The following is a 57,671-nucleotide window of genomic DNA, read 5'->3' as shown; positions in this document are numbered from 1 at the left end:
TGACCAATATCGTCGCCTTTCTGCCGGTGATGTTCATCCCCGGCATCATGGGGCAGTACTGGTGGCCGATGCCGGTGGTGGTCGTCACGATCCTGGCGCTGTCGCTGCTCGAAGCGCTGTTCATTCTGCCCTCGCACCTGGCGCATATCCGCGAGCGCTCTCACGCCGCCGCCGGCGAGCGCCTGCACCGGATCCAGCGCGGCTTCGCCAAGGGCGTGAGCAACTGGATCGACACCCGCTACCGGCCCTTCCTGGAGCGCTGCCTGCGCCATCGCTACGTGAGCCTGACCGGCGCGATCGTGCTGCTGGCGGTGACCGGCGGCTACGCGCTCAGCGACCACCTGGGCATGGTCATGATGCCCGAGCAGCCCGCCGACGAGATCGAGGCCGGCGTGCGCCTGCCGGTCGGCACGACCCGCGACGTGGCCGCCGACATGGCCGCCCAGATCACCAATGCCACGCACCAGATGTTCGAGGATAACAACCTCTACGAGGCGGCCGAGGGCATCAAGACCAACGTGCGCGGCAGCAATTTCATCGATGTCGAAATCGTCCTGCTTCCCCCGGCCCAGCGCGATATCACGACCCAGGAAGTCATCGAGCTGTGGCGCGACCAGATCGGCGACATCAAGGGCGTCGACCAGATCACCTTCGAGGCCGAGCGCGGCCCCGGCAGCTGGCGCGACGATATCAGCATCGACCTGAGTCACTCGGACATCGGCGTGCTCGAGCATGCGGCCACCGAGCTGGTCGAGCGCCTGCAGGAATTCGGCAATACCCGCGACGTCAACGACAACTACGAGCGCGGCAAGGCCCAGCTCGACTTCACCCTCCTGCCCGAGGGACGCGCGCTGGGCCTCACGCCGGTCGAGGTCGGCCGCCAGCTGCGCGGCGCCTTCTACGGCGACATCGCCATGCGCTACCTGCGCGGCACCAACGAGATCGAGGTGCGCGTCAAGCTGCCCGAGGCCGCGCGCGAGGACATCCGCACGCTCGAGAACTTCATGGTGCGCTCGCCCGACGGCGTCGAAGTCCCCCTTGCGGATATCGCGCGCATCGAACCCGGTCAGGCCTTCACCTCGATCAACCGCCGCGACGGGCGCCGGGTAATCAACGTCGGTACCGATGTCGAACCGAAAAGCGCGGTCAGCCGCGTGCTGGCGGCGGTCAACGACGAAGTGCTGCCGCAGTTGCGCGCGGACTTCCCCGGCATCACCTGGACCTACGAGGGCAGCCAGGCGGAGTTGCGCGAGTCCACGGCAGCGCTATGGGGCGGGTTCGGGCTGGCCCTGTTCGCCGTCTACGCCCTGCTGGCGATCGCCTTCGGCAGCTACGTCCAGCCGCTGATCGTGATGATGGCCATTCCCTTCGGCATTGTCGGCGGCATCATCGGTCACATTCTGCTCGGCTACGACCTGTCGCTGGTCAGCATGCTCGGCGTGGTCGCCGTATCGGGGGTTGTGGTCAACGGCGCGCTGATCATGGTGCACTTCGCCAACGCCCAGCGCTCGAAGATGTCGGCGCACGACGCCATCCTGGCCGCCGGCATCCGGCGTTTCAGGCCCATCGTGCTGACCACGGTGACCACGTTCGGGGGGCTGGCGCCGATCATTCTCGAAACCTCCATCCAGGCCGTGCACCTCGTGCCCATGGCCATCTCGCTGGGCTTCGGCATCGTTTTCGCGACGTCGATCATGCTGGTGGTCGTGCCCTGCTTCTACATGATGATCGAAGACATCCACGAGGCCGTGCAGCGACGCCGCGCGGCCTCGGCCTGAACGTCCGGCGCTCTAAAAGTTGCAAGATGAGTGACGGGGTCCACTGGAGGCCCGGTTCGTGGGTCGGGTTATCAGTCAAAAACGGCTTCAAAAAGCCGGTAATTTTCGGGATCGATCGCCAAAATCACCGATTTCCCTAAAAACTAACAACCCTGTGTTAGCGTTGTAGAACTCAAGGGATCACTCACTCGCTTCTCGAGGAGGCATCAGCATGGCTCAGCAGATTCAGTCCGCACCATCCAGCACCGGCGTCGGCGGTTCAGGCACGAAGGAAAAGAACCCCGACAAGGGCTACATCGCCTTGCTCGGGTGGAGTCTCAACGCGATCGACGCCATGGCGCGCTTCGATCGGCGCTATGTTGTCATTGCCCCGTCCTGGGCGGCCGACTACGCTCGCGACAACGACATTCCGTTCATCGAGTGGGACTTCGAGCGGCTCAACGAGCGCTCGCTCGAGATCGCAGAAACGCTCAAGAAAGAGGGCGTGGATGTTGCGATTCCGCTGTTCGAGGAGACGGTCGAGTGGGCCGGTGCGATCAACTCGGTCCTGATGGACCAGCCGCGGCTGCACGGGCAGTCCGTCTTGTTCCGCGACAAGGCCCTGATGAAGCGCCGGGCACACCTGGGCGGCATCCGGGTCGGCGTATTCGAAGAGGCGCACGACCGTGACGACGTCTATCGCTTCCTGCGTCGCGTCAACCAGACCCTGCTCAAGCTCGACGGCGACCCCAACGATCCCATTCACCTCAAGGCCTTCGACCAGGCCGGCTGTCTCGGACATCGCGTGATTCGCATGCCCGAGGAGATCGAGTCCATCCCGGACACCGACTTCCCCCTGCTGATGGAATCCCATCTCGACGGCTGGGAGTTCGCGGTCGAGGCCTGGATTCACGACGGCGAAATCAAGTTCCTCAACATTTCCGAGTACGTCACGCTCGGCTACTCGGTGTTCGTGCCGGCCACGCCCGAGCTCGAAAGCTGGCGCGAGGCGATCACCCGGGAAGTCGAGAAGTTGATCAAGGCCTTTGATATCAAGTTCGGGCTGATCCATCCCGAGTACTTCGTAACCGCCGACGGCACCATGTACTTCGGCGAGGTGGCCTACCGCCCGCCGGGCTTCAAGGCCTTCGAGCTGATCGAGCGCGCCTACGGTTTCAACGCCTACCAGGCCACGGCGGTGGTGTTCGATCCCAAGTCGACCAAGGAAGAAGTCGACGCCTTCTTCCCCGAGCCGGTCAAGGGCGCCAAGGGCCATGCCGGCTGCTTCGGCGTGTTCCCGCGCCGTCGCGTGGTCAGCCAATTGGCCTTCCCGGAAGAGACGGCCGAACATCCATACTTCGAAAGCCACGAGCTCTACCCGTTGCAGGAAGAGGTCGTGGCCGAGCGCGAGGCCTTCGGTACGCACTGGGGCCTGGTCCACTTCTTCGGCGACGATGCGCACACGATGCGCGACTTGCTCAAGCACCAGGAAGAACTGGATTTCTATATCTGACCATTGGACGGATGGCTTCGCGTGCAGCGCGAAGTCATCCGCTATGATTAACGGCTTCATCGGCGCCGACGCGCTTGCTCGTCCGGTCAAAGTTTAATCGACTCATTCATGGAGTATCAGCGCTTGCAGGAAGCATCTCGCAATGAACAACCGGAGGTCAGCCGGCTGGGTGAACAGTTCGAAGGCGCGCTCGAAAGCATCGCGCGTGTATCCGATTTCGCCAAGCCGGGTCACCTCCCGCGTCTGTTCACGGCCACGCTACGCTTGCTCCGGCAGCCCGGTGGCGCGGCCAGGCTGTATGCCCTGGCCGGTCGGCTGGACGAGGCGGGCATATTCGCCGGCAGCGACTGGAACCACCCCGAGCGCCTGCAACCCGAACTGTCGCGGGGTTCGCTGACGGGCGCCGCCGATGCGGTGGCGGTCGAGGCGCTCAGCAGGCTGCGAATCCTCGCGATCGCCGAGGGCAACCACCAGCATCCTATGATGAGCGCCGAAGCGGCCCACCGTTTTCTGCAGCGCAGCCTGGTGCTGAGCCTTGACCTACTGCTGGCCGACCACTCCGAGGCTGGCCGGACGGGTGGCGGGCATCGCGAGGCTGTCCGCAACCTCCTCTCGTTCGAACTCGACCGCCTCGGCGGCGCGAGTCTGATCGAGGCGCTGGTGGCCGAGGCCGACCATATTCTCGAACAGCGCCCCATCGACGTGGCCGGGGTGCGCGAGCTGCTCGAACACGTCGAGCGTTTGCTCGAGCGAACGGATCTACCCGAAGAGACGACCGCGCTGGAGCGCGGGCGCCTGCTGCTCGACGCCTGTCGTGGGCCGACCGAGCTGACCAGTACGTCCCCCGAAGCCAGCGTGGAAGCTTTCCGGGGCCTGTCCCGGCTGCAGCAGGACGGTGAACTGGCCGCCCTGGGTCATTCGATCAACGAGACCGGCCTGGTCTGCCCGGCCCACGGGGCCCTGTTGCGGTTTCTGGCCGAATCCGGCAGCGACGAGCAGCTGGTGCTGGCAATGGGTCTCGACCCGGTCGGCGCCGACAGCCTCGATGCATTCAACGAGCTGGTGCGGGCGCTGATCGTCGAGGCGGTTCATCCGGCCACCGCGCAATGCATCGTTGCACTGAGCAACCTGCTCGACCAGGGCACGCTGTTCTTCCCGCCGGTGCCGCCGGCGCTGTGGCGCTTGACCCACCTCGACCCGCTGCCGGAGGTGGCCGAACACCTGCGCGAGGCGTTCGGGCACGATGCCCCGCCTTCCGGCCGCAGCCTGTTGCTGGCCGGCGTCATCGGCGTGCTCGGTCTGCCGCTGGGCGTGAGCCAGGGCAACAATCCGACCTGCCAGTCGGCGCGTGCGATCAGCCTCTGGTCGCAGGTTGACCCCGGCTTCCTGCTCGAGCTGGTGATGTGGGCCGCGCGCGACGGTGAGATCGACCTGCATTTCGAAGGCGACCTGATCCGATCGAGCGAGTTGAGCGAAGGCTTGATCGAGGATTTCCACACCGAGCTCGATACCGTTTCGCTCGTGCTCGTGCCGCACCTCGACAAGATCTACTGGGAGATGGGGCGGCGCATCGTCGGCCGCGGCGAGGACGGGCACCGCTGGATCAATCCGGAATTCCACGGCTGGTGGGTTCATCGCGGCTTCGCCACGACCTTCGACTATGCCAGCGGGGCGATCAACGATTTCGCCGGGTTCACCCGGCAGTTTCACGCGGCATATCATCCCGTCTACAACGGTGGCGCCGAATTGATCTATCCGCAGCCGGCGGGCATCGTGGCTACCGACCCCTTCGGCAACTTCATCGGCTTGCACGCCATTGCGATCCAGCGCGTGGCCGTCGACCCCGACGGCGTCATGCGCGTGTATTTCTACAATCCCAACCACGAGGGCCGGCAGGACTGGGGGCAGGGCATCGTCACCTCGACCCGCGGGCACGGCGAGATTCCGGGCGAGTCGTCCCTGCCGTTCGAACAGTTCTGCGCCCGCCTGTACGTCTTCCACTTCAACGAACGTGAACTCGGCGACCCGGCCGCCGTGCCGGACGACGTCGTCGAGGGGATTGCCGCGCAGGTGCGTGCGGGCTGGGCCGCCGACAAGGCCTGGCAGGAAGTGGTTTCGAGCTGATGCGCGCCCCGGTGGCGATTGTCTATCACGACGAGATGCTCCAGCACCAGCCGCCCGGCCTGGAACCGGAAATGCGCGACTACCACGCGCGCCAGCTGCGCGCCCGGCTGGGCGAACTGGTCGCCAGCGGGCTCTGGCGCCATCCCGAACGACCCGAGCGGCTGTCGTCGCTGGTCGAGCGCGCGCGCGAATTCGACGACGGCAGCTTGCTGTGGCTCTCCCCCGAGCGGGCCGATGAGGAGACCGTCCGCCGGGCGCACACCGGTGGCCATATGGAGCGCCTCGACAAGCTCAGGGGGCGCAAGCGCATGCTCTCGATCGACTCCACGGCGGTGTCGCCGGAAAGCGTCGATGCGGCCTTCCGTGCCGCGGGTGCGGCCTGCACGGCGGTCGATGCCGTGTGCGATGGCCGGGCTTCCAGCGCCTTCGCCCTGGTGCGTCCCCCCGGGCACCACGCCACCGCCGCGCATTACCAGGGCTTCTGCCTGGTCAACAACGTCGCCGTCGCGGCGCGGCACGCGATGGCCGTGCACGGCGCGGAGCGCGTGCTGATCGTCGACTGGGATGTGCACCACGGCAACGGAACGGCCTCGATCTTCGCCGACGATCCCGACGTGCTGTTTTTCGACATTCACCGCGGCGCACCCTACTATCCCGGCACCGGCGCCCTGGACGATGTCGGGCGGGGCCGAGCCCGCGGCACGAATCTGAACGTGCCGCTGCCGGCCGCGACCAGCGACCTGGCGGTCCTGGAGGCTTTCGATCGCATCCTGATTCCGGCGGCGCGCCGGTTCAAGCCGGACCTGGTCCTGGTGTCGGCGGGCTTCGACGGCACGCGTGAGCACCTCGCCTGCAAGTTCAGCACGGCGCTCTACGCGCACCTGACCGACCGCATGCGCCGCCTGGCCGACCACCTGTGCGCCGGTCGCTTGGCCCTGGTCCTGGAAGGCGGTTACCACCTGGAGCCCATGCGCGAAGGCCTGGTGCAATGTCTGCGCGCGCTCGGTACCCCCGGTGGTGAGCTGCCCCCGCTGCAGCGCAGCCGCATCGGCCTGCCGGCCGTGCGGCATGCAGCCGATGCCCTGGCGCAACTATCCTTCCTGCTGCGGGACTGAGACGACAGGATACGTCCAGAAGCCGAGGAAATCGTTAGGATCGGACGCCTTCAGAGCCAGCCCTGGTCGCGTGCGATGCGGTAGGCTTCGATGCGGTTGTCGGCCTGCAGCTTGCCGATGGCCTCCGACAGGTAGTTGCGCACCGTGCCTTCGGCCAGGTGCAGACGACGAGCGATCCCGGCATTGCCCAGGCCCTCGCCGGCCAGTTTGAGGACCTGGCGTTCGCGGTCGCTGAGCGGGTCGCTGCTGTCGAACGCCGTCAGCGCCAGCTCCGGGTCGATGACGCGCTGCCCCGCCCGGATTCTGCGAATTGAATCGGCCAGCTGCTCGGCCGGCGTTTCCTTCAGGAGGTAGCCGCGCACACCGGCCTCCAGTGCGCGACGCAGGTAGCCGGGCCGGGCGAAGGTCGTGAGGATGACCACGGCCGTTCCCGGCGCGTTGGCGCGAACCCATTCGGCCAGGTCCAGTCCGGTGCTGCCGGGCATCTCGATGTCGGTCAGCAGCAGATCGGGTCTTGCGGACTCGATCATTTGCCGGGCCTCGTCGCCGTCCCTGGCGCGGCCGACGACTTCGATGTCGTCTTCCAGGTCGAGGAGCGACGCGAGTGCGCCCAGCAGCAGGGTCTGATCCTCCGCCAGTACGATTCGGGTCATGCGGTCTCCTTCGGAATGCTGGCGTGCAGGCTGGAGGAGCCGCGGGCGCCGATCGTCAGCGTACCGCCCAGCGATTCGATGCGCGCGCGCATCCCCTGGATGCCGTTGCCGTCCATACGAATGCGGCCGCCGCCGTCGTCTTCAACCGCCAGGCTCAGTTCACCGTTGCTTGCTTCGATCCGGATGCGGCAATGTCGAGCTTGCGAGTGACGAATCACGTTGGTGACGGCCTCGCGCAGGATCAGCGCCAGCATGCCCTGTGTCTGCGCGGGCAGGTCGATGTCATCGTCGACATCGATGTCCGGGTCGATATCGGCCGCGCGCAGGCTCAGTCGCATATGCTCCAGCGTCTCTTCGAGCGTCTGGTGCTGGTAGCCGCCGATCGCCTTTCGGACATCGGCCAGCGCCTCGCGCGCACTCTCGCCCATGGAGCGGATCTCCTCGCGCGCCCGCTCGCGGTCGCGATCGACCAGACGCTCGGCCAGCTCGCTCTTGACGGCAATCATCGACAGGGTATGGCCCAGGACGTCGTGCAGATCGCGTGCGATGCGTTCGCGTTCGGCGACACGCGCAAGCCGCTTGATTTCGGCCTGGCCGAGCTTGAGTTCGGCGTTCTTGCGTCCCTGCTCGGCAAAGAAGATGTTCGCCATGCCGATCATGAGGCTGATGAACACGCCCGGCATCCAGTAGAAGGGCTCGGGCCGGGCCAGCGGTGCGATCACCGCGGCGAACGCGGCAATCCCGAGCACGACCCAGACCGCCTTTCGGGGCGGCCCGACCAGGTGGGCGAATGCCGCGGCATAGATGAACAGCACGCTGGCGCCGGCGTTGGTGAAGCTCCATGCGGCGGCCAGGGCGGCGATCGCCAGGATGTGCCACAGGGCGGTTGCCCCGATGCGGCGATAGGCGCTGAAGTAGAGCACAAGGAAGACCGCCACGGTTGCCAGGCCGAGGACCAGCTCCAGCGGTCCGACCGGCCTGAAGTACCACTCGACGAAGAAGAATGCGAAGTACACCAGCCACAGGTAGGCCGTCCAGCTCTGGCCGGATTCCGGTGGTACCAGGAATCGATGAAGTATCTCGATGCGTCGGCGAAGGCTCATGCTGTCGATTATTCATCCTCCGATAGCTGTTCGTCGACCCGGAAGCCGTTCTTCCAGACCGAATGGATATGCACCGTATGACGGATGTCCTCGAAGGGATTGCCGTCAACCAACACAAGGTCGGCGCGGCAGCCCGGCTTCAGGCAGCCGCGGTCCTCGAGCCCGAATGCCCGGGCGGGACGGCGTGTCGCCGAGTGCAGGGCTTCGAGCGGCGTCAGGCCGCCCCCCACCAGCAGGGCCAGTTCGTGATGCAGGCTCGGGCCGTGGGCGGTGCCCGGGTTGCCGGCGTCGCTGCCGGCCAGCAACGGTACGCCGGCTTCGTGCAGCTTGGCGATGTTGTCGAGCACCACCGGCCAGCGCGCGCGGCGCATGGCCGAGCCGGGGAAGCCCTGGTTCAGCATGCTGCGTTGCTGGGCGCTGATCCGGGTGTGGGCGAACTCGCCCTCGGTCAGCCAGTCGGGTACGGCCTGTCCGTGCGAAGCGGCGGGTACCGGCGTGGTGGGTACGATCCAGATGCCGGCATCCAGCGCCGAGGCAATGAATGCGTCATCGACCGGTTCGTCGGCAAACAGGTGGACGAGCCCGTCCACGCCGGCCTCGACGGCCATCCTTGCGGATGACTGGGTCGAAGCGTGCGCGACGGCGAGCACGCCCCGAGCGTGGGCGGCTTCGACCAGCGCGCGCACCATTTCGGCGTCGAGCGTGGGTAGCGGCCGGCCCCACCCCGACCCGTCCTCGATGATGATCTTGATGTAGTCCGAGCCTTCCTCGAGACGCTGCCGGACCCAGTCGTCCGCGGCTTGTGGCGACTCGGGAATTGGCACGGACAGTCCGTACTGTGTGCCGTGGCCGCCCTCGGCCGTGGCCAGGTAGCCGGCGGAAAACAGGTCGGCCTGGTCGGTCGGCTGCAGGGATTCGCGCTGCTGGATCACCAGCGACTGGTCGGTGGGTGCGCGAAACATGTCGAGCAGGGTCGTCACCCCCATGCGTAGCGCATCGTTCCGGGCGCTGCCGTAAGCATGCACGTGGGCATCGATCAGGCCCGGGAGAATCGTTTTCCCGGTGCCGTCAACGACCGCAGCGGCTTCCGGGACGGGTACGTTGCGACCGGCTTGGGCGATCCGCCCGTCGGCGATCAGCAGCGTGGCGTTCTCGATTACTTGCTCACCGTCGAACAGCCGCACGTTGGTGATGGCGGTCATGCCCCGGTGGCCGTCAACCGGTCCGGGCAGGAGCAGCAGCGTAGCGAACGCGGCGAGCAGGATGGCGATGATTCCGGCAAACGACTTCATGGCGCTTTCCTCCGTTTAAAGCGGGTGATCAGGACACACCGGACAGGCGCCGCCAGCCCAGGGCCGTCATCACGGCGAAGATGAGTCCGAACAGGCCGAGCACGGTCAACGAATGGTCCCAGTCGGCCGGCTTGGCGCCGGTGACATCCAGGGCAAGTGCCGCGAGGTGGTAGGGCGGCAGCCACTCGGCCAGCGACTGCAGCCAGCCCGGGAACATCGTGGACGGGATCCACAGCCCGGACAGGAAGCCCAGCGGCAGGTAGACCAGGTTGAGCACCGCCGGAGCGGCGTTGGGGCCCAGCCACAGGCCCAGCGCCAGGCCCATCAGGCAAAACGGCAGGGCGCCGAGCGTCAGGATGCCGGCCAGGGCCAGCCACTGGCCGGTCTAGAGACGAACGCTACCGAAGGTCGCCGCCAGCGCGCTCATCATGACCACGATGATGATGGCGAACAGCACCGCTCCGAAGGCCTTGCCGGCGATGACCGCCGAGACCGGCGCGGGCGAGGCCCGCAGCAGCAGCAGCCAGCCCTGGGCGCGCTCGGTGGCGATACTCACGCCGAAGGAGAACAGGGCCGCGCCCATCACGCCGAAGGTGGCGAAGGTGCACAGCAGCCAAAGCGACTGGCCCCTGAGCATGAGCAGCCCGAAGAAGACGTAGAACATCACCGGGAACAGCAGGGTCGGCAGCGTGTAGGCCGGGGTGCGCAGCAGGTTCAGCCACTGCGCGCGGATGAGCTGGAGAGACGGATTGGCGGCGATCATGCGGCCTCCTTCTGGCCGATGGCCTGGTTGGAGTCGAGACGGGTCAGGGCGAGGAAGGCGGTTTCCAGGTCGGCGCCGGCGACTTCGAGATCCTCGATCGAATCGTCGGCAGCCAGCAGCGCGCGAACCGTGTCGATACCGTTCGAGCTGAGGATCTCGATCCGTTCCTCACCGGACTGCACGGACTGCACCGCCGGCATGGCCTCGATCTGGCCGGCCGGCAAGCGGGTGCGCAGCCGGATGCGGTCGCTGGGCACGCGCCGACGGATGCTGTCGGCCGTGCCCTGGTCCAGAATTCGGCCGTGGTCCATCACGATGACGTGGTCGGCGAGCTTCTGCGCCTCGTCCATGAAGTGGGTGCAAAGCAGGATCGAGACGCCGGCCGTGCGGCGTTTCTCGATGGCGCGCCAAAGGATTCGGCGCGCGCCCGGATCGAGGCCGGTGGTGGGTTCGTCGAGGATCAGCCAGTCGGGTCGGCCGACCACGGCCAGGGCGAACAGTACGCGCTGCTTCTGCCCGCCCGAGAGCCGGTCGAAGCGCCGGTCGGCCAGGTCGAGAAGGTCGAGCTCATCGAGCAGGCCGATCTGCGAGTCAGGCTCGGGATAGAAACTGGCGAACAGCGCCAGCAGCTCGGCCACCGTCAGGTTGTCCTGCACGCCGCTGGCCTGGAGCATCACGCCGATGCGCTGCTGGGCCTCTTTGCGGCCGGGCCTCAGTGAACCGAAAAGTTCGATCCGTCCCTGCTGGATCGGCAGCACGCCGAGCAGCAGGTGGATCAGCGTGGTCTTGCCGGCGCCGTTGGGGCCGAGCAGGGCGCTGACCTGGCCGCCGTGAAGCGTCAGGTCGATGCCGGCCAGCGCCGGCGTCGATCCGTAGCGATGCTGCAGCGCCGAGCAATTGGCGACGATGGGCTTGTCCATGCTCTCTTCTCCCGATCCAATGTCGGGGACAGTGTGGACAAGCGGCCGGCTTCGGCCCAGTGACGGCCTTCAGGAATCATTCATGACAATTGTCACGTCATGCCGGCCTTTTGCATGGCTTCCTGCATGAAGCGGTCGGCCACGAGACGGGCGGGACGGTCCTTGAGGCCTTCCCAGTAGGCCGTGAACTCCGGACGTTCGTCGATGGTGCCGAACTGCATGCCCCAGCCTATCTGCGAACCGACGTAGACGTCGGCGGCGCTGAACTGGCCGCCGGCGATGTAGCGGCGATCTCGAACAGCGCCAGCGAGCGTGTCCAGCGTTCGTTCGAGCGAGCCGAAACCCAGCATGGTCTGCTGCTTCTCGTTCGGCTCCAGGCCACAGGCCTTGGCGCCCACGGCGGCTTCCAGCGGCCCGGCGGCGAAGAACAGCCAGCGGTAGAAGTCAGCCCGTTCGGCCGGGGGCGGGGCCAGGCCGGCCTCGGGAAAAGCGTCGGCCAGGTAGGCGCAGATGGCCGCGACCTCGGTAACGACTTGTCCGTCGTGCACGATCGCCGGCACCTTGCCCATGGGATTGATGCGCAGGTAGTCGTCGGATTTCATGGCCGGTCCGTACTCGATCACCTGCAGATCATAGGGCTCGCCGACCTCCTCGAGCATCCAGTGAACGATGCCGCCGCGCGACATGGGGTTGGTGTAGAAGGTCAGCTTGTTGCTCATGGTGTGTTCTCCCGGTTGGCTTTACGCGCATTCTGCCGCCCTTGCTGCAAGCGCGAACGTGCCGTTCGTCATGACTGCGGGCGCGGACGACCCGCCGGGTTCAGCCCGGAAGGTGCACGCTTCGTCGGCCGGAGTCCCGGCCGACGGGGCTACTGCGTCTGGCTGAACCGGTCGCTGAACAGCCGGTCGATGGCCAGGTCGACCACCTGAAGGTCGGCGTCAACGTCGTCTTCGCCCAATACAACCGTGAACCCCTCCGCCGGGGTGCCCCGGCCGGCCAGCGAGGGCGTCGTGCCGCCCGAGCTTGTCACGCTGCCGTAGGCGGTCGAGACGTCGGGTACCAACGTGTAGGTGCCGGGCGGCAGGGCGGTGGTCTGGTAGCGCGCGTCGGCGAAGCCGACCTTGTAGCGCCCCACGAACTCGCCCGTGTCGGTAAAGACCTCGATGGCCCCGCGGTCGATCGGCAAGCCGGTGACCACATTGATGAGCTGGCCGGAGATGACTGGACCGCCGGTTACATCCAGATCGCCGAGATCGACGTCGGTCGTGCCGTCGAGCACGACGGGCGTTGCCGTGGCGGGATCGCACAGGGCCTCGGAGCACGATGCGCTCGCGCCTTGGAAGCGGTCGAAATAGGCGTTCTGAACACCGCTATGACCCGGTCCCAGATCACCACACATGCTGGTTCTCACGAAATAGTTTCCGGCCGGAAAACCGCCGAATTGGTATTCGCCGCTGGCGTCGGTGAGTACGCGGGCGGCGGTGTTGCCGGCGTCGTCGAGCACCCGCACCACGGCATCGGCAATCGGGTCGCCGGAGGTCTGGTCGACGACGCGACCGCCGATGGTGCTTCCGGTATTGATCTCGATGGTGATGCTCGCGGTGTTGCCGGTGGTGACCGTCACCGTCCCGGCCAGGCTCAGGTCGCAGAGGATGCCGGCGCAGTCGACGTCGGGATAGACGGCGTCCATGTAGCCTTCGATGGCGGCGTCTCCGATGAGACTGTCATGGCCGATGCCGTCGGCAACCCACTCACTGTAGGTGCGCACGTGGTAGTCGCCCGGGGGCACGGCTGCCGAGGGCTCCAGGACGACATTGCCGCTGCTTTCGCTGATCAGACCGCCGCCGACGACATCGCCGCCGGCGTCGATGATGTCGTAGCTTCCCAGCTGCGCGTCTGCGGGTACGCCGGCCGGCGGCGCGCCGGTGTTGCCGTCGACGATCGTGCCCTCGATGCGGCCGCCTTCGTCGAGCGTGATCGGCGCTAGCGAAAGGCTGGCGCCGGCCGGGAGCGTCAGGGGCGTGCCCCGGGCCCGCTCGCAGCCGCCCCAGGGACACAACAGGCCGTTGTGCAGGATGCGCAGGAAGGAGTCGCTGCCGTCGAGCGTGGGGCCGAGCTGGACGAAATAGCTGCCCCCCGCGAGCCCGTCGAAGGACCACTGGCTGTCCGGTAGATCGAAAATGGACATGATGCCGATGTTGCGCCCGGCGGCGTTGTAGAGAATAACGATCCGGGTGATGTCGTCGGGCAGCAGCTCGCCGCTGAGCGTCGCGCCGGCATCGAGCGCGAAATCGAATCCGCCGGTGACCGTGCCGGCGGTGACGGTGAGCGGATCGGTGGCGGCGATCGGGCAGCGGGTCATTTCGCAGGGGTAGCCGTCCCAGGCCTGTTCCACGTAGTTGCCGCTGGCGCCGCCGCCTGCCACCAGAAACCAGGTTCCGGGTGCGACGGCCAGTCCGGTCGTGTAGCTGCCGTCGGGCTGGGCGACGCCCGCAAACTCGACCGAGTAGCTCTGCAGGTCCGGCGTGAACAGTCCGGCCGTGGCCCCGGGGATCGGGTCGCCCGTGGCGGCTTCGGTGATCGTGCCGGCGATGCGACCGCCGGATTCCAGGGCGAAGTCGATATTGGCCACCGTATCGCCCTCGCTGACGCTGATTTCACCGCCCGGACCGCAGTTGAAGTAGCACGGGAGATTGCCGGAGAATCCGTGGCGGGCCGGCGCGTGGTCGGCTCCGGCGGCCTCGACGACCAGCTCGCGCGTCTCGCCCGGGTCCAAGGGGACCGTGACGGCGTACGCGCCCGAAGCGTTCGTGGTTCCCGTCGCGAGCGTGAAATGGAAAGCCGTGGCCGGATCGGAGACGGCCACGGTCGCGCCGGCGATCGGCGTGGTACCGTCGAGTTCGGTCACCGTGCCCTCGACCGTGGTGGGCTGGGCCACCACCGAGCCCGAAAGCCCCCAGAGCAGAATCGCGCCGGAGAGCACAGGAAGTAGCGACTTGAGCGCTGGCAATGACATAGATCCTCCTGCGTGTATTCGAATTTCGGCCCGCGGTGAATCGGCCGCCCTAGTTGACTCAAACGAGAAATCGCCATGAAGGGGGCCAAACGCGCACTTCCCGGCCGCGTCGGCTACTCCGCGCCGGAGAAGCGGTCGATGAACAGGCGGTCGATGGCCTGGTCGACGACCTGAAGATCGGCTTCGAGATCGACTTCGCCCATCGTCACGGAGAATCCACCTGGCGGCACAGTCTCTCCCCGCTGCGAGGACACCGTGCCGCCGGTCGATACGCTGCCGAAAACCGGCGACACGTTCGGAACCAGCACGTAGTGCCCGGGTGAGAGGGCTGGGGTCTGGTAACTGGCAGCGCCGTTGTCCAGTTTGTAGCTGCCCACGAACGCTCCGGCGAGGGTGTAGACATCGACCTGCCCGCGAGTGATGGGCAGGCCGGTTGCCGTGTTGATGATCTGGCCCGAAATGACCGGCCCATTGCTCACCTCGAGATCGCCGAGGTCGACATCGGCGCTGCCGTCGAGCGTTATGGCCGTTCCCGTGGCGGGGTCGCACAATGACTCGGAGCAATCGCCAGAGGCACCGTGCAGCTTGTCGAAGTAGGCGTTCCGGACGCCAAAATGCCCCGGCCCCAGGTGCCCGCTCATGCTGGTCCTGACGTAGTAGTTGCCGGATGGGAAAGCGCCCATTCGGTAGTCGCCGTCGGCGTCGGTCAGCGTGCGGGCGACCGTGTCGCCGGCGCTATCGAGCACGCGCACGATGGCATACTCGATCGGGGCGCCCGAGGCTTGGTCGATGACCCGGCCGCTGATGCTGCTGCCGGTTTCGATCTCGATAACGATACTCGCTACCTCGCCGGCCGTGACCGTAACCGCCTCGGCCGAGGCGAGATCGCAGTCAATGCCGGTGCAGGGTATGTCCGGAAAGACGGCGTCCATGTAGCCGTCGATGGCATCGCTGGACAACAAGCTGGAATAACCGATGCCGTCGCCGCGCCACTGGTTGAACGTGCGAACGAAATACTCGCCGGCGGGAACCGCCGCCAGCGGCTCCATCAGGATCTCCCCGTCGACTGCCCGGATGGCGCCGCCGCCAACCACGGCACCGTCAGCGTCGATGATGTCGTACTGGCCCAGGGCCATTCCGGCCGGTACCCCGGCGGGCGGCAGGCCGGTGCTGCCGTCAATGATCGTGCCCTCGATCTGTCCGCCCACGTCAAGCGTAACGGGCGGTGACGACAGGCTGGCGCCGGTCGGCACGGTCAGCGCCGTACCGCGGGCGCGGTTGCAGCCACTCCAGGGGCACAGCAGTCCGTTGTGCAGAACCCGGATGTGGTCGGTTGTGCCGGAGAAATCGACAAGCGGGCCGAGCTGGGCAAAGTAGCTGCCGCCGGCCAGGCCGTCGATCGACCACTCGCTGCCCGGAAGATCGTCCCAGTCGATACTGTGGATCGTCAGTTGTCTACCGGCTCCGTTGAAGAGATAGATCTGCTTGAGAATATCGTCCGGAAACAGCTCGCCGCTGAGTGTCGCGCCGGGTTCGAGCGCAAAGTCGAATCCGCCTTCGATCGATCCGGCCGTGATGGTGATCGGGTCCGAATTGATGATCGGGCATACGTCCAGCTCGCAGGGGTAGCCGCCCCAGGCCTGGCTGACGTGGTTGGAGCCGTTGCCGCCGGCTCGCAGGTAGTGGGTACCCGGCGCAACGGCCAGACTGGTCGTGAAGCTTCCGTCAGGCTGGGTGATGCCGGCGAACTCGGGCGAGTATTCCTGGGGCGAGTAGTCATCCGGGTTGGGCGGGATGAGCGTGGCAATGGCGTCGGTCAGGGGGTCGCCGGTTTCGGCGTCCGTGATCGTTCCGGAAACGCGCCCGCCGGCGTTCAGGGCGATATCGATCCCGGTTACCGTCGTGCCTTCGTCGACGCTGAAATGACCGCCCCATCCGCAGCTGAAATAGCACGGCATGGGAAGTGAGTGGCCGTGCCGAGCCGGCGCGTGCTCGACGCCGGCGGCCTCGACGACCAAGTCACGGCTTGCGCCGCTCGCCATGGGGACACTGACCGAGTACTGGCCCACGTTGTTGCTCGTGGCGGTGGCGAGAAGCTCGTGCTGGATGCCGCCAGGATAGGAGACGGCCACGGTCGCGTTGGCGATCGGCGTGCCGTCGCCGCTGTCGGTGATCGTGCCCTCGATCGTGGCCGACTGGGCCAGGGCCTGGCCGCCATGCGCGACAACAATCGCGACGACCGCGAACGGATACAATGTTGAAACCAAGCGTTGCAGCAGCATGAAGCCTCCCAAATGGATTGGAGCGGGCCGGATGGAGCGAGCCCTGTATGCAGTACTACGCGAGGGGGCCTTGTGGCGGGACACGGTCACCCCGAATACAAGCCCCCGATGGCGAGCGCACAACTGGAGCGAGAAGATGAACCAAACAGCCGAATCGAATTTCGCACCCGCCTGGCGCCCCGGCGGTATTGCGCGGCGTGTGGCGGGATTGTTTCTGTGCCTGGTACTGGTCGCCCCGGCCGCTGCCCAGGCGCCGGACAGCTTCATGCGCCTGGCCGAGGATGCCGATGGCCGTCCACAGACCCTGCAGGTGGCGCTGGCGCATTATCTTGACGCCCAGGGCCGCAGCCTGCATCTTGTCGGCGCCATCCACGTGGCCGATCGCGCCTACTTCGAAGAACTTCAGCGCCGTTTCGACGATTACGACGTCGTGCTCTACGAACTGGTGGGTGATCCCGACGGTGGCGGCGAACGGCCCGCCGGGGCGGGGCTCAATCTCGTCGGCTTGCTGCAAGGCGGCATGAAAGAGGCGCTGGGCCTGGCCTTCCAGCTTGATGAAATTGACTACGAGCGCAGCCATTTCGTGCACGCCGACATGACCGCAACGGAATTCAGCGACAGCATGAAAAGCCGCAACGAATCCTGGGCCGGGACGTTCATGCAGATGTGGGCCGCCTCGGTCGCGACCCAGGATCCCGCGGTCCAGCAGGGTCAGATGCTGCGGGTGCTCCTGGCCAAGGACCGGCAGCTTGCCCTCAAGCGGGTCATGGCCGAGTCGATGATCGACCAGGCCGGTGTGCTGGAGGTGCTTGCCGGTGAAAGCGGCTCGTCGCTTATCACCGAGCGCAACCGCAAGGCCCTGAGCGTGCTCGAGGACGAGCTCGCCGCCGGCGCGCGCGATATCGCCCTGTTCTACGGCGCGGGTCATCTACCCGATTTTCACCGGCGCCTGACGGCGCAGCACGGCTTCGAGCTCCAGGCCGTCGAGTGGCTGGACGCCTGGGATCTCGGCGGCGAATCGTGAGCTCGGCCGGCAAGATTCCGGCGAGCCGGTTCCGCTATCGCCTCAGCCCGGTCAACATGCGCCGCGGCCTGTGGGTTGTCCTCGGCTCGCTGTTCGTGCTGCTCGGGATCGGTTCGCTGGGCTCCGAGAGCCTGGGCGAAACCATTCTCCAGGATCTTCAGCGCCAGCCGGCCTTGGCGCTGGGCCTGGCCCTGATCGGCATCGTTGCGCTGGCGCTATTGCTCTTTCGCATCGTCTCCATGGCGCGCGAAGCCTGGCTGGTGGTCGACAGCGAGGGGATTCGCTGTTCGCCCCACAAGCACCACGGCCCGCGACAGTGGCTGCGGCATGACTGGCGGCTGGCCTGGTCGGATATCGATCGGGCCGTGGTGCAGCGGCCCGGCCCGAAGTCACAGCATCTGCAGAGCTGGATCAACACGACCCTGACCCTCGAAAGCCCGAAGGGCGCACACGATCTCGCCCTGCTGCACTGGGACCCGGTCGATGACCCGCTCGATCGTCCCGCGCTGACGGCCATGAGACCCGGCAAGGCGCTCCACGCCCTGACCGAGTCACATCCCCTGGTTCGGCATTTCGAGCAGCGGGGTATCGAGGTCGACTTCCAGCCGCTGGATTTTCGCGGCCGCTGGGGTATGGGCAGCCCGTCGTCTGACCGGCCCGAGGCCCGGGCGTCCGAGGCGCCGTTGGATATCCTCAGCTACAAGTCGCTGGTGATCATGCTTGTCATCATGGGCGCGCTGGGCGTGGCCGCAGCCGCGCACTTCACCGTCATGCCGTCAATCCGCCCCTTGTGGTCGCCCGACTACGGACTGTTGTTGCTCGCCGGCAGCGCGGTCTTTGCCGTCGGCGCGATGCTGTCGCGCGCGGCACCGGTTCGGGAACGAACGATCGTTGCCCTGTTGCTCGGCGCAAGCGTCGGCGCGCTGGCCCACCCGCTTTCCGTTCGCCTGCAATCGCTGACCGGTGACGCCCCGCAGGTGGCCGACTACATCGTCGACGCGCCGGGACGCTTCGAGCCGGTGGATGCCAATTATCCGGGCCTCGACCTGAGTGACATTGATGTTCCCGAATACTGGAACAGCCTGCCCGAAGGTTCCGTTCATCCCTTTGAGCTGCAGTCCGTGGACGAGGACCGCTACGTCCTCAGGCTCGATCCGCTGTTCGAGCGCACCCGCGCTTTCTACGTCAGCTCCCAAGAGGATTGACGCTGCCGGCCCGGAAGGCCGGGCCGGTGGCTTGATCCGTCACTCCGGATCAAGATCGCCAACGAGGTCTTCAATGGCATCCTGCACCATCTCCACGGCCTCCGTGCAGGTGGGTGCCGTCGCCTCGATCGAAACCTCCGTTCCGCCGGGAATGCCGACCGTTGCGCTCGCAGTGCAGCTGGTCTCCAGCGTACCGAAGTCACCCTCGTGGCTCATCGACTGATCGACGGAAACGTCGGTGATCTTCGCGCCGGATCCGGCAGTGATTCGATCCAGGGCGTCCTGGAAGGATACGAGCGCATCTTCGGTTTCGGCGCTCAATTGCCCGCCAAAATCGACTTGCCCTCGCTGGGATTGCGGTTCCTCGGCCAGGGCGGCGGTGGTGCCGGTGAGAACGAACGTCAGAGCTGCAAGCGTGGAGACAAGAATCGATTTCATATCCCTACCTCCTTTTACTTGATTTGTCTGGTGTGCCAAACCCCCTCTACCAATCCTTGCTCGATTGGCGTCACGAATGCTAACGAATCTATAAAAGCACTTGCAAATCATTGGGTTGGGGTGATCTCGAGACGCTCGATGCGTCCACCGGCGTCGGCGGTGGAAGGGTGCTGGGGCCATGCCGTCGCGCGGGCGATACCATCACCGCAACGCCTGCAACACCCCGCTCGAGTGCGCCTCTTCGACTGTTTATACTGTTTGCATGACTTCGGATGCCATCGTTGTGGGAGGGGGGCTGGCCGGCCTGGTTGCGGCCTGCGAGTTGTGCGACGCCGGCAAGCGGGTGATCGTGCTCGAACAGGAAGGCGAGAACAGCCTGGGCGGGCAGGCCTTCTGGTCGCTGGGCGGGTTGTTCTTTGTCGACAGCCCCGAGCAGCGGCGCATGCGGATTCGCGACAGCCGCGATCTGGCGCTGCAGGACTGGCTGGGTTCGGCGCAGTTCGACCGTGCCGAGGACCACTGGCCGCGCAAGGTGGCCGAGGCCTACATCGATTTCGCCGCCGGCGAGATGCGGCCTTGGCTGCACTCGCTGGGCATGCGCTGGTTCCCGATCGTCGGCTGGGCCGAGCGCGGCGGGGCGCATGCGCATGGACACGGCAACTCGGTGCCGCGCTTTCATATCACCTGGGGCACCGGTCCCGGCGTCGTGCGGCCCTTCGTCGATCGTTTGATGGCGCATGTCGAGGCCGGCCGGGCCGAAGTCCGCTGCCGCCATCGGGTCACCGAACTGCACACCCGAAACGGCGCCGTCTCGGGCGTCAGCGGCGACGTCCTGGAACCCTCGAGGGTCGAGCGCGGCGAGCGCTCGGGCCGCGAGGTCGTCGATTCGTTCGAATTGAACGGCGACTGCGTGATCGTGACCTCCGGCGGTATCGGCGGCAACCACGACCTGGTGCGCAAGAACTGGCCGGTCGACCAGCTGGGCCCGGCGCCGCAGCGGATGGTCGCCGGTGTGCCGCATCACGTCGACGGGAAGATGATCGGGGTGACCGAGGCCGCCGGTGCGGCGGTGATCAATGCCGACCGGATGTGGCACTACACCGAGGGCGTACAGAACTGGAACCCGATCTGGCCCAATCACGGCATTCGCATCCTCCCCGGCCCGTCGTCCATGTGGTTCGACGCCAACGGCGATCGGTTGCCCGCGCCCTGCATGCCCGGTTTCGATACCCGTTCAACGCTGAAGCGGATACTGTCGACCGGCCACGAACATTCCTGGTTCATCCTCAATCGCGACATCATCCGCAAGGAGTTCTCGCTGTCGGGTTCTGAGCAGAACCCGGACCTGACCGGCGCGAAGTGGTCGCTGGTGTTGAAGAACCGCCGCGGCGGTCGGGTGCCGCCGCCGGTGCAGGCCTTCATGGACAAGGGCGAGGATTTCGTCGTCGCCGACAATCTCGAGGAACTGGTCGCCGGCATGAACCGTGTGACCGCAGAGGCCCCGGTCGACCTCGCTCGTATCCGGACCCAGATCGAGGCCCGCGATCGAGAGATCGCCAATCCCTACTCGAAGGACGCACAGGTCACGGCGATTCACGGCGCCCGGCGATACCTGGGCGACAAGCTGATCCGCACGGCAAAGCCGCACCGAATCCTCGACCCCGCCCACGGGCCGCTGATCGCCGTGCGCCTGAATATCCTCACCCGTAAGACGCTCGGTGGCCTGCACACCGACCTGGATTCGCGCGTGCTCGACGCAAACGGTGCGCCGATCGACGGGCTCTACGCGGCCGGCGAGTGCGCCGGGTTCGGCGGGGGCGGGTATCACGGCTACAACGCGCTCGAGGGCACCTTCCTCGGCGGCTGCATTTTCTCCGGGCGCAATGCCGGGCGGCACGCCGCGGGCCGCGCTTGATGGCTCAGATGGTGATCAGCGCCGAGCGTGCCCGGGATATCCCGATGATTCACGCCGTGCATGCCGAGGCTTTCGAGACGGACTTCGAGGCCCGCCTGGTCGATCGCCTGCGCGAAAGAGCGGATCCGTTCGTGTCGCTGGTCGCGCGCTCGGGCGACATCGTCGTCGGCCACATCCTTTTCACCCCGGTGCGCCTGGCCCAAGGCGGCAAGGCAGCCTTGCTGGGCCTGGCGCCGATGGCCGTGTTGCCGGCATTCCAGGGGCAGGGAATCGGCGGGCGGCTGGTGGAGCGCGGGCTCGAAGCCGCGCGCGAGCTCGGCGCCCGCGGCGTGGTGGTGCTCGGCCACGCCGACTACTATCCGAAATTCGGTTTCCGGCCGGCGGCTGATTTCGGCCTGAGCAACGAATTCGGTGTCGCCGCGGCGCACTTCATGGCGCTGGAGCTGGTGCCGGCGGGATTGTCCGGGGTTTCGGGACCGGTTCGCTACGATCCGGCCTTTTCCGAATCCGCCTGACTCTCGAAGCGATCGCGGAACATCAGGTCCGGCCGGGCGGCGTAGTGCATCACGATGCAGTGGATGGCGCCGGCGGAATTGATGATGTTGCTGCAGTCGATGCCGACGATCGTCTTGTCGGGAAAAGCCTGTTCGAAAACGGCGACCGCCTGGGCGTTTTCGCTGGCGTAGCCGTCGAACTGGCAGACCAGCACGGCCTCGTTGACGATCACCGAGTTGGTGTAGGTGTAGTGCGCGCCGGCGCCCCAGCCCGGCGTGCGCAGGACCGTGTAGCCGCGCTTGGCCATCAGGCTGGCGCCGGCTTCGCTGACCTGGTGGGGTACGCCGCCGGCTTCCATCGGGTCGTATTCGCCGATGATGACCGTCTCGTCATCGACCGGCAGAAACCACATATCCAGGTGCTGGGTCGAGTCGAAACCCGCCGGCAGCGGGTCGAGGATGGTCAGGTCGAGATCGTGGTACTCGGCGTAGTAGTCCTCGACGTCCTGGGCGCTGACGTCCGGGTTCTCGTCGACGATCAGTTCGGACATGAACGCCTCGCCGTTGTCGAACAGGTGGAAGTTGCCGCCGCCGTGGACCAGGGGCAACTCGAAGAGCGTCTCGCCGGTCACGCCGGCGATGCCGGACGGCACCTGGTCGTCGTTCGGTCGGGGGCGATTGTAGATGTGGTCCATGAGGGAGCGCGCCGCGTCCACGAACAGCGTGCGCGGGCCGTAATCGCGGATCCAGACCGTGTCGCTGGGCAGTTGCATGAACTCGACCCGCGACAGATCGGCGCCGGCGCCCGACAGGGTGCTGCGGGCCGAACTTTCCTGCGCCGGGCCGGCGACGATCAGGAACACCCGGGCGTCGCTCGTCTGGGTGGTCACCGCCACGGTGATCTCGGTGACCACCGAGTTGAAAGAACCCCAGCGCAGGAACAGGCCGTCGTTGGGGGCATACTCCGAGGGCGTGTCGATGGCGCCTGACGGTGCCACGCCACGCTCGCTCAGGTCGGGCGTCACCCAGCGCTGACTTTCGGCCGCGGTCATCGAGCGCGGTGTCGGCGGTTCGTCGTCGAAGATGGTATCCAGTATATGCGGCGGCACGACGCGAACCTGTGCCGTGGCCGTGTTCAAAACGAGCACGAGGGCGGCGACGGTGAGGCCGGTCAATCGCTGCAGCGTGGATGTGCGAGGCATGGTCATTGGTCCGCTTGAGCCCCGCGAAGTTTATCAGCACCGGGCATTGCCGGTTTCGCCGCCTTGCCGGCAATACGCTCCAGTATGGTGATTTCGAAGCGATTTCGTGTCGGGACAGTCGAACGGGCAGTCGGTACAATATCGGCTTCGAACAACGACGACGCTCCTCGAGAGGACAGGCATGGTGCAACAGTATCCCCACCCCGACGACATCGATTCACAGGAAACCCAGGAGTGGCTCGAGTCGCTGGCCGCGGTCGTCGACCGCGACGGCCCGGAGCGGGCGCATTTCCTTCTCGAGCGTTGCGTCGAGCTGGCCCGGCGCTCCGGCGCGCACCTGCCGTTCGACCTGACAACGGCCTATATCAACACCATTCCGCCGCACCGCGAGCCGAACATGCCCGGCGACGGTTCGCTCGAGCGCCGCATCCGGTCGATCATCCGCTGGAACGCCATGGCCATGGTCGTGCGGGCCGCGCGCCGCGGCGGCGAGCTGGGCGGCCACATCGCCAGCTTCGCCTCGGCCGCCACGCTCTACGACGTCGGCTTCAATCACTTTTTCAAGGGGCCGGATCATGAGGACGGCGCCGACCTGGTTTATATCCAAGGCCACTCTTCGCCGGGTATCTACGCTCGTGCCTTTCTCGAGGGCCGCCTGACCGAGGAACAGCTCGACGGCTTCCGCCAGGAAGTCGACGGCGAGGGCATCAGTTCCTATCCGCATCCGTGGCTGATGCCCGACTTCTGGCAGTTCCCGACCGTGTCGATGGGACTGGGCCCCATCATGTCGATCTACCAGGCGCGCTTTCTGAAGTACCTGACCAACCGCGGCATCACCGATGCCGGAGAGCGCAAGGTCTGGAGCTTCCTCGGCGACGGCGAGATGGACGAACCCGAATCCCTGGGCGCGATTTCGCTCGCCGGGCGCGAGAAGCTCGACAACCTGGTGTTCGTGGTCAACTGCAACCTGCAGCGCCTCGACGGGCCGGTGCGGGGCAACGGCAAGATCATCCAGGAACTGGAAGGCTTTTTCCGCGGTGCGGGCTGGAACGTCATCAAGGTGGTCTGGGGCTCCTACTGGGATCCGCTGTTGGCGCGCGACACCAAGGGCCTGCTGCGGCGGCGCATGGAAGAGGCGCTCGACGGCGACTACCAGAAGTACAAGGCCAACGACGGCGCCTACGTGCGCGAGCATTTCTTCGGCGCCTACGACGAACTCAAGGAAATGGTCGCCGACATGTCCGACGAAGACATCTGGCGGCTCAATCGCGGCGGCCACGACCCGCACAAGATCCACGCCGCCTACCACGCCGCGACCAATCACGAAGGCCGTCCCACCGTCATCCTGGCCAAGACCATCAAGGGCTACGGCCTGGGCCAGTCGGGCGAGGGCCAGAACATCTCGCACCAGCAGAAAAAGCTCGACGACGAGGGCGTGAAGTACTTCCGCGACCGTTTCAACGTGCCGGTGTCCGACGAAAACCTCTCCGAGGTGCCGTACTACCACCCGGGCGAGGACTCCGAGGAAGTCAGGTACATGAAGAAGCGCCGCGAGGAGCTCGGCGGCTACCTGCCGCAGCGCAAGGTGGATTACGAGGCGCTGGAGATGCCCGGACTCGAGGCCTTCTCGAAGATGCTCGAGTCGACCGGCGAGCGCGAGATTTCGACCACCATGGCTTTCGTGCGCTGCCTGACCGTGCTGCTGCGCGACAAGAAGCTCAAGAAGCACATCGTGCCGATCATCTGCGACGAGGCGCGCACCTTCGGGATGGAAGGCCTGTTCCGCCAGATCGGCATCTACGCGCCCTTCGGCCAGCTCTACGAGCCGGTCGACTCCGACCAGCTCGCTTATTACAAGGAAGCCAAGGAAGGGCAGGTGCTGCAGGAAGGCATCACCGAGGCCGGCTCGATGAGTTCCTGGATCGCTGCGGCGACCAGCTACGCCACGACCGGCGTGCCGATGATTCCCTTCTACACGTTCTATTCGATGTTTGGCTTCCAGCGCATCCAGGACCTGGCCTGGGCGGCCGGTGACATGCGTGCGCGCGGTTTTCTCATCGGTGGCACCTCGGGGCGGACGACGCTCAATGGCGAAGGTTTGCAGCACGAGGACGGCCACAGCCAGGTGCAGGCCGGCCTGATTCCCAACTGCGTTTCTTATGACCCGACCTTCGCCTACGAACTGGCGGTGATCCTCCAGGACGGCCTGCGGCGCATGTATGGCGAAGGCGAGGACGTCTACTACTACATCACCGTGCTCAACGAGAACTACGAGCACCCGGCCATACCCGAGGGGTCCGAGGACGGCATCCGCAAGGGGATGTACCTGTTTCGGGACTCGGGACTCGGGACTCGGGACTCGGACAAGCCTGTCGTGCAGTTGATGGGCTCGGGTTCGATCCTGCGTGAAGTCATCGAGGCGGCGGATATCCTGAAGGACGACTACGGCATTGAGTCGGATATCTGGTCGGTGACCAGCTTCAACGAGGTGCGCAAGGAAGGCTACGAGGTCAGCCGGCGCAACCGGCTCAATCCCGACGAACCGCCCAGGACGCCCTGGATCACCGGCCTGCTGATGGACCGCAAGGGGCCGGCCGTGGCGGCCACCGACTACGTTCGCGCCTTTGCCGACCAGGTGCGCGAGTTCATTCCGCAGGACGACTACATCGTGCTCGGCACCGACGGATTCGGCCGTTCGGACACGCGCGAGAACCTGCGCCGCTTCTTCGAGGTCGACCGCTACAACGTCGCCTGGGCCGCGCTGGTCGGCCTCAATCGTCAAGGCAAGTTCGACGACGACAAGCTGGTCAAGGCGAGAAGCGCGCTCAATATCGACCCGGACAAGCCGTTGCCGACGGTGGTGTGACGGCGTGCGGGCATTGGCCGTGGGTCACGGTTACATCCGCGACCGACGACATTGGAAACCTTTCGTAAATCGTAAATGGTAAATCGTGAATCGAAGAAGTCGCCGTGCCGTCCTCGATTCGATAAATCGATTTACGATTTGCGATTAACGATTCACGAAGCGTCGGGTGATGCCACCTGATCGAGATGAACACCTGAGAGCCTGCAATGAGCAACAAAAAGGAAATCAAAGTCCCCGACATCGGCGATTTCGACAAGGTGCCGGTCATCGAGGTGCTGGTCGCCGAAGGCGACGAGATCGAGAAGGAGCAGTCGCTCGTCACCCTCGAGTCCGACAAGGCCACCATGGAAGTCCCCGCCTCGCACACTGGCAAGCTGGTCGAGCTCAGGGTCTCCGAGGGCGACGAAGTCGGGGAGGGGGACGTTATCGGGGTCGTGGAGGTTTCCGAAGACGCCGGGGGAGCGTCTGAAGATGGCGACTCCGGCGACGAGGAAGGAAAGGGTTCAGGGTTCAGGGTTCAGGGTTCAGGGGAGTCTTCGGTAGACTCTGATGATGCTGATGAATCCGGTGGCTCCGACGACGGCGAAGAAGCCCGCCCTGAAACCTTAAACCTTAAACCTGAAACCTCTTCCGAAACCGGAAACCGGAAACCGGAAACCGATACGCCTAAAGGATCCGACGACCTCCCGGCCCCGCCCGTGCCGTTCGAGGGCATGGACCAGGACCCGTCCAAGCTGCCGCACGCCTCGCCGGCGGTGCGCAAGCTTGCGCGCGAGCTCGGCGTGGACCTGGGCGGCGTCGAAGGCTCGGGCCGCAAGGGGCGCATTACCGAAGAAGACCTCAAGGGCCACGTCAAGCAGGCGATGGAATCCGGCGGCGGCGCTTCGGCCGGTGCCGGCCTGAACATCGCCGAGCCGCCGCAGGTCGATTTCTCGAAATACGGTGACATCGAGGAGGAGAAGCTCTCTCGCATCAAGCAGATCTCCGGGCCCGCCCTGCACCGCAACTGGGTGTCGATTCCGCATGTCACCCAGTTCGACGAGGCCGACATCACCGAGATGGAAGCCTTCCGGCAGTCCAGCAAGAAGCAGGCCGAGAAGGCCGGCACCAAGATGACGCCGCTGGTTTTCCTGATCAAGGCGGTGGTCGCCGCGCTCAAGGAGTTCCCGCATTTCAATGCCTCGCTCTCGAACGACGGCGAGACCCTGATCAAGAAGAAGTACTTCCATATCGGCGTGGCCGTCGACACGCCCAACGGGCTACTCGTACCGGTGCTCAAAGACTGCGACCAAAAGGGCCTGATCGAGCTGGCCCTGGAATTGACCGACCTGTCGACCCGGGCGCGCGACGGCAAGCTCAAGGGCGACGAGATGAAGGGCGGCTGCTTCTCGATCTCGAGCCTGGGCGGCATCGGTGGCACGGCTTTCACGCCGATCATCAATGCGCCGGAACTGGCCATCCTGGGCGTGTCGCGCTCGGAGATGAAGCCGGTCTGGGACGGCGAGCAGTTCCAGCCGCGACTGATGCTGCCGCTGTCGCTGTCGTATGACCATCGCGTTATCGACGGCGCGGATGCGGCGAGGTTCACGCGGTTTCTGGCCGAGCAACTCGAGGATCTCAGGCGGCTGCTGCTTTGAACGAACAGCGCACCGGTTTCGGAATGATGCTGGTCGCTGCGGTTGGCGTCTTGCTGCTGCTGACTTTCGTGTTTTCCGGCCTGGTCGACAATCGCCGGAACCCGAACCAGCAGGTGCAAAGCCAGCGCGTTGGCGACGCCATCGAGGTCGTTCTGGAATCCGACCGCCGGGGCCATTTCATCGCCACGGGTGCGATCAACGGTCGCGAAGTCACGTTCCTGGTCGATACCGGCGCGAGCCTGGTGTCGGTGCCCCAGGACCTGGCCGGTCGACTGGGCCTGGAAAAGCGGGCGCGCATCGGCCTGGAAACCGCCGCCGGTCCGGTCACCGGCTGGATGACGCGCATCGACGAGGTGCGGCTCGGTGACATCGTCCAGCGCGACGTGCGCGCGGCGATCAGCCCGGGGCGCAGCGAGACCATCCTTCTGGGCATGAGTTTTCTGCGCGACCTGGATATAACGCAATCGAATGGACAACTGCGCCTGGTGGCGGCACCAGGGACGTAGGAGAAGACCGAGAAATTTCGTAAATCGTAAATGGTAGATCGTGAATCTAAGAACTGGCCGAGCCGCCCTCGATTCGATACTTCGATTTACGATTGACGATTCACGAAGCATCAGGTGATGCCACCTGATCGAGATGAACACCTGAGAGTTGGCTATGAGCAACAAAACAGAGATCAAAGTCCCCGACATCGGTGATTTCGACAAGGTGCCGATCATCGAGGTGCTGGTCGCCGAAGGCGACGAGATCGAGAAGGAACAGTCGCTCGTCACCCTCGAGTCCGACAAGGCCACCATGGAGGTGCCCGCCTCGCATGCCGGCAAGCTGGTCGAGCTCAGGGTCTCCGAGGGCGACGAGGTTGGGGAGGGCGACGTTATCGGGGTCGTGGAGGTTTCCGAAGACGCCGGGGGAGCGTCTGAAGATGAGGGCTCCGGGGATGAAGAAGAGACGGGTTCCGGTTCCCGGGTTCCGGGTTCCGGGGAGTCTTCGGATGACTCGGAGAATGCCGATGAATCCGATGGCTCCGGCAAGGCTGACAAAGCCCGCCCGGAAACCGGAAACCGTAAATCGGAGACCGATTCATCCCGCCCGGAAACCGGAAACCGGAAACCGGAAACCGATTCTTCCCGCCCGGAAACCGATCATTCCTTCGACTTCGACCTGGCCGTTCTCGGCTCCGGTCCGGCCGGGTACACCGCCGCCTTCCGGGCGGCCGACCTCGGTCTGAAGGTTGCGCTGATCGAGCGCTACGATTCCATTGGCGGGGTTTGCCTGAACGTCGGCTGCATTCCGTCCAAGGCGCTGCTGCACGTGGGGCAGGTGATCGATTCGGCCGCGCACCTGGGCGAGCACGGCGTGTCATTTGGCGAGCCCGAGATCGATCTCGACAAGCTGCGCAGCTTCAAGGACGACGTGGTCGGCAAGCTCACCGGCGGCCTGGCCGGCATGGCCAGGAAGCGCAAGGTCGAGATCGTCCAGGGCATGGGTCAATTCAGCGGCGAGCATGAGCTGGCCGTCGAGCATGACGGCGAAGAACGCACGATCAGCTTCAATCAGTGCATCATCGCCGCCGGCTCGCGCGTGATCGAGATTCCCAACGTCCCCTGGGATGACGATCGAGTGATGGATTCGACCGGCGCGCTGGAACTGGCCGACGTGCCCGAAAGACTGCTGGTCATCGGCGGCGGCATCATCGGCCTGGAAATGGCCTGCGTGTATCGGGCGCTGGGCTCGAAGGTCACCGTGGTCGAGATGATGGGCCAGCTCATGCCCGGCGCCGATGCCGACCTGGTCAAGCCCTTGCAGCAGCATATGAAGAAGCTCGGCGTCGAGTTTCACCTCGAGACGAAGGTCGAGCAGGTCGAGGCCGGCGACAAGGCCCTGACGGCGAAGCTCGACGGCAAGAAAGCCCCCGATTCGGCCGACTTCGACCGCGTGCTGGTCTGCGTCGGCCGCCGGCCCAACGGTGATCAGCTCAACGCCGAGGCCGCCGGCGTCGATGTCGACGACAAGGGATTTATCGCCGTCGACGGGCAGATGCGCAGCAACGTCGATCACATCTTTGCCGTGGGCGATATCGTCGGCCAGCCCATGCTCGCGCACAAGGGTTCCTACGAAGGCAAGGTGGCCGCCGAGGTCGCTGCCGGCCACAAGCGTGCGGCCGATGCGCGCGTGATTCCCTCGGTCGCCTACACCGACCCGGAAGTCGCCTGGGTCGGCTTGACGGAGGCGCAGGCGAAGGACAAGGGCATCGACTACGGTGTCGGCAAGTTTCCCTGGGCGGCTTCCGGTCGCGCGCTGGGCATGGATCGCAGCGAGGGGTTCACCAAGCTGATCTTCGACAAGGAATCGGATCGCCTGATCGGTGCCGGGGTCGTGGGCCTGCACGCCGGTGACCTGATCGCCGAATTGACCCTGGCGATCGAGATGGGCTGCGATGCCGCCGATATCGGCCTGACCATCCACCCGCACCCGACCCTGTCGGAGTCGGTGATGATGGCCGCCGAGGCCTACGAGGGCACGATTACCGACCTGTACATGCCGAAGAAGTAGCGTGGGCGCCGGCAGCCGCCGGTCAGCCTCGCGGCGGCTGTCGCCGTGCCTGTCGCTTGCGTCGGCGCGCTTCGCCGCCGCAGCGCTTCGAGCAGTAGCGTACCTCGTCCCAGCAGTCTTGCCACTTGCGCCGCCAGCTGAACGGGCGCAGGCACACGGGACAGGTCTTGGTCGGCAGCCGGTTCCTGGACATGGCTCGATTCAAGCACGCGGTCGCTCGCGCCGGTGTGAAATCGTCGGCAAGTTTCACAGGGCGCCTGCGCCAAAGGCCGGTCGGGTATCCTGTCGCCGATCACCCGCCAGGAGTTTGCCGAATGCCACGCCCGCTACTGCTCTGTCCCGGCCTGATGGCCATCGTTCTGGCCGCTGCCTGCAGTTCGCCACGGACCACCGACCCCGAGAACGCATCGAGCGCCGGCGCGGGTGACGCGCTGCATCGATTCTTCGAGCAGGCCGCGAGCGAGCGCCGAGCGCTCAGCCCGCAGGCGATGGCCGCCCACGTCCTCGGCAGCGCCGGCGAGGATGAATACCTGGGACGGCTCGACGTGCCGTCGGTGGACAAGACCCGGCGCGAGCTGGCGCTCGCCCGCCGGCAGCTCGAGGATATCGAGGCCCTGGATGCCGAGAGCCTGAGCCGGCAGGAGGCCCTGTCGCGCGACATCAAGGCCTGGCAGCTCGAACAGGAAGTGGCGGGCGCGGAATTTCTCTGGCACGATTTTCCGGTCAACCAGCTGATGTCGTTCCACAACATGCTGCCCGGTTACATGACCGGCCAGCATCCGCTGCGAGACGATGCCGATATCGATTTCTACATCGAACGCCTGAGCCGTTTTCCGGAGGTGTTCGAAGGAGCCGTCGAGGTCACCCGGCATCGCGTCGAGCGCGGCATCGTTCCGCCGCGCTTCGCCATCGAGAAGACTCTGCGCGATGCGCGCGCCTTCGTCGCCGATGCGCCCGAAGACAATCCGCTCGTGACCGAGATCCTGGCGCGCGCCGATCGCGACGACGTGTTGTCGGCCGAGCGGCGGCAGGGCCTCGAGCGCGAGCTCGCAAGCGCGGTCGAAGCGCACGTCGTGCCGGCCTACCGGCATCTGGCCGACTACCTGGAAGGCCTGCTCGAACTCGATCCGGCCAACGACGGCGTCTGGCGCCTGCCCGATGGCGATGCCTACTATCGCTGGCTGCTGAAAGGGCACACGACCACCGACCTGGGCCCCGAGGCGATTCACCGCCTCGGCCTCGAGGAAGTCGAGCGCATCAGCGAGGAGATGGACGCCCTGCTGTGTGCCGAAGGCTATTGCGATGGCAGCGTCGGCGAGCGCATGGTGGCGCTGAACGGGGAGGAGCGATTCCTGTACGAGGACTCCGACGCCGGTCGCGAGCGTATCCTCACCGACTACCGCGACATCGTGTCCGAGATCGAGGCCGGCCTGGACGGATGGTTTCACGACGGTCCGGCCGCACCGATCGAAGTCCGGCGCGTGCCCGAGTACCGCGAGGCCACCGCCTTCGGCGCCTACTACATGCGCCCGGCCGTCGACGGCAGCCGGCCCGGCCAGTTCTTCGCCAACCTGCGATCGGTCGACGAGCATCCGCGCTACGCCATGCGCACGCTGGCCTACCACGAAGCGATTCCGGGGCACCACCTCCAGATTACCCGCATGCAGGCCATGCAGGGCGTGCCGGATTTCCGGCGCAGCCTCAGCCTGCACGCCCATGCCGAGGGATGGGCGCTATACGCCGAGGGCCTGGCCGCCGAGATGGGCTTTCACGACGATCCCTACAGCAACCTGGGGCGACTGCGGGCGGAGCTGTTCCGTGCCGTGCGCCTGGTCGTCGACACCGGCATGCATCACCGCCGCTGGTCGCGCGAGCGCGCCATCGACTACATGCATTCGGTCACCGGCATGCCCATGAGCGACGTGGTCGCCGAGATCGAGCGCTACCTGGTGATTCCCGGCCAGGCCTGCTCGTTCAAGATCGGCATGCTGCGCATCCAGGCCATGCGCCAGCGTGCGCAGGAGGCGCTCGGCGAGGCCTTTGACATCCGTGACTTCCATCGGGTGATTCTCGATAACGGCGCGATGCCCCTGGCGCTGCTCGACGGCGTCATCGACGACTGGATCGAGCGGTCGCTGCCGACCGACGCCACGGGGTGATGGTCAGATCAGTTTCCAGCCGAGCCAGATCACGCAGAAGCCGATCAGGAACCACAGCCCGGCCTGCGCCAGCGCGAGGAGCGCGCCCCTCGGGCGGTGCTCGGCCGGCGTGTGTTCGCTCGTGAGCAGCTTGATGTTCAGCCAGGCAATGAGCGGGGCCGCCAGGAAGGACACCGTGGTGGCGAAATCGATCAGGCTGGTGAAGCGCTGGCCGAAGAAGTGAATCACGGCCAGTGTGCCGGTGCTGACCAGCAGCAGGGCGCCGATGTACCGGGCGCGGTGCTTGTGCTCGGCCGCCCCCTCGTCGGTGGCCACGCCGCCGATCTCGATCAGGGCGCGCAGGGCGCGCGGGTAGGCATCGGTCACCGCCAGGGTGGTCGAGAACATCGTGGTCAGCGCGGCGACGGCGATGATCGGTCGCGACCACTCTCCCAGGCTCTGCGCATAGAGTTCCACCAATCGGCCGGAAAAGGCGACAGCCGATTGCGGCAGGGACTCGCCGCTGCCGTGAACCATCAGGGCACCGAGCAGCAGGAACAGGACGGCCAGGACGGTTGCTCCGGCGTAGCCGATCTGGAAGTCGGTGATGGCGTCTCGGACGCTGGGCTTGTGCCCGGTCTGCTCGGCGCGCTCTAGCGTCCAGAGCGAATGCCAGGCCGCCACGTCGAGCGGAATCGGCATCCAGCCCAGCAGGGCCAGCACGAAGGCGAAGCCGGTCGCCGTCCAGACCGCTTCCAGGTTGGCGGTCGGATCCAGGGCGCGCCAGTCCGGCCCGGAGCCGAAGGCCAGCACCACCGCCGCCAGCGTGGACACCGCGAGCGCGGCCATGATCACCTTCATCATCAGGTCGAGACCGCGGTAGCGACCGACGGCCAGGATCACCAGGCATCCGGCCAGCACGCCGGCCGACAGCTGGGTGATCGAGGCGTCGAATCCGAACACCAGTCCGGCCAGCCCGGCGGTGACGACGGTTACGCCGGCCTGGATGATCAGCATGGTGCCCAGCGTGATGACCACGAACAGGCCGAGTGCCCAGCGTCCGAGCCTGAGGTAGCCGCGGAGCAGGTTCTCGCCCGTGGCGGCCGCGTAGCGCGGGCCGAACTCGAGAAAGGGGTATTTGAACAGGCAGGCCAGCAGGACCAGCAACAGGAGGGTGGTACCGTAGTCGGCGCCGGCGCGTGTAGACTGGACCAGATGGGACACGCCGACGGCCGCTCCGGCCATGAGCAATCCCGGACCGAGGCTCGCCAGCAACTGCCGGCCGCGGCTGCTTGCAAAAGTAAAGAACATGTTCATATCATACAACCCGAAACACTCGATGCTGCGCCATACTGCACAGTATTGATCAATACATAAAACATCTCTGCTTTGGGGAGAAAACTGATGAAGTCATGCCGATTCCTGGCGCCCGCGCTCGCGCTGCTGTGGCTGGTTGGCTGTGGTGGCAGTTCCAGCGTGGACCGAGCCGTGGACCAAGAGCCCGCCGAGCAGCCCGACGGCGATCCCGTTGATGGCGTCGTAACCGCCGTATTCGATCCCAGCGGTGGCGAAATCCCGTTCCCGAACACGCTGCTGCTGTCCGGGACGCAGGATCTGACGCTGAACATTCCCGGCGCCGATCCAGACGACTATAGCAACCCCATCACCGCGATGAACGCGCTCGACGGGTTCAGCACGGTCGCGCCCTGGACCTTCAACTTCAGCGCCGAGATCGATCCGGACAGCGTCGTTCCCGGAAGCAGCGTGCGCTTCTACGAGGTGACCATGGTCGAGGGCCAACCGGCCGTCGCCGGCGTCAACCGCGAGCTGGTGCCTGGGCAGGACTACGTCGCCACGGTCGCGCCTTCGGATCCCAACGGCCAGACCGTTGCCGTCGTGCCGCTGAGGCCGCTGCAGGAAATGACCGCCTACCTGGCGGTGCTGACCGACGGCATCACCGACACCAGCGGCAACCCGGCCACGCCCTCGCAGCCCTACTTCCTGGCCAAGCGCCCCGATCCCCTGGTCGACAACGAAGGCAACAGTACCGATCCGCTGCTGGACGACCCCACCGCCAATGCGCTCGAGCCGCTGCGCCAGATCATCAATACGCACCTGGGCGCCGCCGGTTCGGAGGGCGTCGCGCGCGACAGCATCGTGCTGTCGTCGACGGCCACCACGCAGTCGATAACGCCGGTGCTTTCCAACCTGCGCTCGGCCATCGGCCCGACCAGCACGCAGCTGGCCCAGGCCTGTCTCGAACCGGACAGCTGCCTGACCACGGCCGATGTGCTGCCGGCAGGCGCTTCGCCGGGCATTGCCGATATCTATCTCGGAGTGGTCGAACTGCCTTACTTCCTGGGGATCCCGACCCAGCAGAACCCGACCGCGCCGCTGACCGAATTCTGGCAGGCCGCGCCCGGTAACTACGATCCCGCGTTCGCCGGCCTTGGCCTGGATCCCGACTCGACCAACATCACGGTCGCCAATCCGATGCCGGTCGAGACCGCGCGGCCCATGGCGCCGATGCTGCTGACCCTGCCCAACGAAGGATCCGGGCAGACCCGTCCGGCCGCCGGCTGGCCGGTGGTGATCTTCCAGCACGGCATTACCGGCGATCGCTCGCAGATGCTGGCGCTGGCCGACACGATGGCCTCCCAGGGCTTCGCCGTGGTCGCCATCGACATGCCGCTGCACGGCATTACCGACCAGGCCAGCCCGCTGTATGTCGAGAACACGCCGTTCGCCCCGCTGGCGAGCGAGCGCACCTTCGACCTCGACCTGCGCAATAACGAAACCACCGCGCCCGGCCCCGACGGCATGATCGACAGTTCCGGCGCCTGGTTCATCAACCTGCAGAGCCTGCTGACCTCGCGCGACAACCTGCGTCAGGCGCAGATCGACCTGTCGACCCTGGCCCTGAACGTGCCGGAGATGGATGTCGACGGCGACGGTGTCAGCGACCTCGACGGTTCGAACATCAACCTGGTGGGTATTTCGCTTGGCGCCATGGTGGGCACACCCTTCCTAGCCGTCGAGCCGACCGTTGGAAACGGCGTGCTGTCGGTGCCCGGTGGCGGTATCGCCAACCTGCTGGCCGGTTCGGATACCTTCGGCCCGGTCATCCGAGCCGGGCTCGAGTCGGCGGGTGTCGAGCCCTTCTCGCCCGACTACTACCAGTTCCTGCTCGCGGCCCAGACGGTTATCGACTCGGCCGACCCGATCAACTGGGGTGCGACGGCGACCGCGCAGAACACCATTTTGCTGCAGCAGGTTGCCGGCGATGCGGTCGTGCCCAACGCGGTCGAAGGCGCGCCGCTTTCGGGAACCGAACCGCTGATTCGAATCATGGGTCTGGACGCCATCACGCAGACCACGCAGGACCCGATGGGTATTCGCGGTGCCGTGAGACTGCTTCAGGGCGGACACGGCTCGCTGCTCGATCCGAGCGCGGCCCCGGCCGTCACGGCCGAAATGCAGGGTGAAGCCGCCAGCATGGTAGCTTCCGGTGGTGCGGCGGTCGTCATCGGCGATCCGTCACTCATCCAGACCGACGACTGAGAGGGAGAATCCGAACATGAAACGCCAAGAACTTTATACGAGTCGGCGCGGTCTCGGGCTCAAGCCCGGAATCCTGGTCGCCGCAATCGGTCTGGCCCTGGCGGCACAGCAGGCCCAGGCCATTGATCTGAGCACCGACGAGGTCGAGATTCGACTCGACTCCACGGTCAGCTATGGGGTCGGCCTGCGCGCGTCCGATCGCGACGACGACCTGGTCGCCAAGTCGCACTTCGACCCGCTGGTGGCCCAGCGGCCGCTCGACCAGCAGATCGCCACCACGGGCCGTTTCTCGGCCAACTCCGACGACGGCAATCTCAACTTCGATCAGTGGGATCCGATCTTCAATGCGGCCCGCATCACCTCCGAGCTGTCGGTCAATTTCGACAATTTCGGCGCTTTCGTCCGCGGCAACTATTTCTACGACTTCACCCTCACCGGGATGGACGAATTGCCCGAGGGCGCCAAGGACCAGGCTGGTGAACGCGCCCGCTTGCTCGACGCCTACATCTACGGTGATATTCCGCTCGGCGACCAGTTGTTGTCGCTGCGGCTGGGCCGACAGGTGGTCAGCTGGGGCGAAAGCACCTTCCTGGCCGGCGGGATCAACTCGATCAATCCGGTCGATGTGACCGCCCTGCGCACCGCCGGCTCCGAACTCAAGGAGGCTTTCCTGCCGCTGAACATGCTCTGGGGCAGTCTCGACCTCACCCCCAATCTGTCGGTGGAAGCGGTGCTGATGGGTGAATGGGATGCCGTGGAGGCCGAGCCGTCGGGTACGTTCTTCGCCACCAACGACTTCGCAACGGCCGGCGGACGCTACGCCATGCTCAACTTCGGCCTGGTGCCGCAGCCGGTCAACAACCCGGATCTCTACGACACGGTCTGCGGCAACGGCAATTTCGGGGCAAGCGATCGCGAGTTGCCGGTCGAGCTGATTGCCGCCGGTTGCGGCGCCTCGTTCCCGCGGGCGGCCGACAACCAGCCGGATGATCACGGCCAGTACGGCATCGCCTTGCGCTACTACGCGCCCTGGCTGAACGACACCGAGTTCGGTTTCTACCACATGCGCTACCACAGCCGACTGCCGGTGCTGTCCGGCCGGGCGGTCACCAACTCCGCGCCGTCGTCCGGTGCCGTGATCGTCGAGTATCCCGAAGACATCGACCTGTGGGGCGTGAGCTTCAACACCAACGTCTCGGGCTGGTCCCTCGGCGGGGAAGTGAGCTATCGCGAGAATGTGCCGCTGCAGATCGACGACGTCGAGTTGCTCTATGCCGGCCTGTCGCCCCTCAACGCGGCCATTCCCGAGCGCTATAACCAGTTCATCAGCCAGCTCGGCCAGTACGAGCCGGGTGACTACATCCAGGGCTACGAGCGTCGCGAAGTGTCCCAGGCCCAGTTCACGCTGACCAAGCTGTTCGGTCCCGGCAACTGGCTGGGTGCGAACGAGGTCGCGGTGGTCGGTGAGTTCGGTGCGACCCATGTCTGGGATCTTCCCGACCCGAGCGAACTGCGCTTCGAAGGACCGGGGACCGACACCTTCGGCGGCCCGTCGCGCCAGACCGGCGGCAACTCGCGCAGCCCGATCACCACCACCAGTGGTTACGCGACGGCCTTCAGCTGGGGCTACCGGCTGGTCTTCGCGCCGACCTACAACAACGTGTTCGGTACGGCCTGGAACATGACGCCGCGCCTGGCGCTCAATCACGACGTTCAAGGCGTGGCGCCCGGACCGGGCGGTAACTTCGTCGAGGGCCGCAAGCAGGCAACTCTGGGCGTAACGTTTGGCTACCAGTCCAAGTGGCAGGCCGGTTTCTCCTACACCAATTTCTTCGGTGCCGGAACCAACAACCTGCTGGGCGACCGCGATTTCGTCTCGGCGTCGGTGAGCTACTCCTTCTGATATGACTTCAAGCCAAGGGAAGAAGCGAATGCGCTACAACCTAACGTTACTACTGGCACTGTCCGGAATGGTCGCCCTGAGCGGTCCGCTGGCAGCGCAGGACGAAGAAGATTCCGGCCAGGAAATGGTCACGACGTTCGAAATTTCCGACGCCGACGCAGTCATTCCGCGCTCGCAGGAAAACATCGCTCGCCTGGGTGACGACCTCACCCCGATGGGTGCGCCCAGGGCGGGAAACGAGGATGGCACCATTCCCGAATGGGACGGTGGCCTGACCCGCGAGGACTGGCCCGACGGCTATGAGCCCGGTGATCGTCATCCCGATCCCTTCGCCGACGACGAGCCGCGCCTGAAGATCACGGCCGAGAACTACGAGGAGCACGCCGATTTGCTGTCCCCGGGTCAGCAGGCCATCTTCGACCGCTACCCCGAGTCGTTCTACATGAACGTCTACCCGACGCGCCGCAGTGCATCGTTTCCGGAGCGCATCTACGAGATGACCCGGCGCAATGCCGAGACCGGGCGGCTGGTGGCCAACGGCGAGGGCGTCGCGGACGTGGCCGAGGGGTTTCCATTCCCCCTGCCGCAGAATGCGCGTGAACTGATCTGGAACCACAAGATGAAGTACAAGACGGTCGGCAGCGTGCGCTACTGGAACCAGGTGGTTCCGACCGCTGGCGGTAGCTATACCCTGATCAAGCTGCGCGAGGAGATCCTGGGTTTGTATTTCAAGGAAGGCATGACCCTTGACGACATCGACAACGTGCTGCTGTACTTCTTCCAGGAAGTGGAATCGCCGTCTCGCCTGGCGGGCAACATTCTGCTCGTGCACGACTCGCTCAACCAGGTGGCGAAGCCGCGCCAGGCCTGGGTTTACAACCCGGGTCAGCGCCGCGTCCGGCGCGCCCCCAACGTGGCCTACGACAATCCTGGTACCGCCTCGGACGGCCAGCGCACCAGCGACATGACCGACATGTTCAATGGTGCGATGGATCGCTACGACTGGGAACTGGTCGACAAGCGCGAGATGTACGTACCCTACAACGCCTACAAGGCACACAGCGCCGATCTCGAGCCAGACGACCTGATCAAGCCGGGGCATCTCAACCCCGAGCACCTTCGCTACGAGCTCCACCGCGTCTGGGTAGTCGAAGCCACGCTTCGGGACGGCACGCGCCATCTCCATCCGCGTCGCACCTTCTACATCGACGAGGACAGCTACCAGATCCTCATGATCGAACACTACGACCAGCGCGGCGATCTGTGGCGGATATCCGAGGCGCACGCGATCAACTTCTACGACCAGCCCCTGGTGCAGCCCACCATGGAGTCGACACTGGACCTGCAGTCCGGGCGCTACATCGTCAATGGCGTGAACAACCAGGATCCGGTCGATCAGTTCAATCTCGACCTGTCGCCGAGTGATTACACGCCGCAGGCCTTGCGGGTTCGCGGCCGACGCTAGATCGACGACGACGGTTGGAGTCAGCGCCCGGCGCTTGCCGCCGGTGCGCGCCATATAGAAAAGCAGAGGTTCCAATGATCAGGACATTCAACAGCATCATGACACTGGCCGCCGCGGTCTCGATGACCGTACTGCTGGCTTCCTGTGCGACCTTCCAGTCCGGTGAGGAACCGGAGGCTCCAACCGAATCGAGTGCGCCAGCCGGGGATCAGACCGACGCGGGCTCTGCCGAAACGCGAGGGGATGACGACGACGAAATGCGTGACCGTTTCGAGTCCGAGTCGGAAGGCGAGACGCAGGAGGCCCGCGCGCAAGCCCGGCGAGAGGCTGAAGAGCAGGCGGCAGAGGAAGAGGCGGCGCGCGAAGCCGCCGAGCGAGCGGCGGCCGAGCGGGCTGAAGCCGAAGAGGCCGAGCGTGCCGAAGCGCAGGCTCGGGCCGAAAGAGAGGCCGCCGAGCGTGAAGCAGCCGAGGCCGCTGCCCGGGCCGAGGCCGAGCGTGAAGCAGAAGCGGAACGCCGGGCGGCCGAAGAAGCCGAACGCGCCGAGGCCGAAGCACAGGCGCAGCGCGAAGCGGCTGAACGGGCGGCAGCCCAGGAAGCCGCCGGTGCCCAGAATGGCGCCGATGCCGACGAGACGAGCACCGCCCAAGCGGGCAGCGGTGCGGATGAGGCCGCAGTCGAGGAAGAGGACGCCGCGGTCGAGGAAGAAGAGCAAGCGTTGGCCGAGCGCGCGGACGCTGAAATGGACTCCACCGAGTCTGACGCGGTCGGCGAGGCCACGGAGAACCCGGTCACGGCGACTTCCGACTCCGATTTCATCCTTGCGCGAACCGAAGAGAACATCGCCCGACTCGGCGACGACCTGACCCCGATGGGCTCGATCCGTGCCGGCAATGAAGACGGTACGATCCCGGCCTGGGACGGCGGCCTGACACGCGAGGACTGGCCCCAGGGCTACCAGATTGGCAATCGTCACCCCGATCCCTTCGCCGAGGATGAGCCGCTGTTCACGATTACGGGAGACAACTACCAGGATTATGCCGACCGCCTGTCAGCCGGGCAGGTTGCGCTGTTCGAGCGCTACCCGGACACCTACTTCATGAAGGTCTACCCGAGCCGTCGTTCGGCCTCCTTCCCCGAGCGAATCTACGAGGCTACGATCGACAACGCCGCGACTGGCCAATTGGTCGCCGATGGCGAAGGTGTCACCGACGTCTACGAGGGCTTTCCCTTCCCGCTGCCGCAAAACGCCTACGAGCTGATGTGGAACCACAAGCTCAAGTACAAGGGCATCGGCGGTGCCCGTTACAACAACCAGGTCGTGCCGACCGGCAGCGGCAACTTCCAGCTGATCAAGCTGCGCGAGGAATTACTGGGCCTGTATTACCAGGAAGGCACGTCGATCGAGGACACGAACAACATCCTGCTGTACTTCTTCCAGGAGGTTGAGTCACCGGCGCGCCTGGCGGGCAATATCCTGCTTGTGCATGAAACGCTTAATCAACTCGAGCAGCCGCGACAGGCCTGGATCTACAACCCCGGCCAGCGCCGCGTTCGGCGCGCACCCAACGTCGCCTACGACAACCCGGGCACGGCATCCGACGGCTTGCGCACCAACGACATGACCGACATGTTCAATGGCGCAATGGATCGCTACGACTGGGAGATCGTCGAGAAGAAGGAAATGTATATCCCCTACAACTCTTACGGTGCGCACAGCGGTGACGTCACGCCCGACGACCTGGTCCGTCCGGGGCACCTCAACCCCGAGCACATGCGCTATGAACTGCATCGCGTCTGGGTCATCGAAGCCAACCTGAAGGACGGAACGCGTCACACTCACCCGCGCCGCACCTTCTATCTCGACGAGGACAGCTACCAGATCGCGCTGACCGATCACTACGACCAGCGCGGCGAGCTCTGGCGCGTGTCGGAAGCCCACACGATCAACTACTACGAACTGCCTACCTATTGGTCGTCGATCCTGTCGCACATGGATCTGCAGTCCGGGCGCTACGTGGCCACCGGCCTGGACAACCAGGATCCGGTTCCGAGCTTCAACGTTAAGCTCAGCCCCAGCAACTATACGCCGCAGGCATTGAGAACCCGGGGCAGGCGCTGATTGCAGTCGATGAATGAAGCCCGCGGGGCCGGCCGAGTAGCCGGCCCGCTTTTCCTGGAGCCCCATAGATGAACCACTTCAAGCGAATCGTGACGGCGCTGCTGTTCCTGCCGCTGCCGCTGCTCGCACAGGAGTCGTCGCAGTTTATCGAGCCGCAGACCGCGGAGCAGGTCCCGCTGGCCGATGAGTCCCTGATCCTCGATATTACCCGCGCGGGCGGACGCTACGTCGCCGTGGGAGAGCGCGGCCATGTCCTGCTCTCGCGCGACGGACTGGAGTGGGAACAGGCCGAGGAAGTGCCGGTTCGTGCAACCCTCACTCGCGTTGAATTCTCCGGCGGCCGCCTGTGGGCCGTCGGTCACGATACGACCATCCTGTTCAGCAGCGACATGGGCCGGACCTGGACGTTGCAGAATTTCGATCCCGAGGCGGAGCGCCCCCTGCTGGACCTGCACTTTTTCAACGCCAACGAGGGCATTGCCATCGGCGCTTATGGCCTGATCATGAAGACCAGCGACGCCGGCAGCAACTGGGAGTCGATCGAAATGGCTGACGTGACGACTTCCGAAGCAATCGACTGGGGAGAAGCCGCCGAGGCCGCCCGGGAGCTTGGCGATACGCCCGGAGATGAAGCGGACGGTTCCGATGAATTTTACGATGCTTCCGAGGATTTCGATCGCGGCTGCTACGAGTTCCTCGAGTGCCACCTTAATGCCATCCTCGCCCTCGACGAGGATCGACTGATGATCGCCGCCGAGCGCGGATACGGCTTTCGCAGCACTGACCGGGGCGAAACATGGGAAGCCTTCCGCTTTCCCTATCCCGGCTCGATGTTCGGGCTCTTGTCCACCAGCAACGGCGTCATGGCTTTCGGTCTGCGCGGCCACGTCCAGCTCAGCCCGGATTTCGGCGATAGCTGGGACCTGCTCGAGTCGGGAATTCAGTCGACCCTGATGGGCGCCGCGCTTGATCCCGACGGCAATCCCGTGATGGTCGGCGCCGGTGCCGCGATCTTGACCTACAGGCTGCGAACCGGCGATTTCCGGATCAGCGAGGATCGACTGGGCAGTGACTATGCCGCCGTGCTTCTTGCCGACGACGGCACCATGATCCTGGCCGGAGAAGATGGGCTGACTCATGAATGAAGGACCGACAATGACTCGCCGCATGGCCGATTTCATTTTCAGCGTTCGACCGCTGATCCTGCTGGTTTTCCTGCTCGGCACGGCGGCCATGCTGTTCTACACGCTGCAACTGCGTGTCGATGCCGGCTTCAAGAAGCAGCTGCCGCTCGAACACGAGTACATGCAGACTTTCCTCGACTACGAGCGCGAGTTCGGCGGCGCCAACCGCATCATGGTCGCCCTCATGGCCCGCGATGGCGAGATGTTCACGCCAGAGTTCTTCCGGGCCTTCGAGGAAGTCAGTGATCGCGTGTTCTTCGTGCCCGGCGTGGACCGGGCCAGCGTTCGCTCCATTTTCACGCCCAACGTGCGCTTCGTGGAGGTCGTCGAAGACGGTTTCGCCGGCGGCAACGTGATTCCGGCCGACTTCTCGCCTTCGGAGGAGATGTTCGAGACGGTGCGTTCGAACATCATCAAGTCCGGCGAGGTCGGGCGCCTGGTCGCTGAAGACTTCTCCGGCGCCATGGTCTGGGCAAACCTGCTCGAGGAAGACCCCTCGACCGGAGAGACGCTTGATTACCAGGACGTGGCCGAACGGCTTGAAGGGATTCGCGCCGAGTTCGAGAACGAGAACCACAGCGTTCATATCATCGGCTTTGCGAAAATCGTCGGTGACGTGGCCGACGGCGCGCGCGGCGTCGTGCTGTACTTCGGCGTCGCCTTCCTGATTACCGCGGCGCTGCTGTTGCTCTATTCCCACTCGATCTGGCTGACCGTACTGCCCCTCGTCTGTTCGGTCACCGCCGTCGTGTGGCAGCTCGGACTGTTGAGCCTTTTGGGCTTCGGCATCGATCCGATGAACATTCTCACGCCTTTCCTGGTCTTCGCCATCGGCGTCAGTCACGGCGTACAGATGATCAGCGGCTGGAATGCCGAGAAGCTCTTCGGGGGGCACTCGCCGATCGGGCTGGTCCAGGAGGGGATCCCGCTCGAAGACGTCAAGACGGTCTCGAGCCTGGAAGCGTCCAAGGCCGTTTTCGCGCGCCTGCTCGCTCCCGGCGCGATTGCGCTGTTGAGCGACACCATCGGGTTCTTGACCATCCTGCTGATTAACATTCAGATCATCCAGGAGCTGGCCATTACCGCCAGTATCGGTGTGGCGGTGATTATCTTCACCAATCTGCTGCTCCTTCCGGTCCTGCTGTCGTACGTACGGCTCCGCAATGAGGACAAGAAGCGCGAGAAACAGTATGCGGCCAGCCAGAAGCCCAGCCTGATCTGGGACTTCATGGCCAGATTCACGCACCGCGGCGTCGCCGTGGTCGCGGTAGTCGTTGGCGTGGTCGTGTTCGCCGGTGCCTGGGTCAAGTCGCAGGACATGAAGATTGGGGACTCCGAACCCGGGGTGCCGGAACTGCGCGAGGACGCCCGCTACAACCGGGACGCGCGTCTGATCGCCGATCGTTTCTCTCTGGGTACCGATGTGATCAGCATCATCGCGCAGACGCACACCGGGGCCTGCACCGAGTCCTACGACGTGATGCGCGCTATCGATCGATTCGCCTGGCATATGCGCAATGTCGAGGGCGTGCAGCAGGTGATCACCCTGCCGATGGTTGCCAAGATGGTTGCCGCCGGCTGGAACGAGGGCAACCTTCGCTGGCAGGTTCTCCCGCGCAATCCCTACATCCTGCGCCAGAGCCTGCAGAACATCGAAACCGACAGCGGGTTGCTCAACAGCGACTGCAGCGCGATGCCGGTCATGGTGTTTACCGAGGACCATCGGGCCGAGACCATCGACCGGGTGGTCAACCGGGCCCACGAATTGCAGGAAGAAGTGGAAGTCGAGGCCCTCGGCTACCAGCCGCCCGGCGAGGCCGGTCACGGCCACTGGCCGGAGGAAGGCGATGCACCGCCGCTGGTCTTCCGCCTCGCGACCGGAAACGTCGGCGTCATGGCGGCGACGAACCAGGAAGTGGCCAAGGCGCAAACGCCCATGCTGCTGTATGTCTACGCCGCCATCGTGGTGCTGTGCCTGATCACCTTCCGTACTGTTCTGGGCACGCTGTGCATCGTGTTGCCGCTGGTGCTCGTCAGCTACCTGGCCTATTCCCTGATGGCTTTCATGGGCATCGGGCTGAAGGTCAATACCTTGCCGGTCGTCGCCCTCGGTGTGGGTATCGGTGTGGACTACGGCATCTATATCTTCAGCCGCATGAAGAGCTTCATCGATGCCGGCGTATCGCTCGACAACGCCTATTACCGGACGCTGCGCCTGACCGGTCGCGCGGTGTTCTACACCGCCGTGACCCTGGCCGTGGGAGTGGGAACCTGGTTGTTCTCCGACCTGAAGTTCCAGGCCGACATGGGCGTGCTGCTCGGCTTCATGTTCATCTTCAACATGATCGGCGCGATGCTCCTCCTGCCGGCCCTGGCCCGCGTGCTGCTGGGCTGGAAGGAGAAGGCTCGCAGCCGTTCCTGAAACGGACTTGGAACCACCGAAGGCACCGAAGACACCGAAAGCCCGGACTGAGTTTCCTGGCTCCTCGGTGAATCCGGCGTGTTCGTTGGTTACCTGTTTTTGATATGGCTGATCAACCGATTGTCGTGCTGTCATCCGGCGGGAAGGACAGCCTCTTCATGCTGGAGACGTTGCGAAGCGATCCCGCCTGGCGGGTCGAGGCCCTGGTCACCACCGTTAACGAGACCAACGGGCGGGTGGCCATGCACGGCACGCCGGAGTCACTCCTGCGCGCCCAGGCGAAATCGCTGGGCCTGCCACTGACGGTGATTGGCCTGCCCGAGAATTGCGACAATCACGAATATGAGACTCGCCTGGCCGAGGGATTGGCGCCTTTCCGCGAGGCGGGCATCGAGCACATCGCCTGCGGCGACCTGTTTTTGGACGACATCCGACAATGGCGGGAAAGCAGTTTCCAAGCCATGGACTGGCGACCGATCTTTCCGATCTGGGGTACCCCGACGTCTGAACTCGTTCGCGAGCTTCTGGCAGTGCCCTGGCAGGTGGTGATCACCTGCATCGATACGCAAGCCCTTCCCGAGTCGCTGCTCGGCCGCTTTCTGGACCAGGAACTGGTCAATAGCCTGCCGCCGAACGTCGATCCCTGCGGTGAAAACGGCGAGTATCACAGCTTCGTCTGCAACGGCCCCGGTTTCGAGCACTCGATCGAGGTCGTCCAGGGCCGTCGGGCCCTCACCCATGAACGCTACTTGATGCTGGACCTGCAAGCGGCCTGAAGGAACAAGCGGCCCGGCGGGCTTGCGTGGGTCGCCTGCTCAGCCCGCCGGGGACGGGTCGGATTGGACATCCTCGACCAGGTCGCAGACATGCGTGATGCCGTCGACGATGCGCGGCGTCGGGCGTACCAGTCGTTCGGCATCGACCGCCGCCAGGCGAGTCCTACCCTGCTCGACCATCCGGGTCTCACGCCAGATCGCCAGCGGATCGCCCTCCGGCTCGTCGGTGCCGGCGATGATCAGGTTAGGACTTCGGGCGATGACCGCCTCGCGATCGATGGACGCCGCTTCGCCCTCGATATCGTCGAAGGCATTACGCGCGCCGCAGATCTCGAACACTTCCGTGATCACGTGGGCAGCACCCAGCGTGAACAGGGGCCGCGCCGAGACCTGATAGAAGATTGAGACCCGATCCTCGCCGTCATGTCGCTTGCGCAGCGCATCGAGCTTCCCACGATAGGCCTCGACGGCTTCTTCGGCTTCCTGCGCTGAACCAATGCGCTCGCCGATGCGAATCACCGCCTCGCCGATGTCATCGAGTGTGCGGGTCTCGATCCAGAGCACGTCGAGGCCGAGCGCTTCGAGCCGCCCGACGACCGCCTCGGGCGTGCCGCCACGCCAGGCCAGGGCCAGGTCGGCATCCAGGCCGAGAATGGTCTCCATGTCAAAGCGAAAGGCGTCACCGATGCGCGGCAACTCCCGAGCCGCCTCGGGCCAGTCGCTGTAGGCCACAACGCCAACCAGGGTATCGCCGGCCCCGGCCGTGTAGGCCAGTTCCGTCAAATGCGGCGCCAGACTCACCACCCGCGGTTTCTCTTGCGCCGTCAGCAGGGCGCTGAGCGCCAACAGCAACAACACGCAGACCGGCCGCATGCCTCTGGAGAGCCACGAGTCCCGAGTTCCGAGTTCCGAGTCCCGAACCCTAGATCTGATACGCATAAGCGAGGGTAATCGTCAGTACCACCCAAAGCACCAGCATCAGCGGCAAGCCGACCCGCACGAAGTCGTTGAACTTGTAGCCGCCGGCATTCATTACCAGCAGGTTGGTCTGGTAGGCCATGGGCGTGGCGAAACTCAGATTGGAACCGAACAGTACCGCCAACACGAAGGGTTCGGCCGGAAGCATCAACTGCTGCGCCAGGCTGATCGCGATGGGCGTGCCCATGACGGCCGCGGCGTTGTTGGAGACCACGTTTGTCAGGGCCGCCATGGCGAGCATGAGCAACCCCAGTATGGCCCAGGAAGGAATACCGAAACTCAGCGCGACGAAGATCTGCGCCAGCCAGTCGGCGCCGCCGGTGCGCATCAGCGCCGCGCCCAGGGCCAGGGAGGCGACGATGATCATCACGACCTGGATGGACAGGGCATTCATCGCCTCCTTCCAGTTCAGGCAGCGGCTCAGCAGCATGGCCAGTACGCCGGCGACCGCGCTGATCGCGATCGGCAGGATGCCGAACGCGGCGACAATCACGACCAGGGCCATGATCACCAGCGCGATTGGCGCCTTGGCCGTCTTGGGCAGGTTCACCGAACCGTCAAGCACCAGCAGGTCGCCACCTTCCTTGAGCTGATTCAGGCGCGAGCTCGGCGACTGGACCAGCAAGACATCGCCCGAGCGCAGCACGGTGTTGTCCAGTCCGGTCGAGCGGGTCTGGTCCTCTCTGTTGTAGCGATGCAGGGCCAGCAGCCGCAGGCCGTAGCGCGACAACAATCGCGCCTCGCTGATGCGCGACCCCACCAGCCGCGACTGCGGGGTCACCGCCACTTCCGCGATCTTCTGGTCGCCGGGCCCGAGCGGGTGTGCATCGTCAACTTCCACGTCGCCGGAAAACAGTCGGCCGCCGAGCAGGTGGGCGAACTCGCGCAGGTTGTCGCGCGTGTCGGTCGTGGTGATGCGGTCACCGGCCTTGAGCGATACGTCCGGAAGTGGTGTGACGAATACGCCCGGACCGCGCTGGATTTTCTCGACCTTCATGTTGCCGCTGCAGCGCTCGATCGACTCAGCCAAGGTTTTGCCGACCACCTCGCTGGACTTGCCCAGCCGGATCTGGGCCGTGTAGAGGCGCTTGACCGTCGACTGCATCGGCACCTGGCGCTCGGGAATGAGGCGCGGCGCGATCAGCCACAGGTAGAGCGTGGAGACCGCGCCGGCGATCGCCGCCGGCACGATGAAGTCGAACATGCGAAACGGCGCCACGCCCATGTCGGCTGCCACGGTAACCACGAGAAGATTGGTCGAGGTCCCGATGGTCGTCGACATGCCGCCGACGATGCTGATCAGCCCGACCGGCAGCAGCATGCCGGACGGCGACTGCCCGGTGCGCATGGCCACCCCAATGAGAATCGGCAGCAGCATGACCACGATCGGCGTGTTGTTGATGAACGCGCTCAGAACCGCGCAGACCAGCAGGGTCGCGAGCATCGACAGGGCCGGCGCCTTGCGCCAGGAAATGGCCAGCATGCGGCCGACCGGCTCCAGCGCGCCGGAGCGGATCAGGCCGTGCCCGAGGATCATCAGCGAACAGACCGCGATCAGGGCCTGGTGGCCGAAGCCGGCGTAGAAGTCCGTCGGGCTGAGCTCGCGGCCGCCCGAACCGGTGTAGGGAAAAACCTGGAAGCCAATGGTGAGAATCGCGAGCACCACCAGGGAACTGGTCTCGAGCGGAATGCGATCGCGCGAGAACAGCACCAGCGCCAGCAGCACCAGCAGCAGGACGCCAATCGCGTGGTAATTGGGCAGGGCGAGACTCATAGAGCGCCGATTTTACGCATAAACGCCCCGGCAAGGCGGGGCGGGTCTTCAGACACCGGCCTCGTCGAGCTGCCTCTCGGTAGCCTCGAGCGTGTGGACCGGCGCCAGGCAGCGCTGTCCCAGGCAAACCATGGCCACCGCCCGGTCGCCTTGGGCGAAGTCCCTCAGGTGTTCGGGAAGGTCGTCGCTGGCGCCATCCGCTTGTATCCGGTAGACGTGGCAGTGAGCCCGCGCGGCGAGCTGCCGCTGCCAGTGATCGACCGGCTCGCGCGGGCCGGCCAGCACCACCTGTGGCCGGGGATGGTCGAGCTGCCGCCAGGCGCGCAGCAGGGTTGCGTGCGCCAGGGGCGAGCGCGCCAGGTCACCGCGGGCGGCATCGACCGCCCGGCGGGCGGCTTCGATCAGCTTCGCGTCGCCGCACAAATGTCCCAGGCGGGCCAGGCCCAGCGCCGCCTGCCCGGCGCCCGCCGGGGTGGCGTCGTCGGCGTGCGCCAGCGGTCGCGTCAGCAGGGTCTCGTAGTCGCTGGGCGTGAGGTGCAGCGCGCCGCTTCGTTCGTCGGCAAACTGTTCCACGATGCGTCGGGCGATGCGGCGCGCAAGATTGAGCCAGCGCGTCTGGAAACGCCACTCGAGCAACTCCAGGCAGGCGAGCAGGACATTGGCGTGATCGTCGAGCAGCGCCGTCTGGGCACTGCGTCCCTTGCGCCAGACCGATCGGGGCGGTTCCTGGCCGAACAGGTTGACCGCCACACCGTCGAGCGCGGCGGCGGCGCGCTCGAGCCAGTCTTCCCGCTCGAGCAGGCGACCGGCGGCGGCCAGGTTTTCGATCATCAGGCCGTTCCAGCTCGCCAGCATCTTGTCGTCGCGACCGGGAGCAGCACGCTCGCGCCGGGCCTCCAGCAGCCGCAAGCGGGCCGACTCGAGCAGGCGATCGATCTGCGCCGGGTCGAGTTCATCCTCGACCAGCTCGCCCCGGGAGCGGGCAATCACCAGGTGCCAGTACTCACCCTCGAAGTTGGCTGGGCCGTCCAGCCCGAAGCGGGCGGCGAACAGTTCCCGCTCCCCGGCGGTCAGGCGTTCGGCCGCTTCCTTGCGCGTCCAGACGTAGTAGGCCCCTTCGCCATCGTCGCTGTCGGCGTCGAGGCTGGCGGCGAAGCCGCCGGGCTCGAGCGACATGTCGCGCTCGAGCCATTCGACCAGGCGAACGCAGACGGTCCGGAAATCCTCGCGCTTCCAGCGCCGGGCGGCCTCGGCGTACAGGCCCAGCAGCAGCGCGTTGTCGCACAGCATCTTCTCGAAGTGCGGGATCTCCCAGACGGCATCGACGCAGTAGCGGAAGAAGCCGCCGCCGAGATGATCGTGCAGGCCCAGCCGGGACATTGCGGTGAGCGTGTCGCCGAGCATCTGCGACGGGTGCTCGCCCTCGATCTCGCCCAGGGCTGCAAGCAGCGGGGCCTGGGGAAATTTCGGGCCCTCGCCGAAACCGCCGTTGTCGCGGTCGAAGCGCGCGCCGGCCTCCGCGCGCAGCGTCTCCAGGGCCGAGTCCAGGTCGCTTTCGTCGGCCGGGTGCGGTGTGGCGACCGCCTGGAGGGCCTCTTGCACCTGCAGGTGCTGGGCGCGCAGTTCTTCCCGCCGCGTCGACCAGACCTGGTGGATGCGTGCCAGCAGATCGCCGAACGCGACCATGCCGCCGGCGGGTTCGGGTGGAAAATAGGTGCCGGCGAAGAACGGCGCCTGGCTGGCCGGGTCGAGAAACACGGTCAGCGGCCAGCCGCCCCCGCGGCCGGTCAGCAGCTGGTGGGCCAGCTGGTAGATCCGGTCGAGGTCGGGACGCTCCTCGCGGTCGACCTTGATGTTGACGAAGTACGCGTTCATGCGCTCGGCGATTTCGTCGTTCTCGAAGCTCTCGTGCGCCATCACGTGACACCAGTGGCAGGCGCTGTAGCCGATCGACAGCAGGATCGGCCGGTCGAGCGTCCGGGCCATGGCCAGGGCCTCGCGATCCCAGGGCTGCCAGGCCACCGGATTGTCGGCATGCTGCAGCAGGTACGGGCTCAAGGCTTCGCCCAGGCGGTTTTCGGTGGGGGTGTTGGTCATGCCCTCATGGTACGGGATGGGGGAAGAGGGTGGTGTTGTGGATTGGGGGCTCGCGGGCTCGGGACTAGGGACTAGGGACTCGCGGACTCGCGGACTCGCGGACCGCGGACCGCGGACCGCGGACCGTGGACCGCGGACCACAGGGCCTCCGGTGGCCGGTTCGATCTGCGATAATCTTCGCCCATGAACCAGTCCGAATTCTATTTCCACAGCATCGATCCGGTCGCCATCGAGATCGGCGGTTTCGCCATCTACTGGTACAGCTTGATGTACCTGGTGGCCTTCGGGGCCTTCTGGTTGCTGGGCCGCATCCGCGCCCGGCGCGAGGATGCGCCGATGCGGCCCCACCAGGTCGGTGACCTGCTTTTCTGGGGCGTGATCGGTGTCATCGTCGGTGGCCGGCTCGGCTACGTGTTCTTCTACGGCCTGGACCAGCTGATGGCCGATCCGCTGTTCCTGTTCCGCATCCGCGACGGCGGCATGAGCTTTCACGGTGGACTGATCGGCGTTCTCGTCGTGATCTGGGCCTATGGCCGCCACCTTGGCTGCGGTTTTCTGCGCCTGAGTGACTTCGCCGCGCCGCTGGCGCCGATCGGGCTGGCGGCCGGGCGCCTGGGCAATTACATCGGCGGCGAGCTGTGGGGGCGAACGACCGACGTGCCCTGGGCGGTGATCTTTCCGCAGTCCATCCAGGCCGGCGGGGGCGCCTCGCAGACCCTCCACGAGCAGTACCTCAGCGGCGCGCTCGACGAATTCGCCCGCCACCCTTCCCAGCTGTACCAGGCCGCACTGGAGGGCCTGGCGCTGTTCCTGATTCTGTGGATCTATTCCGCCCGCCCGCGGCCGACCGGCGCCGTCGGCGGTGCCTTCCTGGCCGGCTACGGCGTTTTCCGCTTCGTCGCCGAGTTCTTCCGCGAGCCCGATGCCCATCTCGGCTTCGTCGCGCTGGACTGGATGACCATGGGGCAGATCCTGTCGCTGCCCATGTTCGTCGCCGGCGTCGCCCTGATGACCTGGGCCTACCGGGGGCGGGCATGAGAAATTACCTCGAGCTGCTGCGCCACGTCCGCGACAAGGGCACGCGCAAGGACGATCGAACGGGCACCGGCACCCTGAGCGTATTCGGTCACCAGTTGCGCTTCGACCTGGCCGAGTCCTTTCCGCTGGTCACGACCAAGAAACTGCACCTCAGGTCGATCATTCACGAGTTGCTGTGGTTCCTGCGGGGGCAGACCAACATCGCCTATCTCAAGGCGAACGGCGTGAGTATCTGGGACGAGTGGGCCGACGAGTCGGGCAGCCTGGGGCCGATCTACGGCACCCAGTGGCGTTCCTGGCCCGCGCCCGATGGGCAAACCATCGACCAGCTCGACGAGGTGGTCGAGCAGATCCGGCGTCGGCCCGACTCGCGCCGGCACGTGGTTTCCGCCTGGAATCCCGCGCAGCTGCCGGACGAGTCGGTTTCACCGCAGGACAACGTCCGCGCAGGTCGCATGGCGCTGGCCCCCTGTCACTGCCTGTTCCAGTTCTACGTTGCCGACGGCCGCTTGAGCTGCCAGCTCTACCAGCGTTCCGCCGACTGTTTCCTCGGCGTGCCCTTCAATATTGCAAGCTACGCCCTGCTGACGCTGATGGTCGCGCAGACCACGGACCTCGAGCCCGGCGAGTTCATCCACAGCTTCGGCGACGCCCACATCTACCTGAACCATCTCGACCAGGTCGACGAGCAGCTGTCCCGCACGCCGTATCCCGCCCCGCGCATGCGCCTTCTCAATCGGCGCGAGAGGCTGCAGGATTTCGAGTTCGAAGACTTCCGGCTGGAGGACTACCGCTGCCACCCGGGCATCAAGGCGCCGATCGCCGTGTAGTTGTTCAGCCTACCTCAGGAGCTGCCGGCGAGTGCTTCGCCGCCGTCGACTTCGGAGAGTTTGCGAAACACCGCCAGCGCGGCACCCACGAACAGGGCCATGACAACCCACAGTCCCGACAGGAAGCCGACGACGTCTTCCGTCCAGGCGCCCTGGAAGTAGTCGATCGTGGCCGCCGGATTTTCAGCGGGCGTGAAGCTCATGCCGGTCATGGCGGTGTAGTGCATGCCGCAGACCGCCAGGCCCATCAGCAGCGGGCTGAACAGGCGTGCGGCGCCGCGCCAGTGCACGATGATGCGCAGGGCCGCGGTGGCCGCGACGATGGCGATGCCGATCGACACGGCAGTAACGAGGTTGTCGTGCTGCATCCCCATGGGCATGCGCATGGCCGACATGCCGACGTAGTGCATGGCCGCCACGCCGAGTCCGAAGGCCAGCCCGGCCGCCAGCCAGGCCATGACGCTTTCGCGCCAGCGATAAGCGACGTACAGACCGATGCCGGAAAGCAGGATCGGCAGGCCCAGCGACAACAAGGTCGTGCTGGTGTCGTAGGTCACCGGCCCTTCCATACGGAATGCCAGCATGCCCGTGAAATGCATCGCCCAGATGGCGCAGCCGCCAAAGACCACGGCCGCCAGGCTCAGCCAGCCGAAATTGATGCGCCCGTTGCGCTCGACGATGAAATCGGCCAGGAACAGACTGATCAATGCGCCGACGACCGAGATTGCGTAAGACAGCGCAACCAGCGCCAGGTCGTGGCTGGCCATAAAATTCTGCATGTTGGAACCCCTTGGGTTGAAGAAATCAGCGCCGAGATGATGATCATCAAGCTTCAAAGTGCCGTGAAAGCCCCCGAGCTCCGAACGAGCGGGCACCCGTCGCCGAGTCCGGAACGTTAAGATGGGTCGCTCCTCCAAACGCGAGCCTGGATAAGCCGATGGAACTGGTTCTGGTTGCGGCCATGGCGAGAAACCGCGTGATCGGGTCCGAGGGCGGAATGCCCTGGCACCTGCCCGCCGACTTGCAACACTTCAAGGCGGTCACCGTGGGGTCGCCGGTGATCATGGGGCGGCGCACCTTCGAGTCGATCGGTCGACCCCTGCCCGGGCGCCGCAACATCGTCGTCAGCCGGTCTCGTCCCGAACTGGCCGAGGGGGTCGCCGTCGCCGCCGACCTGGACGAGGCGCTTGCCCTGGCAGATGCCGAGCGCGTGATGGTGATCGGCGGCGGGCAGGTCTATCGCGCCGCGCTGCCCCGGGCCGACCGGCTGGAGTTGACCTTCATCGACGGCATGGTGACCGGCGACACCACCTTCCCCGAGTGGTCTGCGCTCGAGTGGCGGTTGTCGGCGATGCAGTCCCGGCCGGCCGACGAAAAGAACCCCTACAACCTGGTCTTCGCGACCTTCGAACGGGACCGTTCGCACGCGTAATGCCCTCGGCGGGTACAATGTTTGGCCCGCCAAGGCACATCTGAAGCATGGCTGCCGCTTTTCGCTCCAACGCCAACCTCGACCAGTACTGGCCGGACAAGCGCCGCGTCACGATTGTCGGTGCTGTCTGGAACCTGCTGCTGGCCATCGGCAAGATCCTGGCCGGGATCTTCGGGCAGTCGCAGGCGCTGATCGTCGACGGCATGCACTCGCTCTCCGACATGGTCTCCGATGCAGTGGTGCTGGTGGCGGCGCGCTGGAGCGCGATCGAGGCCGACCACAACCATCCCTACGGCCATGGGCGGATCGAAACCGTCGCCACGGCGATCGTGGGCGTGCTGTTGCTGGCCGTGGCCATCGGTTTCATCGTCGATGCCGTGCTGCGCCTGCTCGACCCCGAGCGTCTGATGCAGCCCGGTTGGCTGGCGCTTTGGGCCGCCGCCGCCTCGGTCGGCATCAAGGAAATCCTGTTCTGGTACACGCGCCGCGTCGCCCGCCAATCCCGGTCGAACCTGATCATGGCCAACGCCTGGCACCATCGCTCCGACGCACTCTCGTCGATCGTCGTGATCGCCGGCGTGATCGGCGCCATGGCCGGGTTCCTGTGGCTCGATGCCGTGGCCGCCATCCTGGTCGCCGGCACGGTGGCGGTGATGGGCGGGCGCTTCGCCTTCGATTCCCTCGTGGAGCTGGTTGACACCGCTGTTCCGCCGCGCGAGCAGAAGCAGTTGGCCAGGATCATCCTGTCGGTCGACGGCGTCCACGATTTCCGCGACCTTCGCACGCGCCTGATGGGCGGGCAGATCGTCATGGATGTCTGCATCCTGCTTGACCCGCAGCTGACCCTCGACGAGGCCAACCGCGTTGCGGCGATGGTCCGGACGCGGCTTCTGAGTGAGTCGACCGAAGTCTTCGACGCGGTCGTCAGCGTTGCCCCGCTGCGCGCACCCCGGATGCGGCGGTCGGCCTGATGGGGCGCCGGATCTTTATCGGCGACCTGCAGGGTTGCTGCACGGCTTTCGAGCGCCTGCTCGAGCAGCTGCGATTCGACCCGGCGGCCGACCGCCTGTTCATGGCCGGCGACCTGGTCAATCGCGGCGGTGAGTCGCTGGCGGCATTGTGCCTGGTCCACTCGTTGCGCGATGTTTCGGTCACCGTGCTGGGCAACCATGACCTGCACCTGCTCGCTTACGCCCGCGGGCGGCTGGGCAAGACCAACGCCGAGTTCGACGAGATCCTGGCCGATCCGCGCGGCGACGAACTGCTCGCCTGGCTTCGAGGCTGCCCGCTGGTGTGGCTCGACGAGCGCGACGGTCTCGCCATGGTGCACGCCGGCGTCGATCCGCGCTGGGGGCCGGGGCAGGCGCGGGAATGCGCGGCCGAAGTCGAGCATGCCCTGGCCGGTTCGCCCGAAGCCTTCTTCGCCGATATGTACGGCGACGAGCCCGATCGTTGGCACCCCGATCTGCCGCAGGCCGAGCGGCTGCGGACCATCACCAACGTCCTGACCCGGATGCGCTTTTGCAGCGCCGACGGCCGCCTGGACCTGGCGGGCAAGGGCGGGCCGGAGAGCGCATCGCCCGGCTTTGCGCCCTGGTTCGAGCATATCCATCCCGACTGGCGACGCTGGACCCTGGTGTTCGGCCACTGGTCGCAGCTGGGCCTCTATCGCGGTGACGGCGTGGTCTGCCTGGACAGCGGTTGCGTTTGGGGTAATTCGCTGTCGGCGCTGGTGATCGAGGGTGACGAGCGGCGTGTCGAGTCCGTCGACTGCGGCGGGCGCTGAACAGCGACGCCGCTTCAGTCCTCCGACAGGGCAGCCAGCACAGGCGCCATATCCGGGCGTTTTGCCGTCCAGATTTCGAAGGCGAGCGCGGCCTGTCCGACGAGCATGCCCAGTCCGTCGTGCACCGCCAGTGCGTTGTCGCCACACCAATCGGAGAAGCTTCCGTGCGCCGGTCCGTAGTTGAGGTCGTAGGCCACGGCCGAAGGCGTCAGCCACGATCGGTCCAGCGGCGGCAGGGCGCTGTCGTGACCGGCGCTGGTCGACTGGATCAGTAGATCGAACCGGCTCCCCGGGTCGGATTCGAACCCGCCGCCGTCGATTTCTCCCAGGTGGGCGAACTTGTCGGCCAGGCGCTCGGCGCGCTCGGCGGTGCGGTTGACCAACATCACGCAGGCCGGCTCGCGATCGAGCAGCGGACCGAGAATGCCGGCGACCGCTCCGCCGGCCCCCGTTATGAGAATGCGGCGGCCGCCCGGATCGATGCCCAGTCGCTCGAAATCCAGCATCAGGCCCGCGCCGTCGGTGTTGTAGCCCTGCCAACCGTCGTCGGCAAGAGAAAGCGTATTGACTGCACGGGCCTGCCGGGCCTGGCGATCAACGCGCGTGCACAGCTTGAGTCCGGCCTGCTTGAGCGGCACGGTCAGATTGGCGCCCGTGCCGCCCTGGTTACGAAACGTAGCGAGCCGATCGGGCAGCTCGTCGATGCCGGCCTCGATGGCGGTGTAGTCGACGTCGATCCCCAGCTGCTCACCGAACAGGCAATGAATCCTGGGCGACAGGCTGTGCGCGACCGGCTGGCCGAAAACTGCCAGTTTCACTCTTGGAGCGCTCATTGGGCGAGATGGAACGAAAAGAAAAAATTGTCCACAGATGAACACAGATGAACACAGATGAAAGAAGGAAATACCATAAAGGACAGAGCAAACACTGACGCCTGCCCACCAGCCCCGGATGTGGTGATTCCTCTTTTCACTATCTGTGTTTATCTGTGTTTATCTGTGGACAAATTCTTGTTTTCATTCTTTTCAGCCCTTCAACAACTCGGCGGCTTCGAGGGCGGCGTAGGTGAGGATGCCGCTGGCGCCGGCGCGGCGGATGGAGGTCAGGGTCTCGAGCAGGACCTTGTCGTTGTCCAGCCAGCCGCGGGCCGCGGCCGCCTTGAGCATGGCGTACTCGCCCGAGACATGGTAGGCGAACGTCGGTACGCCGAAGGTCTCGTGGATGCGCCGGATGATATCGAGGTAGGGCAGGGCGGGCTTGACCATCACCCAGTCGGCCCCTTCGTCGAGATCGAGTTCGACCTCATGCAGCGCCTCGTCGCTGTTGCCGGGGTCCATCTGGAAGCTTTGCTTGCCGGACTTGCCCAGGTTGGCAGCCGAGCCGACCGCGTCGCGGAACGGCCCGTAGTAGCTCGAGGCGTACTTGGCCGCGTAGCTGAGGATCAGGGTGTTGACGTGGCCGTCGGCCTCGAGCTGCTCGCGGATGGCGCCGATGCGCCCGTCCATCATGTCCGAGGGCGCCACCACGTCGGCGCCGGCGGCGGCATGGGACTGCGCCTGGCGAACCAGGGCATCGACCGTGCGGTCGTTGAGCACGTAGCCGTCTTCGTCGACGATGCCGTCGAGGCCGTGGCTGGTGTAGGGATCGAGCGCCACGTCGGTGATCACGCCCAGCTCCGGAAAGCGTGATTTCAACGCCCGCACGGTCGCCGGCACCAGCCCATCCTCGCTCCAAGCCTCGACCGCGTCCTCGCTCTTGCGATCGGCCGGTACCACCGGAAACAGCGCCATGGCCGGAATGCCGAGTTCCAGGCAGCGCTCGGCCAGCTCGAACAGGCCGTTGTGCCCGACGCGCTCGACGCCCGGCATCGAATCCACCGCCTCGCGCCCGTTTTCGTCTTCCAGCACGAAGGCCGGCAGAATCAGGTCGGCCGGCGACAGCCGGGTCTCGCGGGCCAGTTCACGCGCGAATCGGCTCGCGCGCGCTCGGCGCATTCGGGTTGCGGGGAAGTTCATTTCGTTGGAGCCTGTTTGCGATCCGGCCATTATAAAGCTCGGGCGCTTGCTTCAGCGGCGGGCGCAATGGTGCACCCACGGTGTGGGTCGGGGGCGCGTGTCCGGCGGACGGTTGAGCGCTGAATCTTTGGGGCGTTTGGTGGGTTGGTGCCACCGGACGTTCGGGTGGCCTCGACACGTCAAAGGCGTTTCGCCCGCCTGCTTCGCAGGCTGATGGCGAGTAACTTTTTCTCCAGAGCAAGAAAAAGTCACCAAAAATTGCTCTTCAAAGTCAAAG

Annotated in this window: 45 protein-coding genes (1 of these 45 running past the window's edge); 25 read left to right on the top strand and 20 right to left on the bottom strand. The window is 65.6% G+C overall.

The features are described 5' to 3' along the window. The 4 genes from ACDC67_RS06760 to ACDC67_RS06745 all read left to right on the top strand — a co-directional run. Window positions 1-1,778: the 3' portion of an efflux RND transporter permease subunit gene (locus tag ACDC67_RS06760; RefSeq protein ID WP_376691714.1), read on the top strand. Its footprint begins 1,339 nt before the window's first position; the window shows 1,778 of its 3,117 coding nt (coding positions 1,340-3,117); the start codon falls outside the window, past its left edge; it ends in the stop codon at window positions 1,776-1,778. A gap of 211 nt (window positions 1,779-1,989) precedes the next feature. Continuing rightward, window positions 1,990-3,270, top strand: a complete 1,281-nt coding sequence (locus ACDC67_RS06755; protein WP_376691713.1) for an ATP-grasp domain-containing protein — start codon at window positions 1,990-1,992, stop codon at window positions 3,268-3,270. A 123-nt stretch (window positions 3,271-3,393) separates the two neighbouring features. After that, window positions 3,394-5,394: a hypothetical protein gene (locus ACDC67_RS06750; protein WP_376691712.1), complete on the top strand. Its 2,001-nt coding sequence runs from the start codon at window positions 3,394-3,396 to the stop codon at window positions 5,392-5,394. Further along, complete coding sequence (locus tag ACDC67_RS06745; protein WP_376691710.1) at window positions 5,394-6,509, top strand: histone deacetylase family protein; 1,116 nt, start codon at window positions 5,394-5,396, stop codon at window positions 6,507-6,509. The genes ACDC67_RS06750 and ACDC67_RS06745 overlap by 1 nt, the downstream gene beginning before the upstream one ends. A gap of 50 nt (window positions 6,510-6,559) precedes the next feature. Here the strand turns inward: ACDC67_RS06745 and ACDC67_RS06740 are convergent, their stop codons facing one another. The 9 genes from ACDC67_RS06740 to ACDC67_RS06700 all read right to left on the bottom strand — a co-directional run bounded on the left by ACDC67_RS06740 (window position 6,560) and on the right by ACDC67_RS06700 (window position 16,538). Beyond that, entirely contained in the window at window positions 6,560-7,162 is a 603-nt protein-coding gene (locus tag ACDC67_RS06740; protein WP_376691709.1) for a response regulator transcription factor, read from the bottom strand. Continuing rightward, complete coding sequence (locus ACDC67_RS06735) at window positions 7,159-8,265, bottom strand: sensor histidine kinase (protein WP_376691708.1); 1,107 nt, start codon at window positions 8,263-8,265, stop codon at window positions 7,159-7,161. Before ACDC67_RS06735 ends, ACDC67_RS06740 begins: the two co-directional genes overlap by 4 nt. 8 nt (window positions 8,266-8,273) lie before the next feature. Continuing rightward, complete coding sequence (locus tag ACDC67_RS06730; protein ID WP_376691706.1) at window positions 8,274-9,557, bottom strand: amidohydrolase family protein; 1,284 nt, start codon at window positions 9,555-9,557, stop codon at window positions 8,274-8,276. Window positions 9,558-9,585: 28 nt separating this feature from the next. Then, entirely contained in the window at window positions 9,586-9,882 is a 297-nt protein-coding gene (locus tag ACDC67_RS06725) for a hypothetical protein (RefSeq protein WP_376691705.1), read from the bottom strand. A 60-nt stretch (window positions 9,883-9,942) separates the two neighbouring features. Next, window positions 9,943-10,320, bottom strand: coding sequence for an ABC transporter permease (locus ACDC67_RS06720; RefSeq protein ID WP_376691704.1), 378 nt, complete (start codon window positions 10,318-10,320; stop codon window positions 9,943-9,945). After that, window positions 10,317-11,240: an ABC transporter ATP-binding protein gene (locus ACDC67_RS06715; protein WP_376691702.1), complete on the bottom strand. Its 924-nt coding sequence runs from the start codon at window positions 11,238-11,240 to the stop codon at window positions 10,317-10,319. Before ACDC67_RS06715 ends, ACDC67_RS06720 begins: the two co-directional genes overlap by 4 nt. A gap of 92 nt (window positions 11,241-11,332) precedes the next feature. After that, complete coding sequence (locus ACDC67_RS06710) at window positions 11,333-11,959, bottom strand: glutathione S-transferase family protein (RefSeq protein WP_376691701.1); 627 nt, start codon at window positions 11,957-11,959, stop codon at window positions 11,333-11,335. 149 nt (window positions 11,960-12,108) lie between these two features. Next, the gene (locus tag ACDC67_RS06705; RefSeq protein WP_376691700.1) at window positions 12,109-14,256 is read right to left on the bottom strand and encodes a carboxypeptidase regulatory-like domain-containing protein; all 2,148 of its coding nucleotides are present in this window, start codon (window positions 14,254-14,256) and stop codon (window positions 12,109-12,111) included. Between the two features lie 113 nt (window positions 14,257-14,369). Further along, window positions 14,370-16,538 (bottom strand): carboxypeptidase regulatory-like domain-containing protein, encoded by a 2,169-nt coding sequence (locus tag ACDC67_RS06700; protein WP_376691698.1) that lies wholly within the window; start codon window positions 16,536-16,538, stop codon window positions 14,370-14,372. Window positions 16,539-16,674: 136 nt separating this feature from the next. Here ACDC67_RS06700 and ACDC67_RS06695 point away from each other — a divergent pair, with 136 nt between their 5' ends. Together ACDC67_RS06695 and ACDC67_RS06690 are read left to right on the top strand one after the other, a co-directional pair. Further along, window positions 16,675-17,562, top strand: a complete 888-nt coding sequence (locus ACDC67_RS06695; RefSeq protein ID WP_376691697.1) for a TraB/GumN family protein — start codon at window positions 16,675-16,677, stop codon at window positions 17,560-17,562. Further along, on the top strand, window positions 17,559-18,767 hold the full coding sequence (locus tag ACDC67_RS06690; RefSeq protein WP_376691695.1) for a hypothetical protein: 1,209 nt from the start codon (window positions 17,559-17,561) through the stop codon (window positions 18,765-18,767). Before ACDC67_RS06695 ends, ACDC67_RS06690 begins: the two co-directional genes overlap by 4 nt. A gap of 39 nt (window positions 18,768-18,806) precedes the next feature. Here the strand turns inward: ACDC67_RS06690 and ACDC67_RS06685 are convergent, their stop codons facing one another. Further along, the gene (locus ACDC67_RS06685; RefSeq protein WP_376691693.1) at window positions 18,807-19,205 is read right to left on the bottom strand and encodes a hypothetical protein; all 399 of its coding nucleotides are present in this window, start codon (window positions 19,203-19,205) and stop codon (window positions 18,807-18,809) included. A 262-nt stretch (window positions 19,206-19,467) separates the two neighbouring features. Here ACDC67_RS06685 and ACDC67_RS06680 point away from each other — a divergent pair, with 262 nt between their 5' ends. Together ACDC67_RS06680 and ACDC67_RS06675 are read left to right on the top strand one after the other, a co-directional pair. Then, a complete protein-coding gene (locus tag ACDC67_RS06680) occupies window positions 19,468-21,120 on the top strand; it encodes an FAD-binding dehydrogenase (RefSeq protein ID WP_376691692.1) in 1,653 nt (550 codons plus the stop codon). Then, the gene (locus ACDC67_RS06675) at window positions 21,120-21,635 is read left to right on the top strand and encodes a GNAT family N-acetyltransferase (protein WP_376691690.1); all 516 of its coding nucleotides are present in this window, start codon (window positions 21,120-21,122) and stop codon (window positions 21,633-21,635) included. Before ACDC67_RS06680 ends, ACDC67_RS06675 begins: the two co-directional genes overlap by 1 nt. Here the strand turns inward: ACDC67_RS06675 and ACDC67_RS06670 are convergent. After that, window positions 21,605-22,816 carry an agmatine deiminase family protein gene (locus ACDC67_RS06670; RefSeq protein WP_376691688.1) on the bottom strand — a complete coding sequence of 404 codons (1,212 nt, stop codon included), beginning with the start codon at window positions 22,814-22,816 and terminating at the stop codon, window positions 21,605-21,607. The genes ACDC67_RS06675 and ACDC67_RS06670 overlap by 31 nt on opposite strands. 2 nt (window positions 22,817-22,818) lie before the next feature. Beyond that, entirely contained in the window at window positions 22,819-22,971 is a 153-nt protein-coding gene (locus ACDC67_RS06665) for a hypothetical protein (RefSeq protein ID WP_376691687.1), read from the bottom strand. A 26-nt stretch (window positions 22,972-22,997) separates the two neighbouring features. Between ACDC67_RS06665 and aceE the strand changes: the two genes are divergently transcribed. The 4 genes from aceE to lpdA all read left to right on the top strand — a co-directional run bounded on the left by aceE (window position 22,998) and on the right by lpdA (window position 29,875). Then, window positions 22,998-25,682, top strand: coding sequence for a pyruvate dehydrogenase (acetyl-transferring), homodimeric type (gene aceE, locus ACDC67_RS06660; protein WP_376691685.1), 2,685 nt, complete (start codon window positions 22,998-23,000; stop codon window positions 25,680-25,682). A gap of 206 nt (window positions 25,683-25,888) precedes the next feature. Beyond that, complete coding sequence (locus ACDC67_RS06655; RefSeq protein WP_376691683.1) at window positions 25,889-27,319, top strand: dihydrolipoyllysine-residue acetyltransferase; 1,431 nt, start codon at window positions 25,889-25,891, stop codon at window positions 27,317-27,319. Further along, the gene (locus ACDC67_RS06650) at window positions 27,316-27,825 is read left to right on the top strand and encodes a retropepsin-like aspartic protease family protein (protein WP_376691681.1); all 510 of its coding nucleotides are present in this window, start codon (window positions 27,316-27,318) and stop codon (window positions 27,823-27,825) included. Before ACDC67_RS06655 ends, ACDC67_RS06650 begins: the two co-directional genes overlap by 4 nt. A 154-nt stretch (window positions 27,826-27,979) precedes the next feature. Then, a complete protein-coding gene (gene lpdA / locus ACDC67_RS06645) occupies window positions 27,980-29,875 on the top strand; it encodes a dihydrolipoyl dehydrogenase (protein WP_376691679.1) in 1,896 nt (631 codons plus the stop codon). Between the two features lie 22 nt (window positions 29,876-29,897). On the opposite strand, the gene ACDC67_RS06640 is transcribed toward lpdA, so the two are convergent. Beyond that, window positions 29,898-30,068, bottom strand: a complete 171-nt coding sequence (locus tag ACDC67_RS06640) for a DUF2256 domain-containing protein (protein WP_376691677.1) — start codon at window positions 30,066-30,068, stop codon at window positions 29,898-29,900. A gap of 121 nt (window positions 30,069-30,189) precedes the next feature. Here ACDC67_RS06640 and ACDC67_RS06635 point away from each other — a divergent pair, with 121 nt between their 5' ends. Then, a complete protein-coding gene (locus ACDC67_RS06635; RefSeq protein ID WP_376691675.1) occupies window positions 30,190-32,034 on the top strand; it encodes a DUF885 domain-containing protein in 1,845 nt (614 codons plus the stop codon). A 3-nt stretch (window positions 32,035-32,037) separates the two neighbouring features. On the opposite strand, the gene ACDC67_RS06630 is transcribed toward ACDC67_RS06635, so the two are convergent. Next, window positions 32,038-33,324: an Nramp family divalent metal transporter gene (locus tag ACDC67_RS06630; protein ID WP_376691673.1), complete on the bottom strand. Its 1,287-nt coding sequence runs from the start codon at window positions 33,322-33,324 to the stop codon at window positions 32,038-32,040. A 93-nt stretch (window positions 33,325-33,417) separates the two neighbouring features. Between ACDC67_RS06630 and ACDC67_RS06625 the strand changes: the two genes are divergently transcribed. From ACDC67_RS06625 to ACDC67_RS06595, 7 genes are all read left to right on the top strand, one after another. Continuing rightward, the gene (locus ACDC67_RS06625) at window positions 33,418-35,574 is read left to right on the top strand and encodes an alpha/beta hydrolase (protein ID WP_376691671.1); all 2,157 of its coding nucleotides are present in this window, start codon (window positions 33,418-33,420) and stop codon (window positions 35,572-35,574) included. Window positions 35,575-35,590: 16 nt separating this feature from the next. Continuing rightward, window positions 35,591-37,477 carry a DUF1302 domain-containing protein gene (locus ACDC67_RS06620; RefSeq protein WP_376691669.1) on the top strand — a complete coding sequence of 629 codons (1,887 nt, stop codon included), beginning with the start codon at window positions 35,591-35,593 and terminating at the stop codon, window positions 37,475-37,477. A 28-nt stretch (window positions 37,478-37,505) separates the two neighbouring features. Further along, the gene (locus ACDC67_RS06615; RefSeq protein ID WP_376691668.1) at window positions 37,506-38,942 is read left to right on the top strand and encodes a DUF1329 domain-containing protein; all 1,437 of its coding nucleotides are present in this window, start codon (window positions 37,506-37,508) and stop codon (window positions 38,940-38,942) included. Window positions 38,943-39,016: 74 nt separating this feature from the next. Then, window positions 39,017-41,062: a DUF1329 domain-containing protein gene (locus tag ACDC67_RS06610; RefSeq protein WP_376691666.1), complete on the top strand. Its 2,046-nt coding sequence runs from the start codon at window positions 39,017-39,019 to the stop codon at window positions 41,060-41,062. Window positions 41,063-41,130: 68 nt separating this feature from the next. Continuing rightward, a complete protein-coding gene (locus ACDC67_RS06605; RefSeq protein ID WP_376691664.1) occupies window positions 41,131-42,207 on the top strand; it encodes a WD40/YVTN/BNR-like repeat-containing protein in 1,077 nt (358 codons plus the stop codon). A 10-nt stretch (window positions 42,208-42,217) separates the two neighbouring features. Then, complete coding sequence (locus ACDC67_RS06600; protein ID WP_376691662.1) at window positions 42,218-44,668, top strand: efflux RND transporter permease subunit; 2,451 nt, start codon at window positions 42,218-42,220, stop codon at window positions 44,666-44,668. A gap of 104 nt (window positions 44,669-44,772) precedes the next feature. Further along, entirely contained in the window at window positions 44,773-45,444 is a 672-nt protein-coding gene (locus tag ACDC67_RS06595) for a Dph6-related ATP pyrophosphatase (RefSeq protein ID WP_376691661.1), read from the top strand. A 39-nt stretch (window positions 45,445-45,483) separates the two neighbouring features. Here the strand turns inward: ACDC67_RS06595 and ACDC67_RS06590 are convergent, their stop codons facing one another. Genes ACDC67_RS06590 through ACDC67_RS06580 form a run of 3 tightly spaced genes read right to left on the bottom strand, consistent with a single transcriptional unit; the run spans window position 45,484 to window position 50,293 of the window. Further along, window positions 45,484-46,317 carry a helical backbone metal receptor gene (locus ACDC67_RS06590; RefSeq protein WP_376691660.1) on the bottom strand — a complete coding sequence of 278 codons (834 nt, stop codon included), beginning with the start codon at window positions 46,315-46,317 and terminating at the stop codon, window positions 45,484-45,486. Window positions 46,318-46,366: 49 nt separating this feature from the next. Then, the gene (locus ACDC67_RS06585) at window positions 46,367-48,196 is read right to left on the bottom strand and encodes an SLC13 family permease (RefSeq protein WP_376691659.1); all 1,830 of its coding nucleotides are present in this window, start codon (window positions 48,194-48,196) and stop codon (window positions 46,367-46,369) included. A 48-nt stretch (window positions 48,197-48,244) separates the two neighbouring features. Further along, complete coding sequence (locus tag ACDC67_RS06580; RefSeq protein WP_376691657.1) at window positions 48,245-50,293, bottom strand: thioredoxin domain-containing protein; 2,049 nt, start codon at window positions 50,291-50,293, stop codon at window positions 48,245-48,247. A 183-nt stretch (window positions 50,294-50,476) separates the two neighbouring features. On the opposite strand from ACDC67_RS06580, the gene lgt reads away from it, so the two are divergent. Both lgt and ACDC67_RS06570 read left to right on the top strand, forming a co-directional pair. Beyond that, window positions 50,477-51,331: a prolipoprotein diacylglyceryl transferase gene (lgt, locus tag ACDC67_RS06575; protein ID WP_376691656.1), complete on the top strand. Its 855-nt coding sequence runs from the start codon at window positions 50,477-50,479 to the stop codon at window positions 51,329-51,331. Then, the gene (locus tag ACDC67_RS06570) at window positions 51,328-52,161 is read left to right on the top strand and encodes a thymidylate synthase (RefSeq protein WP_376691654.1); all 834 of its coding nucleotides are present in this window, start codon (window positions 51,328-51,330) and stop codon (window positions 52,159-52,161) included. Before lgt ends, ACDC67_RS06570 begins: the two co-directional genes overlap by 4 nt. Window positions 52,162-52,175: 14 nt before the next feature. Here the strand turns inward: ACDC67_RS06570 and ACDC67_RS06565 are convergent, their stop codons facing one another. Next, on the bottom strand, window positions 52,176-52,940 hold the full coding sequence (locus ACDC67_RS06565; protein WP_376691653.1) for an MHYT domain-containing protein: 765 nt from the start codon (window positions 52,938-52,940) through the stop codon (window positions 52,176-52,178). A 158-nt stretch (window positions 52,941-53,098) separates the two neighbouring features. Here ACDC67_RS06565 and folA point away from each other — a divergent pair, with 158 nt between their 5' ends. Genes folA through ACDC67_RS06550 form a run of 3 tightly spaced genes read left to right on the top strand, consistent with a single transcriptional unit; the run spans window position 53,099 to window position 55,379 of the window. Beyond that, window positions 53,099-53,593 (top strand): type 3 dihydrofolate reductase, encoded by a 495-nt coding sequence (gene folA / locus ACDC67_RS06560; protein WP_376691651.1) that lies wholly within the window; start codon window positions 53,099-53,101, stop codon window positions 53,591-53,593. A gap of 47 nt (window positions 53,594-53,640) precedes the next feature. Beyond that, window positions 53,641-54,564: a cation diffusion facilitator family transporter gene (locus ACDC67_RS06555; RefSeq protein WP_376691650.1), complete on the top strand. Its 924-nt coding sequence runs from the start codon at window positions 53,641-53,643 to the stop codon at window positions 54,562-54,564. Continuing rightward, on the top strand, window positions 54,564-55,379 hold the full coding sequence (locus tag ACDC67_RS06550) for a symmetrical bis(5'-nucleosyl)-tetraphosphatase (RefSeq protein ID WP_376691649.1): 816 nt from the start codon (window positions 54,564-54,566) through the stop codon (window positions 55,377-55,379). Before ACDC67_RS06555 ends, ACDC67_RS06550 begins: the two co-directional genes overlap by 1 nt. Before the next feature lie 14 nt (window positions 55,380-55,393). Here the strand turns inward: ACDC67_RS06550 and aroE are convergent, their stop codons facing one another. Both aroE and hemB read right to left on the bottom strand, forming a co-directional pair. Beyond that, entirely contained in the window at window positions 55,394-56,197 is an 804-nt protein-coding gene (aroE, locus tag ACDC67_RS06545; RefSeq protein ID WP_376691648.1) for a shikimate dehydrogenase, read from the bottom strand. A 207-nt stretch (window positions 56,198-56,404) separates the two neighbouring features. Next, on the bottom strand, window positions 56,405-57,394 hold the full coding sequence (gene hemB / locus ACDC67_RS06540) for a porphobilinogen synthase (protein ID WP_376691646.1): 990 nt from the start codon (window positions 57,392-57,394) through the stop codon (window positions 56,405-56,407). Window positions 57,395-57,671 lie beyond the last annotated feature (277 nt).

The organism is Wenzhouxiangella indolica, assembly GCF_042310355.1.
Classification (GTDB): domain Bacteria; phylum Pseudomonadota; class Gammaproteobacteria; order Xanthomonadales; family Wenzhouxiangellaceae; genus Wenzhouxiangella.
The sequence above is the reverse complement of the archived record's forward strand: the minus strand, read 5'-3'. Positions and strand labels throughout refer to the sequence as shown.

Bases quoted from the DNA above. Each gene is read 5' to 3' on its own strand.
- ACDC67_RS06755 (WP_376691713.1), top strand. From the start codon at position 1,990: ATGGCTCAGCAGATTCAGTCCGCACCATCCAGCACCGGCGTCGGCGGT.
- ACDC67_RS06745 (WP_376691710.1), top strand. From the start codon at position 5,394: ATGCGCGCCCCGGTGGCGATTGTCTATCACGACGAGATGCTCCAGCAC.
- ACDC67_RS06740 (WP_376691709.1), bottom strand. From the start codon at position 7,162: ATGACCCGAATCGTACTGGCGGAGGATCAGACCCTGCTGCTGGGCGCA.
- ACDC67_RS06735 (WP_376691708.1), bottom strand. From the start codon at position 8,265: ATGAGCCTTCGCCGACGCATCGAGATACTTCATCGATTCCTGGTACCA.
- ACDC67_RS06730 (WP_376691706.1), bottom strand. From the start codon at position 9,557: ATGAAGTCGTTTGCCGGAATCATCGCCATCCTGCTCGCCGCGTTCGCT.
- ACDC67_RS06725 (WP_376691705.1), bottom strand. From the start codon at position 9,882: ATGGGCCTGGCGCTGGGCCTGTGGCTGGGCCCCAACGCCGCTCCGGCG.
- ACDC67_RS06720 (WP_376691704.1), bottom strand. From the start codon at position 10,320: ATGATCGCCGCCAATCCGTCTCTCCAGCTCATCCGCGCGCAGTGGCTG.
- ACDC67_RS06715 (WP_376691702.1), bottom strand. From the start codon at position 11,240: ATGGACAAGCCCATCGTCGCCAATTGCTCGGCGCTGCAGCATCGCTAC.
- ACDC67_RS06710 (WP_376691701.1), bottom strand. From the start codon at position 11,959: ATGAGCAACAAGCTGACCTTCTACACCAACCCCATGTCGCGCGGCGGC.
- ACDC67_RS06705 (WP_376691700.1), bottom strand. From the start codon at position 14,256: ATGTCATTGCCAGCGCTCAAGTCGCTACTTCCTGTGCTCTCCGGCGCG.
- ACDC67_RS06700 (WP_376691698.1), bottom strand. From the start codon at position 16,538: ATGCTGCTGCAACGCTTGGTTTCAACATTGTATCCGTTCGCGGTCGTC.
- ACDC67_RS06695 (WP_376691697.1), top strand. From the start codon at position 16,675: ATGAACCAAACAGCCGAATCGAATTTCGCACCCGCCTGGCGCCCCGGC.
- ACDC67_RS06685 (WP_376691693.1), bottom strand. From the start codon at position 19,205: ATGAAATCGATTCTTGTCTCCACGCTTGCAGCTCTGACGTTCGTTCTC.
- ACDC67_RS06680 (WP_376691692.1), top strand. From the start codon at position 19,468: ATGACTTCGGATGCCATCGTTGTGGGAGGGGGGCTGGCCGGCCTGGTT.
- ACDC67_RS06675 (WP_376691690.1), top strand. From the start codon at position 21,120: ATGGCTCAGATGGTGATCAGCGCCGAGCGTGCCCGGGATATCCCGATG.
- ACDC67_RS06670 (WP_376691688.1), bottom strand. From the start codon at position 22,816: ATGCCTCGCACATCCACGCTGCAGCGATTGACCGGCCTCACCGTCGCC.
- aceE (WP_376691685.1), top strand. From the start codon at position 22,998: ATGGTGCAACAGTATCCCCACCCCGACGACATCGATTCACAGGAAACC.
- ACDC67_RS06655 (WP_376691683.1), top strand. From the start codon at position 25,889: ATGAGCAACAAAAAGGAAATCAAAGTCCCCGACATCGGCGATTTCGAC.
- lpdA (WP_376691679.1), top strand. From the start codon at position 27,980: ATGAGCAACAAAACAGAGATCAAAGTCCCCGACATCGGTGATTTCGAC.
- ACDC67_RS06640 (WP_376691677.1), bottom strand. From the start codon at position 30,068: ATGTCCAGGAACCGGCTGCCGACCAAGACCTGTCCCGTGTGCCTGCGC.
- ACDC67_RS06635 (WP_376691675.1), top strand. From the start codon at position 30,190: ATGCCACGCCCGCTACTGCTCTGTCCCGGCCTGATGGCCATCGTTCTG.
- ACDC67_RS06630 (WP_376691673.1), bottom strand. From the start codon at position 33,324: ATGTTCTTTACTTTTGCAAGCAGCCGCGGCCGGCAGTTGCTGGCGAGC.
- ACDC67_RS06625 (WP_376691671.1), top strand. From the start codon at position 33,418: ATGAAGTCATGCCGATTCCTGGCGCCCGCGCTCGCGCTGCTGTGGCTG.
- ACDC67_RS06620 (WP_376691669.1), top strand. From the start codon at position 35,591: ATGAAACGCCAAGAACTTTATACGAGTCGGCGCGGTCTCGGGCTCAAG.
- ACDC67_RS06615 (WP_376691668.1), top strand. From the start codon at position 37,506: ATGCGCTACAACCTAACGTTACTACTGGCACTGTCCGGAATGGTCGCC.
- ACDC67_RS06610 (WP_376691666.1), top strand. From the start codon at position 39,017: ATGATCAGGACATTCAACAGCATCATGACACTGGCCGCCGCGGTCTCG.
- ACDC67_RS06605 (WP_376691664.1), top strand. From the start codon at position 41,131: ATGAACCACTTCAAGCGAATCGTGACGGCGCTGCTGTTCCTGCCGCTG.
- ACDC67_RS06600 (WP_376691662.1), top strand. From the start codon at position 42,218: ATGACTCGCCGCATGGCCGATTTCATTTTCAGCGTTCGACCGCTGATC.
- ACDC67_RS06595 (WP_376691661.1), top strand. From the start codon at position 44,773: ATGGCTGATCAACCGATTGTCGTGCTGTCATCCGGCGGGAAGGACAGC.
- ACDC67_RS06590 (WP_376691660.1), bottom strand. From the start codon at position 46,317: ATGCGGCCGGTCTGCGTGTTGTTGCTGTTGGCGCTCAGCGCCCTGCTG.
- ACDC67_RS06585 (WP_376691659.1), bottom strand. From the start codon at position 48,196: ATGAGTCTCGCCCTGCCCAATTACCACGCGATTGGCGTCCTGCTGCTG.
- ACDC67_RS06580 (WP_376691657.1), bottom strand. From the start codon at position 50,293: ATGACCAACACCCCCACCGAAAACCGCCTGGGCGAAGCCTTGAGCCCG.
- lgt (WP_376691656.1), top strand. From the start codon at position 50,477: ATGAACCAGTCCGAATTCTATTTCCACAGCATCGATCCGGTCGCCATC.
- ACDC67_RS06570 (WP_376691654.1), top strand. From the start codon at position 51,328: ATGAGAAATTACCTCGAGCTGCTGCGCCACGTCCGCGACAAGGGCACG.
- ACDC67_RS06565 (WP_376691653.1), bottom strand. From the start codon at position 52,940: ATGCAGAATTTTATGGCCAGCCACGACCTGGCGCTGGTTGCGCTGTCT.
- folA (WP_376691651.1), top strand. From the start codon at position 53,099: ATGGAACTGGTTCTGGTTGCGGCCATGGCGAGAAACCGCGTGATCGGG.
- ACDC67_RS06555 (WP_376691650.1), top strand. From the start codon at position 53,641: ATGGCTGCCGCTTTTCGCTCCAACGCCAACCTCGACCAGTACTGGCCG.
- ACDC67_RS06550 (WP_376691649.1), top strand. From the start codon at position 54,564: ATGGGGCGCCGGATCTTTATCGGCGACCTGCAGGGTTGCTGCACGGCT.
- hemB (WP_376691646.1), bottom strand. From the start codon at position 57,394: ATGAACTTCCCCGCAACCCGAATGCGCCGAGCGCGCGCGAGCCGATTC.